Consider the following 46128-nt stretch of genomic DNA (forward strand, 5'->3'; position numbering starts at 1 on the left):
CCGTGCGCCTCGAGCTTGGGGATCTCGGACTTCACGCCCATGCCGGGCACGTCGCGGCCGACCACCTGGTTGGAGTAGACGTACTGCCCGGCCACCCACGGCTTGCGCACCGACTCGCGCGCCACTTCCTCCGGCCACAGGCCCACCACCAGGATGGCCACCGTCATCGCGGCGGCCAGCCCCGGCATCAGCAGGCGCGGCTGCGCCCAGGTCAGCGCGAAGTACAGCACCGTGCCGCCCACCGCCACCGCCAGCATGACGGGGAAGCGCTCCGGCAGGCGGTTTTCCAGCACGATCGCGGCGGTCTCGGGCAGCGTGCTCAGGTACCACTGCAGCATCGCCACGCCGGCCAGCGCCGAGACGATGCCCACCACCGATAGCGTGCGCGCCACACGGCGCTTGAGCTCGGCGTCCTCAAAGCGCGCGGCGACGATGCCGCCGACCACCGCCATGATGGTGAACATGAAGGCGGTGCGCATGCCCAGGTGCGCGAAGGTGTTGCCGCCGTAGAAGGCGTTAAGCACGCCGCCGGTCTCGGCCCACTCGGGGCGGCCGGGCCACATCATGAAGCTCAAGATGCCGACGATGATCAGCATCGTCGTGTAAGACGTCAGACCGAAGATCACCGCGATGCGGGTGTGCGTGCGCACATCGACCTTGCCGACCAGATACACCAGCATGTAAACGCCGGCCACTTCAATCACGAAGAACACCCATTCGGTGGCCCACATCCACACAAAGCTGTGGATCAGCGCCGAGATCCCGCGCGGGCTGGCCACGGTGGTCGAGTACCAAATGCCCGGGCCGGTGATGGAGCCCAGCACGTAGCTGAACACCAGCAGGAACATGCCGTAGCGGCGCACAAATTCCAGCAACCCGGGCTGGTTGGTGCGGTAGGCATGGTTGACGAGCCAGGCGAAGAAGATCGCGGCCGCCACCGAGGTGTGGGAAAACAGCACGTGGGCCGTGGCGATGATGCCGACGATCCATCCGCTGCCCACGCTGGTGTCGAGCCAGGTCGGGTACAAGCCGATGAGGTCCATGGGTTGTTGCTCCTGTTGCCGATTCGCGGTGGAAACGGGGAATGCCGCTCGATACCGCGGGTGGTATGGCCTGTTACAAAAAGCATGCCAACCCCAGCCCGGGGATGTATCACCTGCGCAGGCGTTGCGGCGCAGGGCCTTCAGGCGGTGGGGCGGGGGCCGGCCGCGGGGGTGAGGGCGGAATGACTGTCAAAGTTGGCAGACAGGATGGCGCGTCAGGGGCATCGAGATGTACCGATGCTTGGATTGCCGTCGACTTGCACAGTGGCGGACGGGTGCTTCGCTGGCTGCCCGCGACTCGTTGGCGTCGGCGGTCTCTCGGTATGCCTGCGTGTCACTCGCAGCCCGTGCGCTGGCACCGCTTGCGCCAAGGCGTCGAAGTCGAGCCGCGCCGGCCCGCCGTGCCCGAACGGGTGGCGCACGAAGCGCGGCAGGATCAGGGGCCCCAGGCAGCAACCGCCGTACGGCGGCAGCGGCTGCTCGCCGCACGGGTTGGTGGCCTCGATGCGCGCGATCGCGCGCAAGTTGTTGTCGCGCTGGATGGCGTCGAGGAACAACACGCCCGGCTCGGCGCAGTCGTAGGCCGCGCGCATGACCACCTCCCACAGCACGCGCCGGTACACCCACAGGCCATCGGCCCTACGCGCCGCCCCGGCGGCCTTGCGCTCGTCCGACGGCTCGACGCGGTGCACCAGCTCCCACTCGGCGCCGGCCTGCACGGCGGCCTCGATGAAGGCGTCCGGCACCGCGACCGAGACGTTGAAGGGGCTCCACCGCCCCGGCGTGCGTTTGGCGGTGACGAACTCGAGCACGTCGGGGTGGTCGATGCGCAGCACCGCCATTTGAGCGCCGGGGCGCACACCGTCTCCAGCCACCGCCGAGGCCATGCGCTCGAAGGCGTCGACGCAGGCGCACGGGCCGCCCGCCGGCGCGGTGGGGTTCGGCCGAGCGTCGCGCGGCCGGACGCGGGAAAAGTCGCAGCCGACGCCCCCGCCCAGGCGCAGCGTCTCGCCCGCCTCGCGCAGCGCGGCCTCCAGCCCCGGGTAACCGTCCGCATCCGTGCCGTGCAGGGCATCCCCCAGCGGCTGCACGAAGCAGTTCACCAGCGTCGCCGGCGTGCCGCGGCCCGCCGCGCTCATGATGCGGCCGGCGCCGATCGCCCCGGCGGCCAGGTGCTGGCGGAAGCGCCGCGCCCAAAGTGTCCGCCGATCCGCCGGCTGGGCCGCGGCCACGGCCCGTGCGACACGCCCGAACACGTCGTCCGGCCCCCGCTCGCCCGGCGCAAGGTCGCGCTGCCGCAGCACCTTCACGCTGATCGGCTGGGGCGGCAGCAGCGGCAGCACCTCGTCGGCGGGTGTGCAGTCCATGGGGACTCTGCGGCATCGGCCGAGCTGATTACACCACCGCTGCCGCGCCCCCGAAAGGATCGACTTGGGAACGTGGGAATTTCGCGGCGACCACCCCGCAGGCTCATACCTCGTTGGACAAGACTCACGCTTGACGGCCGCTTCGCCTGGCTCTAGGATGAAGTAGTTCTCAACACTACTTTTGGCGGCGCCATGAAGACACTGACGGCCAGCGAAGCCAACCGGCATTTCTCCCATCTGCTGCGCCAGGTCGCCGAGGGCGAGGTGGTCACCATCGTCTCGCGCGGCAAGACAGTGGCCACGATCCTGCCTGCCCGGCCAGATCACTTCGAGCGGCAGCGCGCGCGTCAGCGGCTGCTTGCGCGGCTGCACCAGCAACCCGCCAGCAGCGCACGCAACTGGACACGCGATGAGTTGTACGAAGGCTGACCGCCGTGCGTGTGGCGCTCGATACCAACGTGTTGGCGTATGCTGAGGGCGTCGGTGATGCGGCACGCTGCGTGCAGGCTCGGCAGTGGGTCGAGCGCTTGGAGGGCCATGACGTCATCCTGCCGGCGCAGGCGTTGGGGGAGCTTGTCCGCGTGCTCACCCGCAAGGCTGGCCGCGATGCGAGCGTGGTGCGCCAAGACGTTTTGAGCTGGGCCGACAGCTTTGAGGTGGCCGACTCGACCTGGCCGGCATTTGAGGCAGCGCTGGACTTAACCGTCGACCATCAGTTGCCCATCTGGGACGCCTTGATTCTGGCCGTCTCGGCGCAAGCGCGCTGTCGAGTGCTGCTATCGGAAGACTTCCAGCATGGCTTCACCTGGCGGGGGGTCACCGTGCTCGACCCCTTCGCCGAGCCGCATCCGCTGCTTGCCTCCCTGCTTGGCTAGCAGCGAGCCGGGCCTGACCGAATGCTGGATGCGGTGCTGGATGAGCTGGAAAGCGTCAAGGCGCGCATCCGCGCGCGCGGCGAGCCCATCTCCGGCGAACTCAAGTAACCAAGCCCGCCACGGCGTCAGCAGCGGGAGTTGAGCAGACCTTGCTTAGCATCGAGCTGTCCGCAGCCCCGCATTAGGCGGGTTGCCCGAACCCGCGTGACGCAAGGTTGCGTCATGGTAAGGTCGGATGCGGATGAAAGGGAATGCAGGTGGAAGGGCCCACTTGTCCGCGTGAGGCTGCACCGACGGTGGCTGCCAGCGACCTCGACTGGATGAAGGAAGCGCTGGCGCTGGCCCGCCAGGCTGCGCGCGCCGGCGAGGTGCCGGTGGGCGCGGTGGTCGTGCACCAGGGACGCGTGATCGGGCGGGGCCACAACCAGCCGGTGAGCCGCCACGATCCCACGGCCCACGCCGAGATCGTCGCGCTGCGGCAGGCGGCGCAGATGCTGGGCAATTACCGCCTGGACGACTGCACTTTGTATGTGACGTTGGAGCCGTGCGCAATGTGCGCGCAGGCGGCGCTGCATGCGCGGCTGGCGCGGGTGGTGTATGGCGCGCGCGAGCCGCGCAGCGGCGCTGCCGGGTCGGTGGTGAATCTGTTTGCGCTACCGGCGCTGAACGCGCACACCCAGGTGCTCGGCGGCGTGCTGGCCGAGCCGGCGGCGGCGCTGCTGCAGGATTTTTTTCGTCAACGCCGTGCGCAGCAGCGCGCGCAGGCAGTGCCGCTGCGCGACGACGCGCTGCGCACGCCGCAGGCGGCGTTCGACGCGGCGTGGGCGCTGGCGCAGCAGGCCGGTCTGCGCCGTGACGAGGTTTCACGCCACTGGCAGCACGAGGTGGCGGCGCTGCAGGGCCTGAGACTGCACGCGCTGGATGTAGGCGACGCCTCAGCGTTGACGGCGGATCTGTGCCTGCACGGCCCGTATGGCTGGTGGCCGCAGTGGCTGCCGTGGCTGCTGGCGCGCGGCGCATTGGGGGGGCGCTGCCTGGCGCCGGATCTGATCGGCTTTGGTCAAAGCGACAAGCCCAAGAAGGAGCTATGGCACACCCCGGAGCGCCACGCCGCGGTGCTGGCCGACTGGCTCGACACGCTGGGCGTGCGGGAGGTGCGCCTGTGGCTGGCGCCCGGGGCCGAGGCGTTGCTGCCGGCATTGCAGGCGGCGCTGGGCGCCCGGCTGGCGCGGGTCGAGGTGGTGGATGCAGCCCAGTTGCTGCCAAGCGGGCCGTGGCAGCAGGCGCCGTTTCCGGACGCCGGCCACTGCGCCGGGCCACGCGCCTGGGCCGGCTGGCGGCTCGCCTCCACCACCGGCGCGGCACGATAATGCGGCCATGGCCTCCATCTACGTCTATTCCCCGAGCGGTGCGGTGCGCGACCGCGCCGGCCTGCGCCGCGCGCTGCGCCGCTTGCAGGCGGCTGGCCACGACGTGGTGCTGGACGAGGCGGCGCTGGCGCGGCACCAGCGCTTCGCCGGCGACGACGAGACCCGGCTGGCGGCGATCGCGCGTGCCGCAGCCAGCGGGGCTGACATCGCACTGACCACCCGCGGCGGCTATGGACTCACGCGGCTGTTGCCGCGCCTGCCGTATGAGGCGATCGACGCGGCGGCGCGGCGCGGCATGGCGTGGGTGGGGCTGAGTGACTTCACCGCGCTGCAGCTGGCCGTGCTGGCGCAGCGCGGCACGCCGACCTGGGCTGGCCCGGCCCTGCTGGAGGATTGGGCCGGCGCGACGGTGGACGAGATCACCGCGGCGTGCTTCGACGATCTGGCCCGCGGGGTGGGGGAGGGGGCCGGCTGGCGGTTGCCGGCGGCGGACCTGCGCGCGTACCCCAATCTGGCGCAGGGTTGGCGGCTGCAGGGCGCCACGCTGTGGGGCGGCAACCTGTCGATCCTGGCCAACCTGGTTGGCACGCCGTTTCTGCCGGCGGTGGAGGGCGGCGTGCTGTTCCTGGAGGACGTCGGCGAGCACCCCTACCGCGTCGAGCGGATGCTGACGCAGCTGCTGCTGGCCGGCATCCTGCCGCGGCAGCGGGCGGTGCTGCTCGGGGCGTTCAACCGCTACACGCTCACGCCGCACGACCGCGGTTTTCGCCTGGAGACGGTGGTGCAGTGGTTGCGCGCGCAGCTGGGCGGCGTGCCGGTGCTGACCGGGCTGCCGTTCGGGCACGTCCCGACCAAGGTGGTGTTGCCGGTCGGCCGGCACGTCGAGCTGGTGGTGGAGGGGCGCGAGGCGCTGCTGTTCTGGGGTTGAGGGGCGTGGCGACCCCGCCCGGCATGCCTCATGCGGCAGGCGCGGCGGACTGGGCTGCGGCCTCGGCCACGCGGCGAGCCAAGTGCGCCAGCGCTTCCTCAACCTGATCGATCAGGATCAGCGCCAAATCCCCCGGCTGCAGCCGCGCCAGCGCCGCGTCGATGGCGGCGAACTCGCCGCGCATGGCGGTGTGCCAGCGTGTGCGCGGCGCGCCCTCCAGGCCGCGCCGCAGCAAGGCGATCGTTTCGCCGTCGGCGCGACCACGCTGGCAGGCGTCCTCATACAGCACGGCCTCGTCGAACACCTGGCCCAGCAACTGCGCTTGGGCGATGATGTCTTGGTCGCGCCGGTCGCCGGCGGCGCTGATGACGACGAGGCGCTTGGCCGCGGGCATCGCCTCCACCGTGCGGCACAGCGCGGCGATCGCGTCTGGGTTGTGGCCATAGTCAGCGATCACGGTGGCGCCGCGGTAGTCGAAGCGGTTGAAGCGCCCCGGCACCGCCTGCGCCGTGGCCTCAAAACTGGCCAGACCGCGGGCGATCGCTTCCCAGCTCACCCCCACCGCCCAGGCCGCCGCCACCGCGGCCATGGCGTTGTCCACTTGAAAAGCGATGCGTCCCGCATCGGTGAGGGGAATGTCGGCCAGCGGCAGCCGCACCTGCCGCGGCCCTTCCGCTGCCACGATCGCGCCCTGATCGACGAACACCACGCGCTTGCCCAGCGCCCGGTGCGTGGCCACCACCGGGTGGTGCGCGTCGGGGCCAAAATAGATGACCTGCCCGGGGCAGAACGGCGCCATCGCGACGCAGTGCGGATCGGCGGCGTTGAGCACGGCGTAGCCGTCGGGCGCGACGTTTTGCACGATGACGCGCTTGAGCACCGCCACGTCTTCCGGGGTGGTGATGTAGTTCAAGCCCAGATGGTCGCCGGTGCCGATGTTGGTGACCACCGCCACATTGCAGCGGTCAAAGGCCAGTCCCTCGCGCAAAATGCCGCCGCGGGCGGTTTCCAGCACCGCTGCTTCCACGTCCGGATGCGCCAGCAGTCGGCGCGCGCTCTTGGGGCCGGAGCAGTCGCCGCGGTCGATGGCGCGCCCCTCCACATACACCCCGTTGGTGTCGGTCAGGCCCACGCGCCAGCCGTGCGCGCGCAGCAGGTGCGCGGTCAGCCGCACGGTGGTGGTCTTGCCGTTGGTGCCGGTGACCGCCACCAGCGGGATGCGGCCATCCTCGCCGGGGGCGAACATGTGGTCGATGATGGCCTGCCCGACGTCGCGTCCTTTGCCGTAGGAGGGGCTCAGGTGCATGCGCAGGCCCGGGGCGGCGTTGACTTCCACGATGCCGCCCTGCTGGGCCTCCAGCGGCTGCATGACGCTTTGGCAGACCACATCGACGCCGCAGACGTCCAGGCCGACCGTCATCGCCGCCAGCACCGCGCGCTGCGCCACCAGCGGATGCACTTCATCGGTGACGTCGGTGGCGCTGCCGCCGGTGGAGAGATTGGCGTTGTTGCGCAGCACCACGCGCTGGCCCAGCGCCGGCACGCTGTCGGGCGTGAGGCCCTGCTGCGCCAGCCGCTCCAGCGCAATGCCGTCGAGCCGGATGCGCGTCAGCGGCGTGGCGTGACCGTCGCCGCGGCGCGGGTCGGCGTTGACGCGTTCGACCAGCTCGCGCACGGTGTGCACGCCGTCGCCAATGACCAGCGGCGGGTCGCGCCGGGCAGCGGCCACCAGCCGGTTGCCGACGACCAGCAGGCGAAAGTCCACGCCGGGCAGGTAGCGCTCCACCATCACCTCGTCGCTGTAGTGCCTGGCGGTCTCGTAAGCCGCCAACACCTGCTCGCGCCCCTGCACGTTGACGGTGACGCCCTTGCCTTGGTTGCCATCGCGCGGCTTGACGACCACCGCGCCGCCAAGCTCCTGCGCGGCGCGCCAGGCGTCTTCGGCGTCGCGCACCGGGCGGCCCAGCGGCACCGGAACGCCCACGGCGTGCAGCAGCTTTTTGGTCAGCTCTTTGTCCTGCGCGATCGACTCCGCGATGGCGCTGGTGCTGTCGCACTCGGCGGCCTGGATGCGCCGTTGCTTGGCGCCCCAACCCAGCTGCACCAGGCTGCCGCTGGTCAGCCGTCGATAGGGGATGCCGCGGCGCACCGCAGCCTCCACGATCGAGCGGGTGGAGGGGCCCAGGCGCAGATCCTCATCGAGCTCTCGCAGGCGCGCCACCACCGCGTTGGCGTCAAACGGCGCGCCGTCGCGCGCGGCCTGCAGCAGCTTGAGCGCTTCGTCGAACGCGGCGCGACCAACTTCCTCGACGCTGTATTCCACCACCACCTGATAGACGCCAGCGTCCGGCGCGGCAATCGTGCGCGAAAAGCTCACTGGGCAGCCGGCTTCGATTTGCAGCATCAGCGCGCCCATCTCCAGCGCGTGCGCCGGGGTAAAAGCGCCCAACAGCTCCGGCTCGGGCAGGGCGGCCAGCACGGGCAGCCGCTCGCGCAGGCGGGCTTGAAAGTCGGGCCGCACGCTGGCATCGAGCTCATCGGGCGAGCACTGCACCGTGGCTTCCAGGGCGGTGTGGCGGCTCCACAAATTGGGCCCGCGCAGGGCCCGCAGACGCATGACCTTCATCGAGGCGATCCTTCTGCAGGGTCACAAATCGGCCAGCTCCGCCGCGGCCATCTCCAGGCCCGCGCGGATCAAATCCAGCGGCAGCTGCAGCGCCACGCCAGCGCCGACTGCGGCCAGCAGCGTGGAGCGCCGCACGCGCCGCAGCAGCGCCTGCACGCCCGGCTGATCCAGCGCCAGCACCGGCGCCGTGCCGCTGCCGCGCGCCAGCACCACCTGGCCGTCCTCAACGGTGACGAAGCGCCCGCCCTGGGCGACATGCTCAGCGCGGCGGGGATGGTCGGCTTGCTCCGTGTAGAACAGCACCGCGCCGTCCGACAGCTCGGCCAGGCTGGCACAGACTTCGCAGTCGGCATTGAGCACCGCGCAGCCATCGGGCAGCACCACATCGACTTGCGTGCGCAGCACCTTGCGCATCTGCTCCTGCGTGGTGATGTAGTGATCCTCCAGCCCCTGCGGCGGCGGCACGTCGGTGACGACGCCGATCAGGCAGCGGTCGTAGGGCAAGCCTTCTTCCAGAAGGCTGCGCGGCGAGCTTTCGATCACCGCGGCCTGCACGCGGCGGTTCATCAGGATGCGTTGGCCCGCCTCCCAAGGAGAGGCTGCGCCAGCCTCCACCGGCTGCATCTGCAGGTAGAGCCGCCCGTCGCAGGCCACCCCGGTATGCTGGCCGCCGCGCTGCAGCAGCCAGCCGATCAGCCGCGTCAGCGCCGCGGTGTCGCGCGTGCCGGTGACGCCGACGATCGGGATACGGCCCGTCTGCCCGGGCGGGAACAGGTGCGCGACAATGGCCTCGCCAACCGGGCGCGGGGTGCCGCGCGCGGGCTTGAGGTGCGGCAGCAGGCCCGGGCCGGCGTTGACCTCGACGATGGCGCCCCCTTGTTCCGCCAGCGGGCGGCTGATGTCCTGCACCACGAGGTCGATGCCGGCGATGTCCAGCCCCACGACGCGCGCGGCCAGCGCCGCCAGCTCGGCGATGTCGGGGTGCACCAGGTCGGTGACGTCGTCGGTCAAAAGCCCCGTGCGCTGCACCAGCACGCGCCGTCCCGCTTCGGGCACGCTGTCGGGGCCGAGACCCTGGCGCTGCAGCTCCAGCATCACGTCGCGGTTTTCCGGCAGGCGGATGGTGTCGAGCGGGTATTCCTCCTCCTCGCCGCGGCGCGGGTCGCTGTTGATGTCGCGCTCGATCAACTCGCGCACCGTGTGCTGGCCGTCGCCGGTGATCCAGGCGCACTCGCCGCGGCTGGCCGCCACCATCCGCCCGCCCACCACCAGCACGCGGTGCTCGGTGCCGGGGATGTAGCGCTCCACCATCACCTCGGAGCCCTCGCGCTCGGCCAGCCGGTAAGCGGCTTCGAGCTCCTCGCGCGTGCGCACGTCCAGCGACACGCCGCGCGCATGGTTGGCGTCGGTGGGCTTGACCACCACCGGCAGGCCGATTTCCTGCGCCGCCTCCCAGGCATCCTCGACGCTTTCCACCACGCGCCCTTCCGGCACCGGCACGCCGCACTCCGCCAGCAGCCGCTTGGTCAGGTCCTTGTCGCGCGAGATGCCCTCGGCGATCGCGCTGGTGCGGTCGGTCTCGGCGGTCCAGATGCGCTGCTGGCGCGCGCCGTAGCCGAGCTGCACCAGGTTGCCGCCCTCGATCAGGCGGATGTGCGGGATGCGCCGCGCCGTGGCCGCATCGACGATCGCCGCGGTGCTGGGCCCCAGCGCCCAGCGGTCCACCAGCGCCTTGAGCCCCTTGACCGCCGCGGCGACGTCGAAGGGCCGGTCGTCGATCGCGGCGCACAGCAGGTCGCGCCCCTGCCACACCGCCTGCTCGGCCACCTCATACTGACGCGCGCGGATCACCATCTTATAGACCCCCCGCTGCGGCGTGGAGCGTGTTTGCCCAAAGCCGGTGGGCAGCCCGGCCAGATTCAGCAACTCAATGGCGATGTGTTCAAGAATGTGGCCGGCCCAGGTTCCCTCGCGCAGCCGCTGCAGGAAGCCGCCGCGCTCGCCGACGCCGCAGTGGTGCTCCACCAGGCCGGGCAGCCAGGCGGTCAGCCGCTCGTAGAGCCCCGGCAGGGTGTGCGACGGGCGATCTTCCAAATCGCCGATGTCCAGCAGGGCTTCCAAAGCAGGCCGATACGTCCAGATGTTGGGCCCGCGCAAGTGGCGCATGCGCAGGATGCGAAGGTGGGTGCAGGTCATGGAAAGGTTTGCCAGCGGTCGCCGCCGTAGAATGCGGGGCCTTGTGGATGTTCAGACAGCGCGTATTGTCGCCTCGGCGGGCCGCTGCAGCGGCGTTACAAGGGCCAGCGAATTGCAACATGTCGTATCCGGCACCGCAGCATGAGCTCAGTGCGCCCCCCGTGCCCGCCGCTTGGCGGGCTGCGGTGGGGGGCAGCCACGGGCCAGTGCAGGCGTGGTTGCTGGTGGATTTGGATGATCAGCTGCGCTTTGCCGAAGGTTTGCTTTGGGTCGCTCGGGGCGAACTGCACTGGGCGCCCCAGCCGCACGCAGCCGCGCAGCGTTGGACGATTGATGCTGCGCTGACTTTGCGGATGCACGACCACCACGGCGTGGTGACCTTGGAACTGCTGCGCTTGGACGCTCAGGCGCAACCCGCCGAGCGATTGGCCGTTTGGCGCTGCACGCTGGGGCGGCAGCTCGCGGCGCGGCGGCTGCTGGAGCGCTTCGAGGCGCTGCGCGAGGCGCGGCGCAGCGGCGCGCCGCCCGAGGCGGCCGCGCCGCAGGCGCAGGCGCTGCAGTGTCCGGTCTGCCACAGCCCGATGGAGCCGGACGACGAGGCCTGCCCGGTCTGCACGCAGGTGGTGGAAACACCCCCCACCACGCGCACGCTGCTGCGGCTGTGGCGCTTCGCGCACCCGTACCGCTGGCAGCTGCTGCTGGGCTTCGTGCTGATGCTGGCCTCCACCGCGGCCACGCTCGTGCCGCCGTATCTGACGATCCCGCTGATGGACGACGTGCTGATCCCGTTCCAGAACGGGCAGCCGGTGGACTGGGGGCTGGTCGGGCTGCTGTTGGCGGGGCTGTTCGGCGCCGCGGTGCTGGCCTGGGGGCTGGGCTGGGCCAAGACCTACATCCTGGCGCTGGTGTCGGAGCGCATCGGCGCGGACCTGCGCACCACGACCTACGAGCATCTGCTCGGCCTGTCGTTGGAGTATTTTGGCAACCGCCGCACCGGTGACCTGATGGCGCGCATCGGTTCGGAGACCGACCGCATCAACATCTTCCTGTCGCTGCACCTGCTGGACTTCGCCACCGACGTGCTGATGATCCTGATGACGGCGGTGATCCTGTTCTCGATCAGCCCGCCGCTGGCGCTGGCCACCCTGCTGCCGCTGCCGCTGATCGGCTGGCTGATCCACGTCGTGCGCGACCGGCTGCGCACCGGCTTCGAGAAGATCGACCGCGTCTGGGCCGAGGTGACCAGCGTCTTGGCCGACACCATTCCCGGCATCCGCGTCGTCAAGGCGTTCGCGCAGGAGGCGCGCGAGGCCGAGCGCTTCCGCGATGCCAACCGACACAACCTGGCGGTCAACGACCGGCTCAACCGCCTATGGTCGCTGTTTTCGCCGACGGTGTCGCTGCTGACCGAGGTCGGCCTGCTGGTGGTGTGGGGTTTTGGCATCTGGCTGGTGGCGCGCGGGCAGGTGACGGTGGGGGTGCTGTCGGCGTTCCTGGCCTACATCGGACGCTTCTACACGCGCCTGGATTCGATGAGCCGCATCGTCTCGGTGACGCAGAAAGCCGCCGCCGGCGCCAAGCGCATCTTCGACATCCTCGACCACAAGAGCAGCGTGCCGGAGCCGGCGCAGCCGGTGCCGCTGCCCTCGGTGCGCGGGCACCTGAAGCTGGAAGGGGTGGGGTTCCGCTACGGCAACCGCAGCGTCATCCAGGGGCTGGATCTGGAGATCCGCCCCGGGGAGATGATCGGGCTGGTCGGCCACAGCGGCTCGGGCAAGAGCACGCTGGTCAACCTGATCTGCCGCTTCTACGACGTGGCCGAGGGGCGCATCCTGATCGACGGCGTGGACGTGCGCGACGTGCGCGTGGCCGACTGGCGGCGCCACATCGGGCTGGTGCTGCAGGAGCCGTTTCTGTTCTACGGCACCATCGCCGACAACATCGCCTACGGCAAGCCCGACGCCACGCGCGAGCAGATCGTTGCCGCCGCGCGCGCCGCGCACGCGCACGAGTTCATCCTGCGCCTGCCGCAGGGTTACGACACGCTGGTCGGCGAGCGCGGGCAGGGGCTTTCGGGCGGGGAGCGGCAGCGCATCAGCATCGCGCGCGCGCTGCTGATCGACCCGGCGATCCTGATCCTGGACGAGGCCACCGCCAGCGTGGACACCGAGACCGAGAAGGAAATCCAGAAGGCGCTGGACAATCTGGTGCGCGGGCGCACGACGATCGCCATCGCGCACCGGCTCTCGACGCTGCGCCGCGCCGACCGGCTGGTGGTGATGGACAAGGGCCGCAAGGTGGAGGAGGGCACGCACGACGAGCTGCTGGCGCGCCGCGGCGCCTACTGGCGGCTCTACGAGGCACAGCAACGCCAGGCCGAGGCCGAGCGGCAACGCTGGAGGGACGATGTCGGCGAAGCCTGAGACCGAAGTCGCCGCCCAGCCCGGGGCGGGCGGCGCGCCTGTCGCGCCGGACGGCGCGCGGCTGCGCCGCGACGCGCTCGGGCAGCTGCAGTGGCGGCGCGACGACGGCACCTGGGTCGGCCCGGTGACGCCGGTGCGCGCCTTTCCGATCCAGGCGCCGCAGGCGGAGGTGGCGCTGCTCGGCCCCGACGGACGGGAGCTCGCCTACTGGCCCGACCCCGGCGTGCTGGCGCCGGCCGAGCGCGCGCTGCTGGAGCAGGCGCTCGCGGAGCGCGAATTTCTGCCGCGCATCCTGCGGCTGGTGGAGGTGAGTTCCTTTGCCACCCCGAGCACCTGGACGGTGGAGACCGACCGCGGGCGCACGCGCTTCGTGCTGAAGGGCGAGGAGGACATCCGCCGCATCGCCCCGGGCGTGCTGCTGGTGCAGGACGCGCACGGCGTGCAGTACCTGATCCGCGATCCGCAGCGGCTGGATCGTCACAGCCGGCGCTTGCTCGATCGCTTCATGTGAGGCGCTCTCGCGCCCTACGGCTGCCGTTACTTCAGGTTTCCACTGAGAAATTGCTGCAGCCGCTCGCTGCGCGGCTGGCGCAGCACCACCTGCGGGTCGCCCTGTTCCTCGATGCGCCCCTGGTGCAGGAAGATCACGTGGTTGGACACCTCGCGCGCAAAGCCCATCTCGTGCGTGACGACCACCATCGTGCGGTGCTCCTCCGCCAGCCCCTGCATCACGCGCAGCACCTCGGTGACGAGCTCCGGGTCGAGCGCGCTGGTCGGCTCATCGAACAGCATCACCTCCGGCTCCACCGCCAGCGCCCGCGCGATGGCCACGCGCTGCTGCTGGCCGCCGCTCAAGTGCGCCGGGTAGCGGTCCTCCACCCCGCGCAGCCCGACGCGCTCCAGGTAGCGGCGCGCGGTGGCCACGGCCTCATCACGCGGCACCTTCAGCACGTTCACCGGGACTTCGATGACGTTTTGCAGCACCGTCATGTGCGCCCACAGGTTGAAGTTCTGGAACACCATCGCCAGGCGCGTGCGCAGCCGCTGCAGCTGGCGCGGGTCCGCGGCCTGCAGCTCGCCGCCGGGGCCGGGGCGCAGCTGAAGCTCCTCGCCGGCCACCACGATGCGCCCGGCGTGCGGGCGCTCCAGCAGGTTGATGCAGCGCAGGAAGGTGCTCTTGCCGGAGCCGGAGCTGCCGATGATGCTAATGACGTCGCCGGCGCGCGCGGTCAGCGAGACGCCCTTGAGCACCTCGTGCTGGCCGTAGCGCTTGTGGATGTCCTCGACCTGGAGCTTGATCGGGGCGGGAGAAGGCGTGGTCATGGGCGGGCTCAATTCAGGTCTTAAGCCGACAGCAGGTCGCCGCTGCGGATCGGGCGCACGCCGGCCACCTTGGCGACCTCCAGGCCCGCGACGGCGTAGCGCTCGCGGCTGCGCGCATAGAGCGTGCCGCCATGCGCGCTGGCCAGCGTCGTCACGCGCCCGGTGATCGGATCGATGATCTCGGCCACGGCCTCGCCGGGCCGCAGCCGCGCGCCGACCGGCGTCAGGAAGACGATCACGCCCGGGTGCGGCGCGCGCAGGATCTCGGTGCCGGCCAGCGGCGTCGGCGTGCAGCGCAACGGCGGCGGCGCGCCGGGGTCGCCCGCGAGCACCCCTAGGTGCTGCAGGTAGCGCACGAGAGCTTCGGCGTCGCGCGCGGCCAGCGCATGATCGACGTCGGCCTCGCCGCGCAGCTCGACGGTGGCGCTGGCGCACGCCTGCGGCAGCGGCGCGTCGCGGCCCTCGGCCTGCAACCGCGCCGCCAGCTGCGACCACAGGCCCGAGAGCTGCTCGTCGAACGGCTGGCCGCCGGCGCCGTAGTCGGCCACCAGCACCGTCTCGGCACCGAGCCACGCCGCCAGTGGCGCCAGCTGCGGCCAGCAGGCGGTCTCGCTGTAGAGGTGCAGCACGGCCTCGCTGTCGCAGTGCAGATCCAGCACCACGTCGGCATCCGCCGCCAGCCGCATCAGCGTCAGCCGCAGTCCCTGCAGCTCGGTGGCCGCGGGCTGCTCGGCCAGCGCCTGTAGCACCGCCGCGCGCACCCGCTGCACGTTGGCGTCCGCATCCGGCCCGAGCGTGGGGCCGACGCGCGCCCACGCCAGCGCCGCCAGATCGGGGTAGTGACGGTTGAAGTTTTCCGAGGTGCCGAGCTCGAAGCGCCCCATCGACCGGTGGTCGAGGCGCTGCGCCAGCCCGATCGGGTTGGCCGCCGGCACCAGCACCACCTCGCCGCGTAGCGCGCCGGCGCTTTCCGCTTCCAGCAGCCGGCGGCGCAGGTGGTGCGCCACCAGCATGCCCGGCAGCTCGTCGGCGTGCAGGCTCGCCTGCACGTACACCTTCGGGCGCGCGCCAGCCGCGCCGAAGTGCAGACTCGTGACGTGGCGCTGCGTGCCGAGGCTGGAGCAGGGCAGGGGATGGTGCTCGAGGCGCATGGCGGCAGGGATCGATCAGACCCGGCGCGGGCCCAGGTAGGCCAGAAAGCGCCGCTCGGCCAGCCGGAACAGGCCCACCAGCGCAAACGTGATGATGAGGTAGATCGCCGCGGCAAACAGGTAAGCCTCGAACGGCAGGTAGAAGTCCGAATACACGCGGCTGGCCGCGGCGGTCAGGTCCAGCATCGCCGGCACGGTGCTGGCCAGGCTCGTGCTGTGCAGCATCATCACCACCTCGTTGCTGTAGGCAGGCAGGCTGCGCCGCAGCGCCCCCGGCATCACGATGCGCCACAGCACCTGCCGCGGGCTCATGCCCATGGCGCGCGCAGCCTCGATCTCGCCGGGCGGCGTCTCGCGCATCGCCCCGGCCAGGATCTCGGCGGTGTAGCCCGCGGTGTTGAGGGCAAAGGCCAACAGCGCGCAGAAGAACGCCTCCTTGAACCACGTCCACGGCCAGACCTCGTCCCAGCGCGCCTGGATCCACTCCAGCTGCGCCAGCCCGTAGTAGATCAGATAGACCTGAATCAGCAGCGGCGTGCCGCGGATCACGTAGGTGTAGGCGCCCACCAGCCGGCGCAGCCAGGCGTGGCGGCTGGTCAGCGCCAGCGCCATGCCGATTGCCAGCACGCCGCCCACCGCCAGCGAGCTCAACAGCAGCTTCAGCGTCGTGACCAGCCCCTCGGCGTAGAGCTGCAGCTGCGCGGGTTCGAAGATGACGGACCAGTTCATCGCGTGGCTCGGGCCGTGGCACGTCAGCCGCCGTGCTGCCAGCCGTCGGCGCGGCGCACGCCGGCGCTGAAGCGCCGCTCCAGACGCCGCAGCGCCCACAGCGACGCCGAGGTGTAGAGCAGGAACAGCGCGCCAACGAACAGGAAGAAAAAGAACGGCTCGCGTGTGGCGGCCGAGGCCTGCTTGGCCAGGAACGTCATGTCCTTCAGGCCGATCAGGCTGACCAGCGCCGTGCTCTTGATCAGCACCAGCCAGTTGTTGGTGAAGCCGGGCAGGGCGTGGCGCACCATCTGCGGCAGCGTGATGCGCACGAAGGTGGCCAGACGCCCCATGCCGAACGCCCAGGCGGCCTCCATCTGCCCGCGCGGCACCGCCAGGATCGCGCCGCGGAACGTCTCGGTCATGTAGGCGCCGTAGATCAAGCCGATCGTCGCCACGCCGGCGACGAAGGGGTCGATGTCCACCGGCTCGGCCGAACCCAGCGCCTCCAGCAGGGCGTTGAGCCCGATGGTGCCGCCGTAGAACACCAGCAGCATCAGCACCAGCTCCGGCACGCCGCGGATCACGGTGGTGTAGAGCGTGGCCAGCGCCACCAGCGGCGCGCGGCCCGACAGCTTGGCGGTGGCGCCCAGCAGCCCGAGCAGCACTGCCAACGCCAAGGCGCACAGCGACACCGCCACGGTCAGCAGCGCGCCGTGCAAAATGCCAGGCAGGTAATCCAACATCAGCTCAGCCAGCGCAGCGACAAGCGCATCAACGGGCGCGATTCGCCGTCACACGCTTGTGCGACCCCGTCCTCGAACAGCCGAGGGGCCCGCGCCGCGCTTTTAGTTTCCGTAAGGATCAAAATCGAAATATTTCTTGGCGATTTTGTCGTAAGTGCCGTCAGCGCGAATGGCCTTGATGGCGGCGTTGATGTCGGCTTTGAGCTTGTCTTGGCCCTTGCGCATCGCCACGCCGACGCCGTAGCCAAAATATTTAACGTCATACAGATCCGGCCCGACAAAACCGTAGCCCTTGCCCTCGGGCTTGCTCAAGAAGCCGCCGGTGACTTCGACTTTATCCGCCACAGTGCCATCCAGACGGCCCGCCTTGATGTCCAAATAGACCTGATCTTGCGCTTCGTAGGGAATAACCTGCACGCCCGCCGGCTTGAGTTCGCCCAGCGCGTATTTTTCTTGCGTGCTGCCTTTGAGCACCCCGATGCGCTTGCCCTTCAGCGAGGCCGGGCCGCTGTAGGGCGTGCCCTGCTTGACGACGATGCCGCTGGGCGTCTTGTAATACCGATCGCTGAAATCGACCACCTTCAGGCGTTCGTCGGTGATCGACATCGAGCTGATGATGACGTCGTATTTGCGCGCTTGCAGGCCGGGGATCATGCTGTCCCAAACCTGCTCGACAAAGACACACTTGCGGTTGAGCTTGGCGCAGATCGCTTCGGCGATGTCCACATCAAACCCGGTGGGCTTGCCATCGGGCGTTTTGTAGGTGAACGGCTCGTAGGTGGCGTCGATGGCCACGCGCAGCGTGCCTGCCGACTGAGCCTGAGCGACAGAGGCGGCCAACCAGGTGGCCGCCACCACGGCGTAAAGCAGGGTTCGACGTTGCATGATCGTTTCGTTTCTCAAAGTGACAAGTGCGCGCATTGTAGGCGGCGGCGGGCGGCCTGCGGATGAATCCTAGGGTTTGCCTTAGTTAACATAATATAAATTGTGGAACTTTTCCCAACATCCTCGCAAGTTCACCAAAGAGGCCAAGGCCGACGGTAGCGAAAAATCCAGCGGTGGCCGCGCCGGTCCGCGGCAACGCTTTTCCCACGGCCTTCCACAAGCGTGCGTAATACGGTTTTTCCTTGGCATACCAAAGGGTTGCGCGTATCAGCCACTCTTCGGCAGGCATGCCTGCGATGTCCGCGATGATGGCTACCATCTCTGCCGGGCATGGTCTGTGACCGCCGCGCCACTCGTTCAGTCGCGTCGCTGGCACTCCTAGCATCCGGGCTAGTTCGGCTTTTGTGCCGACTTCTCTTGCTGCGCGGTCGATTAGCTCCCTGATGGTCTCCTTCGTGTCATGCTCTTGCATGGATATACCCTCCTGGTATATGCTCCGGCTATCCCGTCTTGGGATGTTTCACCGGAGCTAGACCATGATCAAGATCGAGATTGACACCGCCGAAGTCCGCGAACTGCGCGGGGAATCGAAGGTGACGGGCAAACCGTATCACATCCGCATCCAGAGTGGTTATGCCTTCGTCACCGGGCCGGACGGCAAGCCTGCCCGCTACCCGGAGCGTTTCGAGTTCCTCCTCGATGCCGAACAGGCCCCCTACCCGCCGGGCGTCTATCAGTTGCACCCTTCGGCCATCCGTGTGCGTGAGGGCCGCCTCACGCTCGCGTCGGTCGTCCTAGCTCCGGTCAAGCAGTCGGCCATGGCCTGAGGGGTGCGCCATGTCGCGCCGTCCTGCCGACTTTGAGACCGTGCAGCAGGCCGCGCTTTACGGCCTGCTCGGCGTGCTTCTTCGTGCTGTTGCACGTGCTGAGGCCGAAGATCAACCCGGCGTCGTGACCGCTTTGGAGTTCCGCGTCGAGCCGGATGGGCGGCGGCTGTCGGTTGATGTGACGGTTTACGGCGCGGGTGATGTTCCTGTAGCCGGGTTCTCTCTTTGAGGTCGTTCCATGTTCGCGTCCGATCGTTTCGAACATGGGGCGGTGGCAGCCACGGCTGGCGCGCACGCGCGCAGCGCGGGCCAGCCAGCCGGGGCTGCCGCTGGGCTTGTCTCATCAGAAACAACGGTCCGCGTCGATAGCCTCCCCGAGTCGTGGATACCGGTCACGTCTGACAAGGTGCGCATCCGTGAGCGTCGCATCCGCCGGCTGCGTCGTAACGTCTGGGCTGCCGGTCGCTTGCTCAGGCTTTCTGCCCCTCGTGATCGTGTCCTCTTCGTCACCTTGACGTATGACACCCGGGGCACGCTTGGCCGCGGTGCTCACGATTGGCAGCCGTGTCATATCAAGGATGCCCTGAAGCGTTACCGCCGCTGGGCCAATGGCGTTGGCATCCGTGTTCGCTATGTCTGGGTTGCTGAGCTACAGCAGTCCGGGACCATGCACTACCACTTGGCTATCTGGGTGCCTCGCCACGTCACTATGCCGAAGTGGGACAAGGCTGGTCCTGGTCGAGGCCCTTTCTGGCCGCACGGCATGACGCGCACCGAGGTCGCCCGGGATGCTGTCGGCTACCTCATGAAATACATGTCCAAGATCGGGGGTCATCATGACTACCCCAAGGGTGCGCGTATCTATGGCATCGGCGGCCTCGATCAAAGCCTCGCGTCGATCCGCTCGTGGCTCAACCTTCCCGAGTGGTGCAAGGCCCTTTATGGCGTCGGCGAGCTCATCACCCGCTCGGGTCGTCGTGTGGTGCGCCAGACTGGGGAGGTATTGGCCTCCCCGTGGAGACGTGTGTCCTATCGTGGACAACTGTTCTTGTGTCGCGTGGGAGAGGTGGCGGCGCGATGGTTTGATGGGCCATATTCGAAGCTGAGTGTGAGTCATGCGTGACGACGTTGTCGCCTTTTTCCTGCTTGCCTCTGGTGTCGTGGCAGCCAGTGATCCGCCTGATAGTCCACCGCGTCTTCGTGATGATCGTCCGCCGCTTGTTTATCAAGCGGGTTCAACGTTTTATGACGTCTCGCCGCCGTCGTCTCTTGTCCGTGACGGCGAGGCTGTGATCTTTCGTTTGCTAGACGAAAAGCGCCGTCCTACTGGTGGATGGTGCTATGTCTATCCTCATGTCGGCGTTGTTGGTTCGGGTCGTGTCGAACGAATTGTTTGCGAGTGAGTCATGGATCAGTCTGTAGCGCTTGCGATCGTGGCCGGTATTGGCGTCCTCGTGTTTGCTGCCGGTTACTTCGTCGGGCTGAGGGTCTGACGATGGATTGGTCCTTTCTCTCTCAGTATGTTGCGTCTTACATGGTCGTTTTCGCGGCGGGGTTTGCTGCCGGTGCTGCTCATGCGTGGGTCCGGCGCATCCTGTCTGCGGTCTGAATCGGGGGCGGTCCCCGATCCGCTGCCGGGCGGGTTCCCGGTTGTCTGGAGTCTTGTCATGCAAACTCGCTTCTTCAAGCGTTCTGCTGTTCTTCTCGTTCCGCTCGCTCCCATGGCTGCTATGGCTCAAGACGCCACTGCGGCTTTCAATACTGCGATTGCTGATGTCGGTGCCAACGTCGCCACGTATGGGGGCGCTCTGGTCGGTGTCGCGGCTATTGGTGTCGCCTTCATGGTCGGCATCAAATACATCAAGAAAATCCGCGGCGCTGCTTGATCGCTTTATCGGCCATGCGGTTCGCTCGAAACCTCGTTTTCGCTGCGGCCTGCATGGCCGCTTTTTCGGTGTCGGCTCAGTCATCTGGCCAGTGGCGCATCGCCATGGATCAGGCGTCCCGCATCACGGGCATGCAGTGGCAGTCGAATCCTTATTCCATCCTTGCGCCTTCGGTCATTTATGACACGCTCACAAATGGCAATCGTGTCGAAGTCCGCCGCTACACCGGTTCTACACCTGCGCTACCCCAACAGCTTGCCGGTCGCAATCAGCTTCTGACTGTTACACCGTCCGGCGTTGTTGTCGAGCTACCTTCACGCGTTTCTATTCCGGGCCGCTCATCTCAGTTGCCGGTCACGATCGTAGAGCCTATTTCCCGTCCCACGATGAATAGGATGGCGGCTAAGGCGTTGCGTGCGCTTCCATTAGTCGGAACGGCTCTTCAGATTTATGATCTTGCGAAAGCTCTTGATGAGATGGACCTCGAAGTGGATTCCCAGGGCCAGCTCGTGACAAAACTTGATGCTCGGACTTTTTGCGGGACTTCCGCCACATCTTACAGTCAGTGGCGCTATTTCATTTATCAAACCGTTAATGAGCCGGGACTTTATACGTGCTCTGGCGATAGCATGCTGGTTGAAAAAAAATGTTTGTCTGAAAATGTTACTATTCCCGACGGTTATGTCAGCTACAATACTAAGATGACTTCAGAGCCGTGTTTCAGTTCCACTCAGGTTAATACTACGTTTGTAATCTACTATTTTTCACCTTCTTCTACTCCATCGGGTGCTTTTTTACCGTCTCAGCCACAGTCTCTTCCAGTGACTGACGACGAGCTACAAGCTAAAGTCGCTTCTCTTACTCTTCAAACGCTTGTCAACCTTTTGAACTCACTTCCTTCTATTGATCGTGCCTCGGATGTCATCGATATCTATGCTCGTGAGCTCAAAGATGATCCAGTAGATCATCGCGTCCGGCTTGGCTACGGTCCGACGTCCCCTACTTCCGTGCAAGTCGGTGAGCCCGCGACGACAACGACGACTAGATCGGATGGCTCGACTGTTACTACCACAACGACGACTACAGCTACGGCCGATGGCAATACGGTCATTTTTAACACGCGCACTGAGGTCGTGACTCGTGATGCCCAAGGCAACGTCACGGATAGAACCGTCACTGAAACTACGCCGACGTCACCCAGCAACCCCAATGCGCCCCATCAGGAAGATCTCGAATGCGGGCTACCGGATACGCCGCCGTGTAAGATCGATGAAACTGGCACTCCGGCCCCGCCTCATCCCGACGAAGGCCGTCAGCTTTTCGATGATCTCCTTCCTCAGTGCATCAAGTCAGGTAACTGGCGCAGTTGTTTTCCTCAGCTTCCCGAAATCAATTGGACGTTTCAGGTTCCTACGGGATGTTCCGTCATCCCTCTTCCCGGCTATGAAAAGCTCGGTCTCAATGGCATTGATATTTGCCGTTTCCAGCCGATCATTCACGATTTGATGTCCATGCTCTGGGCAGGGGCCGGTCTTTTCGGTGCCGTGTCGATTCTTGGTCGTCGAAAGGGGTAAGTTATGCCGTTGTTTGCTGCTTTAGTGCAAGGCCTTTTTGGCAAGCTTTTCGCTTTTCTCGCCGCTTACGTGGGCCGTCAATGGGCCATGCGCATTGCCGTTGCTATGTCTGTCGCTACAGGTTATGTTGCACTTGTTGCAGCGTTCAATGCTTTTGTATCCCCGTTGCTCTCGAAGCTCTTTGCTACGTCTTGGGGTCACGTGCTCGGGTTGGCGTTTCCGCCGATATCCGGCACCGTGATTGCTGGTTTGGTTGGCTTGTGGATTGCAAAGGTGTCGTTCGAATATTCTCTTCATCTCGCGGGCATCATGGGCAAGTGATGGAGGGGTGCCATGCCGGTTTACAGTGTCGAAGGTAAGCTTGGCACCGGTAAGTCCAAGTTCGCCGTGTGGCAGGCGAAGCGCGCTTTGCTTCAGGGCCGCCGTGTCGCGGCTAACTTCGATCTTCGCCTGGACAAGCTTGTCTCCGGTCGTCGTGCTCACTACGTCCGTATCCCCGACAAGCCGACGGCTGCTGACCTCGAGGCGGTCGGGCACGGCAATCCGGACTCGTATGACGAAGATCGCAACGGCGTGATGCTGCTTGACGAGCTTGGGACGTGGCTAAATGCTCGCTCGTTTCAAGACAAGGGTCGTGCGGCGGTTCTTGACTGGCTCATTCATGCGCGAAAGCTCGGCTGGGACGTGTATCTCATCGTCCAAGATTCGCTCATGATTGACAAACAAGTTCGCGAGTCGCTCATAGAGTATCGCGTCAAGATGTTCCGGGGCGACAAGATCAAAATCCCTTTCATCGGCGGCATCTTGAATGAGCTTTTCGGTGGTCGTGTCGGCTACCTTCCTCGCTTCCATCTCGCCGTGTCTCGTGTCGGTGACGGCCAGAATGCGGTCGTCGCCGAACGCTGGATGTTTCGCGGTGACGATTTGCACGAGGCCTACGATACTCGGCAGGTGTTCCGCCACGACTACCCGCATGGCTCTCATTCGGTCTGGTCGGAGGCTGTCGAACTCCCTGTTCCCGCTTTCGTGCGGGCGTGGCGTGCGGTTCGCGCGTTTTTCCGTTCCCGTCCCGTTTACCGGCCCATCACTATGTATTGGGACCCGCAGCCCCGCCCACCCTTTGCTAGACCATGACAGTGGCCCTCAGGCCACGTCGGCGGGTCCCCGGCGCGGTTCCGTCCGCGCCCGGAGCGCGTCGCAGGCCCGCACCGCATGCGGTAGCATTGTTGACGGCTTGCTGCACCGCGTCCCGATCCGGTGGACGCGCGGAGGGGAACCGGGGAGGGTCACTGTGGGCCTGTATGACCGCGACTACTACCATCAGCATCGTCAGCGTGTTGAGCGCGAAACCTCAAGGCCTCGCCGCTCTATCGGCGTCGGCTCCATCGTGCTGTTGACGCTCGTCATCTGCGCCGCCGTCTATGGCATCGTGCGGCTTGTCGCCGACGTTGCGCCGATGCTACGATAGAGACATTGAAAGTTCCGATCGCCGTGGTTTACACCATATAAATTGTGGAACTTTTCCCAACATCCTCGCAAGTTCACCAAAGAGGCCAAGGCCGACGGTAGCGAAAAATCCAGCGGTGGCCGCGCCGGTCCGCGGCAACGCTTTTCCCACGGCCTTCCACAAGCGTGCGTAATACGGTTTTTCCTTGGCATACCAAAGGGTTGCGCGTATCAGCCACTCTTCGGCAGGCATGCCTGCGATGTCCGCGATGATGGCTACCATCTCTGCCGGGCATGGTCTGTGACCGCCGCGCCACTCGTTCAGTCGCGTCGCTGGCACTCCTAGCATCCGGGCTAGTTCGGCTTTTGTGCCGACTTCTCTTGCTGCGCGGTCGATTAGCTCCCTGATGGTCTCCTTCGTGTCATGCTCTTGCATGGATATACCCTCCTGGTATATGCTCCGGCTATCCCGTCTTGGGATGTTTCACCGGAGCTAGACCATGATCAAGATCGAGATTGACACCGCCGAAGTCCGCGAACTGCGCGGGGAATCGAAGGTGACGGGCAAACCGTATCACATCCGCATCCAGAGTGGTTATGCCTTCGTCACCGGGCCGGACGGCAAGCCTGCCCGCTACCCGGAGCGTTTCGAGTTCCTCCTCGATGCCGAACAGGCCCCCTACCCGCCGGGCGTCTATCAGTTGCACCCTTCGGCCATCCGTGTGCGTGAGGGCCGCCTCACGCTCGCGTCGGTCGTCCTAGCTCCGGTCAAGCAGTCGGCCATGGCCTGAGGGGTGCGCCATGTCGCGCCGTCCTGCCGACTTTGAGACCGTGCAGCAGGCCGCGCTTTACGGCCTGCTCGGCGTGCTTCTTCGTGCTGTTGCACGTGCTGAGGCCGAAGATCAACCCGGCGTCGTGACCGCTTTGGAGTTCCGCGTCGAGCCGGATGGGCGGCGGCTGTCGGTTGATGTGACGGTTTACGGCGCGGGTGATGTTCCTGTAGCCGGGTTCTCTCTTTGAGGTCGTTCCATGTTCGCGTCCGATCGTTTCGAACATGGGGCGGTGGCAGCCACGGCTGGCGCGCACGCGCGCAGCGCGGGCCAGCCAGCCGGGGCTGCCGCTGGGCTTGTCTCATCAGAAACAACGGTCCGCGTCGATAGCCTCCCCGAGTCGTGGATACCGGTCACGTCTGACAAGGTGCGCATCCGTGAGCGTCGCATCCGCCGGCTGCGTCGTAACGTCTGGGCTGCCGGTCGCTTGCTCAGGCTTTCTGCCCCTCGTGATCGTGTCCTCTTCGTCACCTTGACGTATGACACCCGGGGCACGCTTGGCCGCGGTGCTCACGATTGGCAGCCGTGTCATATCAAGGATGCCCTGAAGCGTTACCGCCGCTGGGCCAATGGCGTTGGCATCCGTGTTCGCTATGTCTGGGTTGCTGAGCTACAGCAGTCCGGGACCATGCACTACCACTTGGCTATCTGGGTGCCTCGCCACGTCACTATGCCGAAGTGGGACAAGGCTGGTCCTGGTCGAGGCCCTTTCTGGCCGCACGGCATGACGCGCACCGAGGTCGCCCGGGATGCTGTCGGCTACCTCATGAAATACATGTCCAAGATCGGGGGTCATCATGACTACCCCAAGGGTGCGCGTATCTATGGCATCGGCGGCCTCGATCAAAGCCTCGCGTCGATCCGCTCGTGGCTCAACCTTCCCGAGTGGTGCAAGGCCCTTTATGGCGTCGGCGAGCTCATCACCCGCTCGGGTCGTCGTGTGGTGCGCCAGACTGGGGAGGTATTGGCCTCCCCGTGGAGACGTGTGTCCTATCGTGGACAACTGTTCTTGTGTCGCGTGGGAGAGGTGGCGGCGCGATGGTTTGATGGGCCATATTCGAAGCTGAGTGTGAGTCATGCGTGACGACGTTGTCGCCTTTTTCCTGCTTGCCTCTGGTGTCGTGGCAGCCAGTGATCCGCCTGATAGTCCACCGCGTCTTCGTGATGATCGTCCGCCGCTTGTTTATCAAGCGGGTTCAACGTTTTATGACGTCTCGCCGCCGTCGTCTCTTGTCCGTGACGGCGAGGCTGTGATCTTTCGTTTGCTAGACGAAAAGCGCCGTCCTACTGGTGGATGGTGCTATGTCTATCCTCATGTCGGCGTTGTTGGTTCGGGTCGTGTCGAACGAATTGTTTGCGAGTGAGTCATGGATCAGTCTGTAGCGCTTGCGATCGTGGCCGGTATTGGCGTCCTCGTGTTTGCTGCCGGTTACTTCGTCGGGCTGAGGGTCTGACGATGGATTGGTCCTTTCTCTCTCAGTATGTTGCGTCTTACATGGTCGTTTTCGCGGCGGGGTTTGCTGCCGGTGCTGCTCATGCGTGGGTCCGGCGCATCCTGTCTGCGGTCTGAATCGGGGGCGGTCCCCGATCCGCTGCCGGGCGGGTTCCCGGTTGTCTGGAGTCTTGTCATGCAAACTCGCTTCTTCAAGCGTTCTGCTGTTCTTCTCGTTCCGCTCGCTCCCATGGCTGCTATGGCTCAAGACGCCACTGCGGCTTTCAATACTGCGATTGCTGATGTCGGTGCCAACGTCGCCACGTATGGGGGCGCTCTGGTCGGTGTCGCGGCTATTGGTGTCGCCTTCATGGTCGGCATCAAATACATCAAGAAAATCCGCGGCGCTGCTTGATCGCTTTATCGGCCATGCGGTTCGCTCGAAACCTCGTTTTCGCTGCGGCCTGCATGGCCGCTTTTTCGGTGTCGGCTCAGTCATCTGGCCAGTGGCGCATCGCCATGGATCAGGCGTCCCGCATCACGGGCATGCAGTGGCAGTCGAATCCTTATTCCATCCTTGCGCCTTCGGTCATTTATGACACGCTCACAAATGGCAATCGTGTCGAAGTCCGCCGCTACACCGGTTCTACACCTGCGCTACCCCAACAGCTTGCCGGTCGCAATCAGCTTCTGACTGTTACACCGTCCGGCGTTGTTGTCGAGCTACCTTCACGCGTTTCTATTCCGGGCCGCTCATCTCAGTTGCCGGTCACGATCGTAGAGCCTATTTCCCGTCCCACGATGAATAGGATGGCGGCTAAGGCGTTGCGTGCGCTTCCATTAGTCGGAACGGCTCTTCAGATTTATGATCTTGCGAAAGCTCTTGATGAGATGGACCTCGAAGTGGATTCCCAGGGCCAGCTCGTGACAAAACTTGATGCTCGGACTTTTTGCGGGACTTCCGCCACATCTTACAGTCAGTGGCGCTATTTCATTTATCAAACCGTTAATGAGCCGGGACTTTATACGTGCTCTGGCGATAGCATGCTGGTTGAAAAAAAATGTTTGTCTGAAAATGTTACTATTCCCGACGGTTATGTCAGCTACAATACTAAGATGACTTCAGAGCCGTGTTTCAGTTCCACTCAGGTTAATACTACGTTTGTAATCTACTATTTTTCACCTTCTTCTACTCCATCGGGTGCTTTTTTACCGTCTCAGCCACAGTCTCTTCCAGTGACTGACGACGAGCTACAAGCTAAAGTCGCTTCTCTTACTCTTCAAACGCTTGTCAACCTTTTGAACTCACTTCCTTCTATTGATCGTGCCTCGGATGTCATCGATATCTATGCTCGTGAGCTCAAAGATGATCCAGTAGATCATCGCGTCCGGCTTGGCTACGGTCCGACGTCCCCTACTTCCGTGCAAGTCGGTGAGCCCGCGACGACAACGACGACTAGATCGGATGGCTCGACTGTTACTACCACAACGACGACTACAGCTACGGCCGATGGCAATACGGTCATTTTTAACACGCGCACTGAGGTCGTGACTCGTGATGCCCAAGGCAACGTCACGGATAGAACCGTCACTGAAACTACGCCGACGTCACCCAGCAACCCCAATGCGCCCCATCAGGAAGATCTCGAATGCGGGCTACCGGATACGCCGCCGTGTAAGATCGATGAAACTGGCACTCCGGCCCCGCCTCATCCCGACGAAGGCCGTCAGCTTTTCGATGATCTCCTTCCTCAGTGCATCAAGTCAGGTAACTGGCGCAGTTGTTTTCCTCAGCTTCCCGAAATCAATTGGACGTTTCAGGTTCCTACGGGATGTTCCGTCATCCCTCTTCCCGGCTATGAAAAGCTCGGTCTCAATGGCATTGATATTTGCCGTTTCCAGCCGATCATTCACGATTTGATGTCCATGCTCTGGGCAGGGGCCGGTCTTTTCGGTGCCGTGTCGATTCTTGGTCGTCGAAAGGGGTAAGTTATGCCGTTGTTTGCTGCTTTAGTGCAAGGCCTTTTTGGCAAGCTTTTCGCTTTTCTCGCCGCTTACGTGGGCCGTCAATGGGCCATGCGCATTGCCGTTGCTATGTCTGTCGCTACAGGTTATGTTGCACTTGTTGCAGCGTTCAATGCTTTTGTATCCCCGTTGCTCTCGAAGCTCTTTGCTACGTCTTGGGGTCACGTGCTCGGGTTGGCGTTTCCGCCGATATCCGGCACCGTGATTGCTGGTTTGGTTGGCTTGTGGATTGCAAAGGTGTCGTTCGAATATTCTCTTCATCTCGCGGGCATCATGGGCAAGTGATGGAGGGGTGCCATGCCGGTTTACAGTGTCGAAGGTAAGCTTGGCACCGGTAAGTCCAAGTTCGCCGTGTGGCAGGCGAAGCGCGCTTTGCTTCAGGGCCGCCGTGTCGCGGCTAACTTCGATCTTCGCCTGGACAAGCTTGTCTCCGGTCGTCGTGCTCACTACGTCCGTATCCCCGACAAGCCGACGGCTGCTGACCTCGAGGCGGTCGGGCACGGCAATCCGGACTCGTATGACGAAGATCGCAACGGCGTGATGCTGCTTGACGAGCTTGGGACGTGGCTAAATGCTCGCTCGTTTCAAGACAAGGGTCGTGCGGCGGTTCTTGACTGGCTCATTCATGCGCGAAAGCTCGGCTGGGACGTGTATCTCATCGTCCAAGATTCGCTCATGATTGACAAACAAGTTCGCGAGTCGCTCATAGAGTATCGCGTCAAGATGTTCCGGGGCGACAAGATCAAAATCCCTTTCATCGGCGGCATCTTGAATGAGCTTTTCGGTGGTCGTGTCGGCTACCTTCCTCGCTTCCATCTCGCCGTGTCTCGTGTCGGTGACGGCCAGAATGCGGTCGTCGCCGAACGCTGGATGTTTCGCGGTGACGATTTGCACGAGGCCTACGATACTCGGCAGGTGTTCCGCCACGACTACCCGCATGGCTCTCATTCGGTCTGGTCGGAGGCTGTCGAACTCCCTGTTCCCGCTTTCGTGCGGGCGTGGCGTGCGGTTCGCGCGTTTTTCCGTTCCCGTCCCGTTTACCGGCCCATCACTATGTATTGGGACCCGCAGCCCCGCCCACCCTTTGCTAGACCATGACAGTGGCCCTCAGGCCACGTCGGCGGGTCCCCGGCGCGGTTCCGTCCGCGCCCGGAGCGCGTCGCAGGCCCGCACCGCATGCGGTAGCATTGTTGACGGCTTGCTGCACCGCGTCCCGATCCGGTGGACGCGCGGAGGGGAACCGGGGAGGGTCACTGTGGGCCTGTATGACCGCGACTACTACCATCAGCATCGTCAGCGTGTTGAGCGCGAAACCTCAAGGCCTCGCCGCTCTATCGGCGTCGGCTCCATCGTGCTGTTGACGCTCGTCATCTGCGCCGCCGTCTATGGCATCGTGCGGCTTGTCGCCGACGTTGCGCCGATGCTACGATAGAGACATTGAAAGTTCCGATCGCCGTGGTTTACACCATATAAATTGTGGAACTTTTACTCACCAGCTTCCCTTGGGCTGGCGCGCGCGCAGCGCGGCGGCAATGCGTTGCACGACGTGCTCACGACCGCTGTGACGGGCAAAGTCCAGCGCATCCAAGCCTTGCTGGTTGCGCAGCGTGGGGTCGGCTCCCTCGGCCAGCAGCAATTCCACCACCTCTGAGCGTCCATAGAGCGCCGCCATCATCAGCGGCGTGCTGCGGTTGGGCGACTCGGCGTCGATGTAGGCGTGGTGTTCCAGCAACAGCCGCGTGATCGGCAGCGCCGCGTCGGTCTTGCCGGTGGCGGCGTAATGCAGCGGCGTCCAGCCGGGCCGGTTGACCTGCGCGCCCCGGCCGATCAGCGCCTGCACGATGTCCAGATGGCCGCGCAGCGCGGCGATCATCAGCGCGTTTTCGCCGGCTGGGTTGGTGGCCTCCACGTCCAGATCCCACTGTTCGACGAGGTGGCGCGCCACTTTCAGCGCGTCGCGCTGCAGCGCCAGCACCAGCGGCGGGTTGAGGTCTGGATCCGGCGTGTTGACGTCCAGCCCGCGCAGCTGCAGCTCGATGACGGTGCTGACGTCGTCGCGGATGATGGCGGTGATGTAGCGGTCGTAGGCCCGCTGGGCCCGCGCCGGCGCCGGCGACATCAGCGCCATGAGGGCCATCAAGCCAGACAAGACAAGCACTTGTCTTCTTTCGTGAAGATCGTGCTTGAACATCCTCAGGCTCCCGCGGGCACGGCGTGCGTGGGCTGCTCGGCGGGCGTCAAGCCGCGGCAGCCGCCTCGTCTTTCACGCGGTCGAACAGCCGGGTGAAGTTCTCGCTGGTGATGCGGCCAACCTCCTCGGGTGTGGTGCCGTGCAGCTGCGCCAGCTGTGCCGCCACCAGCGGCACGTAGGCCGGGGTGTTGACCTTGCCGCGGTGCGGCACCGGCGCCAGGTAGGGGCTGTCGGTCTCGATCAGCGTGCAATCCAGCGGCACCAGCCGCGCCACCTCGCGCAGGCTGGCGGCGTTCTTGAACGTGACGATGCCGGAAAACGAGATCAGGAACCCCAGGTCGAGCGCCGCGCGGGCGACCTCGGCGCTCTCGGTGAAGCAGTGGAACACCCCGCGCGCTGGCGGCAGGCTGTCGCCGCCGGCGGAGCCGAGCCCCCCCTCCTCGCGCAGGATGGCCAGCGTGTCGTCCGCCGCGGCGCGGGTGTGGATGACCAGCGGCAGGTTGGCGCGGCGTGCGGCGCGGATGTGGACGCGAAAGCGCTCGCGCTGCCACTCCATGTCGGCCACCGTGCGACCCTCCAGGCGATAGTAGTCCAGCCCGGTCTCGCCGATGCCGACCACGCGCGGACGCGCGGCCAGCTCCAGCAACCGCTCCACCGTGGGGGCCTCGTCGTGCTCGTGGTCGGGGTGCACGCCGACGGTGGCCCACAGGCGCGGGCTGCCGTCGGCCCCCTGCAGCGCGAGCCGGTGCACGGCGTCGAAGCGCTCCAGCGTCGTGCCGATGCACAGCGCACGCGTCACGCCGGCGGCGCGCATCGCGTCCAGCACCGCCGGCAGGTCGGCCTGCAGCTCGGGAAAGTCCAGATGGCAGTGGGAGTCGGTAAACATGGATCGTGCAAGGGAAAAGGTCAACCGCGGACAGGCCGCCGATGGCGGACTTCAAACGGTTTGCGTCGGTTGATCGGATGGCAGCAGGGGATCCAAAAGCGCTTCGATCCGCGCTTTCAATGCCCTGCCCCGCTCATCGCGGGGAAAGCGCACGCCGATGCCCTGCGTGCGCAGGCCGCTGGCGCCTGCCGGCGTGATCCAGGCAACCTGGCCGACGATGGGGTAGCGCTGAGGATCATCGGGCAGCGTCAGCAGCAAATAAACCTCTTGCCCTAGGGTGTAGGGTCGGGCCGATGCCACAAAGATGCCACCATCGGCAAACAGCGCAATATAGGACGCTTGCAATGCCGCCTTTTCGCGAATGGTCAGCTGGATGACGGCCGGTCGGGGCGGGGTATCCTCCGCGGCATCGGCCAACGCCTGGGCATTCATGGCGGCAAGTTTAGCGTGCCGCAGCTTTGGGCGGCGCGTCAAACGCTTTGCGCAGCCGCTGCGCCCAAGCTTGACTCCACAGCGCCGCCTGATAGGGATGCTCCACCGTGCGGCGTGCCTGCTGCAGCGCACGCCACAGCGCCGCAGCGCGCGCAGCATCGGTGCGCGGCAGCGTCGCAGCATCGAAGTGCTGTGGCGGCGCCCCGCAAGCCAACGCCAACGCGTCATGGCACAGCAGCATCAACAGCGTGAGCTGCCGCGCTGGCGGCCAGTCGGCGATGGCGGTCCAGTCCCCCGCTGCCAGTCGGGCTGGCAGCGACCGCCAAGCCGCTGCGTCGAGTCCCAGCCGCAACCATGCCAGTGCTTCTTCCGCACGGCCACGTCCGAGCCGCCAGCCGATTTGCAATTTGTCCTCCCCTGCCGCCAGCCCCTCCTCAGCGGCCTGCCGCCGCAGCCAGGCCAAGCCTTCCGAGGCAGTCGGCCAAGCCATCGCATGGCGCACGCAGCGGCTGCGGACGGTGGGCAGCACTTCGTGCACGGCTTCGCTGGCCAGCACGAAGCGCACCGCCGGCGGGGGCTCTTCCAGGGTTTTGAGCAGCGCGTTGGCCGATTCAGCGTTGAGGCGCTCGGCGGGCTGAATCAGCACCACTTTGCCTTGCCCGCGGGCGCTGGTGGTCTGCGCAAACGCCAGCGCCGCCCGTGTGGCCTCCACCCGAATTTGACGGCTCGGCTTGATCTCTTTGCGTTCGATGCGCTCCTGCGTCGCCGCATCCAGCGGCCAGCCCAGCTCCAGGGCCAGCGCATCGGGCAGCAAGGCGAACAAATCGGGGTGCGTGCGCGCTTGCACCGCCCGGCAGGAAGCGCAGTGGCCGCACGCCACGGCCTCTTGCGGCTGTTCGCACAGCCAGCTGCACGCCAGCGCCCACGCCAGCTGGCCCTGACCCAGCCCCGGCGGCCCTTCCAGCAACACGGCATGGGCGCGCTGGCGGCGCAGCCGTTGCAGCTGGCGTTGCAGCCAGGGCGGCAGCGCCGCCATCATGCGAGCACTCCTTTTTGACGGCAAACCTCCAGCACGGCTTGCCAGACCTCAGCTGCGGGCCGGCTGGCATCGATGCGCACGATTCTGTGCGGCGCGCTTGCCGCCCGCTGCGCGTAACCAGCCCGTACCCGGGCAAAAAATGCCAGCGGCTCAGCCTCAAACCGATCCGGCGCACGGGTCGCGGCCAAGCGCGCCGCCGCAATTTCGGGCGGCACGTCAAACCATAGGGTCAGGTCGGGCTGGCGCAGCAGGCCCGCATCGGTTTGTTGCACCCACTGCTCCAGCGCCGTCAACACCGCTGGATCCAGTCCGCGGCCTGCGCCCTGGTAGGCGAACGTGGCATCGGTGAAGCGGTCGCACAGCACCACGCTTCCGGCTTGCAGCGCCGGTTCAATGACGAGCCTCAGATGGTCGCGCCGCGCTGCAAACATGAGCAGCGTCTCCGTCAGCGCATCCATCGGTTCGTGCAGCAGGCAGTCGCGCAATTTTTCCGCCAGCGCCGTTCCGCCAGGCTCGCGTGTCACGCGCACCGCCCTGCCCCGCTGACGCCACAGGTTCGCCAACCCCTCCAAATGGGTGGATTTGCCGGCACCGTCAATGCCTTCCAGCGTGATGAACAAGCCTTGAGCCGCTGCGGTCATGGAAGCCGATCATAGAGGCTGGCGGGCGTGGGGCACGTTGGCCCGGCGGCGCGCCAAAGCCGCGCCGTCAGCGTCACAGGCGGCTGCACCTGCGGCGCGCGCGGCAGCGCCACCGAGGGCTCAGACGCCGCGGGCCGCAAACCCAGCGCCAGCCAGTCGGCAGCAGGCTCAGGCAGCGGCCCGGCATGCACCTCCACCACCTGGCAGACCTGCTGCGTCCCCCACAGCAGTCTCGACGCACCGCGATGCAGCACTGCTCGCCCCCTTCGCCCATGGGCGGCCAGCGCGCCAGCCAAGTGGATGGGCTCGGCCACCACCAACGCATCGGAGGGCCCGAGCCGATCCACCCACTGCGCAGCGGCGCGCGCCGGCAGCTGGCTCCACGAAGGCTCGCCAAGCCACGCCAGAATTGGAGCGCGTCCGAGCAACAGCGCCAAGGCCACCGCCACCAACGCGGCGCTGAGCCTGCCAAGCGCCTGGGCCCATCCGCCCTGACGCTGCAGCGCCCAGGCGGCGGTCAGCATCTGCAGCGGCACGGCCAGAGGCAGCAGCCAGCGCTCCTTGACTTCGGCGAGAACCCCCAACGCCACCAAACCCAGCAGCAACGCGCCCACGGTCAGCGCGTAGGCGCGCCACATCCATGCCGTATCCATGACAGCGGCTTGAGGGCCGGCATGGCCAGCGGGGAGCGCGACAAGCTCGCGCGGCTCAGGCGGTTTTCGGGCCACAAGCCCGGCCAGACCCAGCACCAGCGCCGGCACACTTAGCACCGCAAGCCAAGCAACCATCAACGCGGCAAGCCCCGCCGCGACCGATGCCGCGGGATCGGGCATCATGCGGGCGGCGATCGTCTGCCCCACTTCGGGCCATGCCTGCGCCACCGTAGCCAGGTGCGCTGCCAGCAACGCGAGCGCGGCCAAGGCCGCAGGCCCCGCGCGGGGGGCGTGCAGTTTGACCAAAGCCCACCACGCAACCCAGCCGCCGCTGTGTCGCCACCAAGCCGTCCCGATCACAGCCAACCAGCCTGCCAGCGCCAAGGCCGCGTTGTATTTCGACAGCAGCGCCGCGCAGGCCAGGGCCGCCAGCAGCCACCAACGGCGATGCGTCAAGCGCTGGCGGGGCTGCAGCGCCAGCGGGGCGCTGCAGGCCACCAGGGCGGCCACCCAGGCGGCGGCCAGCAGGCTGTGGGTCAGCGTGCGCGGCGCATCCCACAGCAACAGTGGCAGCGTCAGCACCCACCATCCCGCTGCGCTGGCCGCAGTGGCCGACAACCCAGCTTGCCGCGCCCACCAGGCGGCGGCCATGCCAATGCCCCACAACGCGCCAGCCTTTAACACGATCAACGCTGACAGGGCGGGCAGGCCCAAAGCATGACGCAGCACCCAAACCAACCACTCCACCAGCGGCGGCTGCGGCCCATAAAGGGGCAACAGCCATTGCTGGTGAATGACCTGCTCGGCTTCGTCGAACTCCAGCGCAGGGTGAAGCGCCAGCCGCAGCAGCGCCCAGCAGCCATACAGCGCCGCCAGCGGCCAGCCCAGGCGCGCCCCAATCGTCTTCATCGGCCCAGCTGGTACCGCCGCACCGCGTGGTTGTGCTCCTCCAGCGTGCGGCTGAACACGCTGGTGCCATCGCCACGGGCGACAAAATAAAGCGCTGGTGTTGGGGCCGGCTGCACCGCTGCCAGCAGCGACGCCCATCCCGGCATGGCAATCGGGGTGGGCGGCAGACCCGCGCGGGTGTAGGTGTTGTAGGGCGTGTCGGCCAGCAGGTCGCGGCGGCGCAGGTCGCCGTCGAACGCCTCGCCCAGGCCATAGATGACGCTGGGGTCGGTCTGCAACCGCATGCCCAGGCGCAGCCGGTTGACAAACACCCCGGCGATCAGCGCGCGGTCGGGTTCGTGGCCGGTCTCCTTCTCGATCAGGCTGGCCAGAATCAGCGCCTCTTCCGGACTGCGCAACGGCAAGTCGCCGGCGCGCTGCGCCCACGCCTGCGCCAAGCGCTCGTCCATGGCGCGCGCAGCGCGGCGCAGCACCTCGCTGGCGCGGCCGCGCTTGGGGTAGAGATAGGTGTCGGGAAAGAAGCGCCCCTCCGCGTGCCCCGCGGCCAAGCCAAGATGGCGCGCCAGAGCCACTGGGTCTTCGCCAGGGGGCAGATCGTCCACCAAGTGCTCAGCGCGGCGCAACGCGCGCAGCACGTCGCGCACGGTCCAGCCCTCGATCAGCGTGACGCGCCGCAGCGCCTGCTCGCCGCGCACCAGCTTGTCCAGCAGTTGGCCCGGCGTGGTGCCAGGCGCGATTTCATAAGCGCCAGCCTTGAGTTGGTGCGCCTGTCCGGACAGCCGCAGCCAGCCAAACAGCATCCATGCCGGCACATCCACGCCGGCCTCGGCCAGCGTCTGCGCAATCTGGCGCGCCGACATGCCCGGCGCAATCTGCACATCGACCACCTCGGCGTCCACAGGCAGGCGCAGCGGTAACGGTCGCAACAGCCAAGCCGCCGTCGTGCCCGCCAACGCCAGCGCCGCCACGGCCAGCGCAGCCACCCAACGGGCCGTGCGGCGTGTTGCACCAGGATGTCGAGGGGAACGGCTCATGAAGACAGCAACCCCGAGGCGACTGCGAGACAATACGGCGGAGCTGGGATCATAGCCGCGCCGCATCGAGCTTGGAGCGTCCACCGCGAGGCGCGCCTATAAGGCCGGACGGCTGCGGCCCGCTGAAGTGCCTTTTCACCATGGCGAAATAAAGATGGAAGCTATTGCGATTCCCGATGGCGTCGCTGAGCTGGACGACTGGGGCGTGCTGCGTGCCGCCGGCCCCGACGCCGCGGCCTTCCTGCACGGCCAGCTGACCCACGACGTGCTGCATCTGACCCCGCAGGCAGCGCGGCTGGTCGCCTGGTGCACGCCGAAGGGCCGCATGCTGATGAGCGCGGTGCTGTGGCGCCCGGCGGATGACGAATGCCTGCTGGCGCTGCCGCGCAGCCGCGTGGCGCCGGTGCTCAAACGCCTGTCGATGTTCGTGCTGCGCGCCAAGGTCACGCTGCAGGACGCAAGCGACGCCTGGCGCGTCTGGGGCGCGGCGGGCGCGGCGGTGCCGCCCGGGCTGATGCAGCCGTGGGCCGCGCAGTGCGACGGCGACGGCCGCCTGTGGGCGCGCCTGCCCGACGGCGCCGGCTGCGCGCGCGCGCTGGCGCTGCAGCCAGCCGCGGCCGCGGCCCCCGACGGCGCGGCCCTGCCGCCCGGCTGGTGGCCGTGGCTGCAGGTGATGAGCGCGGCGCCGTTCGTCACCGAGCCGGTGGTGGAGGCGTTCGTGCCGCAGATGCTCAATTATGAGTCGGTGGGCGGCGTGCACTTCCAGAAGGGCTGCTATCCGGGGCAGGAGGTGGTGGCGCGCGCGCAGTTCCGCGGCGCCGTCAAGCGCCGCGGCGCGCTGCTGCGCGCCGAAGGGCCGGTGGCGGTGGGGCAGGAGGTGTTCCATCCCGCCGACCCGGATCAGCCCGCCGGGCTCGTGGCCGACGCCGCGCCGCATCCGAAGCACGGCACCTGGCACGCGGTGGCCAGCGTGCAGACCTCGGCGCTGGACGGCCAGCCGCTGCGCATCGGCGGCCCGGATGGCGTCGTCGCGCACGTGGAGCCGTTGCCGTATCCGCTGCGCGACGACCTCTGATGCGGGGCCGCCCGACGTGTGCCTGATCGGCTGGGCCTGGCGGCCCGGTGCGGCGGTGCCGCTGTGGATCGCGGCCAACCGCGACGAGGCTTGGGATCGCCCCGCTGCGCCGCTCGCCCCATGGCACCTGCCGGACGGCACCGAAGTGCTCAGCGGCCGCGATCGCCTGGCCGGCGGCGCGTGGCTGGCGTTCGGCTCCGGCGGGCGGCTGGCGATGCTGACCAACGTGCGCGCCGATCCGCAGCCCTCCGTGCCCGGAGCGCGCAGCCGCGGTCACCTGGTGGCCGACTGGCTCTCTGCCGCCGCACGCGACCTGGGCTGGCGCGAGTGGCTGCGGCGGCATCCGGCTGCCGCCTACGGCGGCTGCAACCTGGTGCTGGTCGACCTCGCCACGGCGCAGTGGCGCTGGCTCAGCAACGTCGACCCGCGCGGCCACGACCCGCGCTGGCGCGAGCGTGAGCTGCAGTGCGTGGACGGCTGGTGGGGCGTGGACGTGCCGGATGGCGTGCACGCGCTGTCCAACGCGGCGCTCGACACCCCCTGGCCCAAGACGCAGGCGTTGGCGGCGGTGCTGGACGATGAGGCGCTGCTGGCCAGCGGGCGGCAGCTCGCCGAGCAGGCGCTGCTGACAGCGCTGCAACAACCCGTCACCGTCCAGGACGACGCCGATGCCGAGCGCGCCCTGCAGCGCCGCCCGTGGGTATGCTGGCCGGCACGCCGCTATGGCACGCGCAGCAGCCTGATCGCCTGGCTGGACAGCGCTGGCACACTGCACGCCGCCGAGTGGACCTACGCACCGGGACTCGGGCCGGACGGGATCCCTCACGCGTCGGTCAGGCGCCGCTCCATCCACTGGTGCGGGATGCCGACCTCCTCATGAGGCTCGCCGACCGGGCGCCAGCCGTGGCGGGCGTAGAAACCGACCGCTGTGCGCTGGGCGCTCAGGCGCAGCGTGTGGTCGCCGCGCTCGCGCGCGGCCTGCACCAGCGCCTCGAGCACCCGCGCGCCTATCCCAGAGCCACGCAGCGCGCGGTGCACCGCCATGCGCCCGATCTTGCCGACGCCGGGCTCGTCCGTGCGCAGCAGCCGCCCGGCGCCCACCGCCTGCCCGAGCGCGTTGACGGCCACCGCGTGCAGCGCCTCGGCGTCGGCCTCGTCCCATTCCTCCTGTTCCGGGATGCCCTGCTCCTCGACGAACACCGCGCGGCGCAGCGGCGCGGCCAGCGCCTGCAAGCGCGACCACGACCCAGTCTCCACCCGCAGCACATCGCCGCCGGCCTCGAAGCGCTCGAACAGCTCGCGCAGCGCCGCCGGAATGGGTTGAGCTGCATGCGCGGCAAGGTTAACCCAAACATAGACCAACTCTGCGGTGGCCAGTGCGCGCTCGCCGCGAAACAGCGCGGCGCGCATCGTCCACGAGGTGCGCCCGAGACGCTCGCAGCGCAGCGCCACCTCAAGCTCATCGTCCAGCTGCGCGGGCGCGGCGTATTCCAGCGTGGCTTTGCGCATCACCGGTTCGCCGCCCAGTTGCGGCATCGCCAGTGAATACGGCAAACCCAGCTGGCGCCAATAGTGGCTGACCCCAACGTCGATATAAGTCAGATAGTGGGCATTGAAAACAATCCCCTGCCGATCGACTTCAGACCAACGCACACGCAAGCGGTGCCGACAGCGGTATTCCTGACGCTTCATGGCGGCTTCGGAGACAATTGAATATCTGCGCATGATCCACCCCAAGAATCCCGAATGTTGCCTCACCAGCTGGAACTACTGTCACCTGCGCGCGACGCCGATATCGGCATCGAGGCGGTCAACCATGGCGCCGACGCGGTTTACATCGGCGGCCCGGGCTTCGGCGCCCGCGCCCAGGCCGCCAACCCGCTGCCGGACATCGAGCGCCTGGTGCGCCATGCCCACCGCTACCACGCGCGCGTCTTCGTCACGCTCAACACCATCCTGCGCGACGACGAGCTGGAGGCCGCGCGCCGGCTGGCGTGGCAGTGCCACGAGATCGGGGTGGACGCGCTGATCATCCAGGACATGGGCCTCTTGGAGCTGGACCTGCCGCCGATCGAGCTGCACGCCAGCACCCAGTGCGACATCCGCACGCCCGAGAAGGCGCGCTTCCTGCAGGACGTGGGCTTCTCGCAGATCGTGCTGGCACGCGAGCTGACGCTGGAGCAGATCGCCGCCATCGACGCGGCGCTGGGCCCGCGCGCGGCGCCGCAGCGCGCGGTGCTGGAATTCTTCATTCACGGCGCGCTGTGCGTGGCCTACAGCGGCCAGTGCTACGTCAGCCATGCCTACACCGGCCGCAGCGCCAACCGCGGCGACTGCTCGCAGGCGTGCCGCCTGCCGTGGGAGGTGCGCGACGCGCAGGGACGCATCCTGGCGCGCGACAAGCACGTGCTGTCGATGAAGGACAACAACCAGAGCGCCAACCTGCGCGCGCTCATCGACGCCGGCGTGCGCAGCTTCAAGATCGAGGGGCGCTACAAGGACATGGGCTACGTGAAGAACGTCACGGCCCACTACCGGCGGCTGCTCGACGCCATCCTGGAAGAGCGCCCGGAGCTGGCGCCCTCTTCCAGCGGCCGCTGCACCTACACCTTCACGCCCGATCCGCAGCAGAACTTCAACCGCGAGTTCACCGACTACTTCGTGCGCGGGCGTCAGCTCGACATCGGCGCCTTCGACAGCCCGAAGAACCCCGGTCGGCCGATCGGCTGGGTGGTGCGCGTCGCCGCCGACCACGTCGAGATCGAGACCGACGACCCGGCCACCGAACTCGCCAACGGCGACGGCCTGTGTTATTTCGACGCGCGCCAGCAGCTGGTCGGCCTGCAGGCCAACCGTGTCGAGCGGCTGGGGCCGGGGACGGACGGCGGCGTGCGCTGGCGCGTCGAGCCCAAGGACACGATCGCCACGCTGCGCGACCTCAAGCGCGGCACGCGCGTCAACCGCAACCGCAGCATGGCGTGGGAGCGGCTGCTGCAGAAAAAGAGCGCCGAGCGCCGCATTGGCCTGCACCTGCGACTGCACGCCGACGGTGACGACCTGGTGCTGGCGCTCACCGACGCCGACGGCCACCGGGCGGAGGCGCGCCTGCCGGGCCCGTTCGAGCTGGCGCGCGACGCCGAGCGCCATGCTCGCCAGCTGACCGAAAGCCTGACGCGCCTGGGCGAAACGATCTTTGCCGCCGCCTCGGTGGAGCTGGCGCTGCCGGCGCCGTGGTTCGTGCCCGCTTCGCGCCTCAACGAGCTGCGCCGCGCCGCGGTGCAGGCGCTGCTGCAGGTGCGCGAGGCGGCGCGCCCGCGCGGCCAGCGCCGCCCGCCAGTGCAGCCGCCGGTGTCCTACCCGGATGACGTGCTGACCTACCTTGGCAACGTTTACAACCACAAGGCGCGGGATTTCTACGCTCGCCACGGCGTGCGCGTCATCGAGGCCGCCTACGAGAGCCATGAGGCGCTCGGCGAGGTCAGCCTGATGATCACCAAGCACTGCGTGCGCTACAGCCTGCACCTGTGCCCCAAGCAAGCCAAAGGCGTGGTGGGCGTGCAAGGCACGATCCGCGCCGAGCCGCTGATCATCGAACACGGCGACCAGCGGCTGACGCTGCGCTTCGACTGCAAGCGGTGCGAGATGCACGTTGTTGGGCGGCTGCAGTCCCACGTGCGCCGCGAGGCGCAGCGCCAGCTGCGCGAGCAGCCGCTGCGCTTTTATCGCGCCCGCCCAGCCATCACCGGCACGCGCGCTATCCCACCCAGCGCCGCGCGTTGCGAAACATCCGCATCCACGGGCTGAAAGCCTCCAGCCCCCCGCAGGCGCGCAGATCCGTCCAGCTCAGCTGCGCGTTGCGGAACACCCGCTCCGGATGCGGCATCATCGCGGTGAAGCGCCCGTCCGGCGTCGTCACCGCGGTGATGCCGCCCGGGCTGCCGTTGGGGTTGAACGGGTACGCCTCGGTCGGCTGGCCGTGATGATCAACGTAGCGCAGGGCGACGAGGACCCGCCCGCGGTCGCCGCGCTGGGTGAAGTTGGCGTAGCCCTCCCCGTGCGCCACCGCGATCGGCAGCCGGCTGCCGGCCATGCCGTGGAAGAAGAGGCTGGGCGAGTCGGTCACCTCCACCAGCGACAGCCGCGCCTCGAAGCGCGCGCTGACGTTGGCGGTGAAGCGCGGCCAGTGCTCGGCGCCGGGGATGATCGAGGCCAGCTCGGCAAACATCTGGCAGCCGTTGCAGACGCCCAGGCCGAACGTATCGGGCCGCGCGAAGAAGTCGGCGAACTGCTGCGACAGCTCGGGGTGGAAGGTGATCGAGCGCGCCCAGCCGATGCCGGCGCCCAGCGTGTCGCCGTAGCTGAAGCCGCCGCAGGCCACCAGCCCCTGAAAGCCGGCGAGCTGGGTGCGACCGGCCAGCAAGTCGGTCATGTGCACGTCCACCGCCTCAAAACCCGCGGCGTCGAACGCATAGGCCATCTCGACGTGCGAGTTGACGCCCTGCTCGCGCAGGATCGCCACGCGCGGCCGTGCCAAATTTACGAACGGCGCGGCCACGTCCTCGGCGGGATCGAAGGTCAGCGCCACGTGCAGGCCGGGGTCGTCGGTGCGCACCACCGCGGCATGCTCGGCGTCGGCGCAGTCGGGGTGGTCGCGCTCGCGGCAGATGCGCCAGCTCACCTCGTCCCACGCCGCCAGCAGCTCCGCCAGCGGCGCGCCAAAGATGCACTGCGCGTCGCGCCAGATGGTCAGCTCCCCCTTGCCGAGGTCGATCGGGCTCGTGGCCGGGCGCGTCTTGCCGACGACGTGGCTGCAGGCACCCAGCCCGTGCTGCCGCAGCAGCGCCAGCGCGGCGTCGCGCTCGGCGGCGCGCACCTGCAGCACCACGCCCAGCTCCTCGCTGAACAGCGCGCGCAGCGTGCGCTCGTGGCGCCGCGGCCCGACCTGCTGCGCCCAGTTCTTGGCGTCGCCGACGTCGGCGCGGCTGTCGGCGATGCCATCGCCTTCGGTGACCAGCAGATCGACGTTGAGCGCCACGCCCACCCGGCCCGCGAACGCCATCTCGGCCACGCAGGCCAGCAGCCCGCCGTCGCTGCGGTCGTGGTAGGCCAGCAGCAGCCCGCGCGCGCGCAGCGCGTTGACCGCCTGCACCAGCCGCACCAGATCCTGCGCATCGTCCAGATCCGGCACCGCGCCACCGGCCTGTTCGTACGCCTGCGCCAGGATCGAGCCGCCCATGCGGTCGCGCCCGCGTCCCAGGTCCACTAGGATCAGCACGGTCTCCTCGTCGCGCGCGAGCTGGGGCGTCAGCGTACCGCGCACGTCGTCCAGCGTCGCGAACGCCGACACGATCAGGCTGACCGGCGCCACCACCTTGCGCGGCTGGCCGTCGGCGCCGGTCCACTGCGTGCGCATCGACAGGCTGTCCTTGCCCACCGGAATGCTGATGCCAAGCTGCGGGCACAGCTCCAGCCCCACCGCCTTGACGGTGTCGTAGAGCGCGGCATCCTCGCCCGGCTCACCGCAGGCGGCCATCCAGTTGGCCGACAGCTTCACGCGCGGGAGTTCGATCGGCGCGGCCAGCAGGTTCAGGATCGCCTCGGCCACCGCCATGCGGCCGGAGGCCGGCGCGTCCAGCGCCGCCAGCGGCGTGCGCTCGCCCATCGCCATGACCTCGCCGGCCAGGCCGCGGTAGTCCGCCAACGTCACCGCGCAGTCGGCCACCGGCACCTGCCAGGGGCCCACCATCGGGTCGCGGTGCGTCAGCCCGCCGACGGTGCGGTCGCCGATCGTGATCAGGAAGCGCTTGCTGGCCACGGTCGGGTGGCGCAGCACGCGCAGCACCGCCTCGCGCAGGTCGATGCCGGTGCCGTCGAACGGCGCGGCCACGCGGTGCACGCGCCGCACCTCGCGCCGCATGCGTGGCGGCTTGCCGAGCAAAACCTCCAGCGGCATGTCCACCGGGTTCGCCTCGTCGGCATCGTGGGCCTGCGGGTCGTGCACCACCAGCCGCGTCTCCTCGGTGGCCACGCCGACCACCGCCAGCGGGCAGCGCTCGCGCGCGCACAGCGCCTGCAGGCGCGGCAGCGCCTCGGGCGCCACCGCCAGCACATAGCGCTCCTGGCTCTCGTTGCACCAGATTTCCTTCGGCGCCAGGCCGGTTTCCTCCAGCGGGATGGCGCGCAGGTCGAAGCGCGCGCCGCGGCCGGCGTCGTGCACCAGCTCGGGAAAGGCGTTGGACAGCCCCCCGGCGCCGACGTCGTGGATCGCCAGGATCGGGTTATCGGCGCCGAGCGCCCAGCACTGGTTGATCACCTCCTGCGCGCGGCGCTGGATCTCGGGGTTGCCGCGCTGCACGGAGTCGAAGTCCAGCTCGGCGCTGTTGGCGCCGGTGGCCATCGAGCTGGCCGCCCCGCCGCCCATGCCGATGCGCATGCCGGGCCCGCCGAGCTGCACCAGCAGCGTGCCAGCCGGAAACACCGCCTTGTGCGTCTGCGCGGCGTCGATCGTGCCCAGCCCCCCCGCGATCATGATCGGCTTGTGGTAGCCGCGCTGCACCGCATCGACGTCGGTGACGACGCGCTGCTCGTATTCGCGGAAGTAGCCCAGCAGGTTCGGGCGGCCAAACTCATTGTTGAACGCCGCTGCGCCCAGTGGCCCCTCGATCATGATCTGCAGCGGGCTGGCGATGTGCGTCGGCTTGCCGTCGGGCTGGTCCGCCAGCCCTCCCCAAAGGCGCGAGACGGAAAAACCGGTCAGCCCAGCCTTGGGCCGCGCGCCGCGGCCGGTGGCCCCCTCGTCGCGGATCTCGCCGCCGGCGCCGGTGGCCGCACCCGGAAACGGCGAGATCGCCGTCGGGTGGTTGTGCGTCTCCACCTTCATCAGCACGTGCTGCAGGGCGGTCTCACGCCGGTAGGCGGGGCTGAACGTGCCGTCGCCGCGGGCAACGAAGCGCTCCACCTCCCGCCCTTGCATGATCGCCGCGTTGTCGGCGTAGGCGACGATGGTGCGCTGCGGCGCGCGCTGGTGCGTGTGGCGGATCATGCCGAACAGGCTCATCGGCTGCTCGACGCCGTCAATGACGAACTGGGCGTTGAAGATCTTGTGCCGGCAGTGCTCGCTGTTGGCCTGCGCGAACATCATCAGCTCGACGTCGCTCGGGTTGCGGCCAAGCCGCCCGAACGCCTCCAAGAGGTAGTCGATCTCGTCGTCGGCCAGCGCCAGGCCCCAGGCGCGGTTGGCCTCCTCCAGCGCGGCGCGCCCGCGCCCCAGCACGTCAACGCGCTCCAGCGCCGCGGCCTGCAGCGGCGTGAACAGCGCTGCCGCTGCCTCGACGTCCGGCCAGACGCTTTCGGTCATGCGGTCGTGCAGCAGCGCCGCGCACGCCAGCCAGGCGGCCTCGTCCAAGGCGGCGCCGCGCCCGGCCAGCCGCTGCAGCGCACCGGCCTCCAGCGTCAGCCAGTATTCGGTGACGCGCTCGACCCGACGCGCCGCCAGCCCGCAGTTGCGCGCGATGTCGGTGGCCTTGGATGCCCACGGCGAGACCGTGCCGAGCCGCGGCGAAACCACGATGCGCACGCCGTCGGTCGGCCCTCGATACGGTTCGCCGTAGGTCAGCAGGGCCTGCCAGCGCTGGCGCTGATCCTCGTCCAGCGGCGCCTCGGTGGCCACCAAGTGCACGTGCCGCGCCGCCACCGTGCGGATGCGCGCGTCGATCGACTGCAAGCGCGGCAGCAGTTGCCGGATGCGAAACGCACTCAGGGCGTCACCGCCCTCCAACAAACTCAGGTGCAAGGCGGGTGTGGCGGTCTTCACGGGCTTGGAGCGCATCGTTCGAACGAACGGCGCATTCTACCGATCCCTGGAAAGAAAAAACGGCAAGCCGTCAAGCTTGCCGTGCAAACAGAGGCGCAGGCCCCATGCCCCTGCGCGCTCGTCACGTGCTCGTCACTGATTGACCGGCGATTTCGGATCCAGCAGCAGCGCCATGATGTGCTTGATTTGCTCCTCGTTGAGGATACCCTTGTGGCCAGCGCTGGGCATCTTGGTGCAGGCGTTGTAGGCGCGCGAGTTCCAGATCTTGGCCCACGTGTACTCGATGATCGGCTTGGCCGCCGGGTCGTCCGGGTTGGTCACGCCGCGCATTTTGCCGTAATTCCAAAGGCTCGGCCCCAGCGTGCCATAGGAAATTTCTTTTTTATCGATCTGGTGGCAATTGTAACAGTTGCCGCCGTTGACCACCTTTTCATCGTCAGTCCAGGTTAAGCCGCGACCGCTTTGCGCAATTTTTTCGCCTTCGCGCCAGTCGCCCAAAAACTTGCCATCGCTGGGCCATTTGACGGACTTGAGCGCAGCTTCTTCGATGGCCTTTTCAACTTTGGGATCCAACGGCTTGCCAGTGACTTCCGATTCCCAGCAGGCCTTGCGCGCCTGATCTTGCTCCAGGCGATCCAGTTTGGCAATGCCGCGCTCGACAAACGACGCCTTGATGATGTCTGCAGTCATTTTGTCGTAATCCACGGCGCTGCTGCGCGCCGTGCCGCCCGAGCCGGTGCTGCAGCCAGCCATCCAAAAGGCGGCCGCCAATACGCCGCATGCCACTATGGTTTTTTTCATCACAACGTCTCCTGATGTTCAGCGCTTGATCGTGGGGGCTGCGTTCTTGGCGCCTTTGGCGTTCACGCCCATGAACATGCTTAGCGCGATCGTGACATCGCTGCCGAACTTGGGCTCGGGAAAGCGCTGCTGGCGGAAGCAGTCGTTCAAGCGCCACTGCATGCTCCACATCTGGCCGTTGGAGACGCGATACGCAGGCCAGGCGGCAAAGCCAACGCCATCCCCGGGGTTTTTGGTCAAGTTGGGCAGCTCTTGCAAGCGAATGCGCTTGCCGTCTTCGCCGTGGCAGCTCGCGCAAGAAAAGTCGTGCGGGCCGCCACGCATGTAAAACAAGCGCTTGCCGACTTCATACATGTCGCGCTCGGCTTGCGTATTGAACGGCAAGTTAAACGGCATACCGCGCGATTCTGAGGCCACCCAGGTGGCGATGGCCACCACGTCCGCCGTCAAGCCCTTGGTGAAATTGCGGGTGCTGACCTCGCTGACATCCAGCCCTTGCAGTTTTTCCATGCACCACACGATGCGGCTCTCCAGATCCATGACCCGGCCCGCATCGGGAAAATAGCGTGGCAATTCGACAAATGCGCCTTTGACCACGCCAGGGCCTTTGCCCAGATCGCATTGTTCCAGCGAGGCGTTTTTGGGGCCGCGCTTTTGCTTCCACAACGACTCGCCCTTGACTTCATACAGTTCGGCGGGGTTGCCGTCTTGCAGCATCGCACGGTATTCCTCGATGCCCTTGGAGGCGTCGATCTCCTGGCTCCACGCCGCAGCGTGCCCAAGCAGCAAAGCGGCAGCGCCCAGCAACGTTTTTTTCATCATGGAAGGCTTTCCTCTGGTCAATGGGGAATCAGGCCAATTACGCAATGGTGGCCTCGTCGGTGCGGGACTCGCCCTTGTTGTCGGTCCACTTGACCACCACCTTGTCGCCCTTGTTGGCGCCCTTGAACTTAAAGCTCAAAAACGGGTTCTGCGACACCGCCCCGCTCCAGG

At 67.1% G+C, this 46128-nt stretch carries 50 protein-coding genes (1 of these 50 only partly in view); 27 read left to right on the top strand and 23 right to left on the bottom strand.

What is annotated here, in order from left to right; genetic code table 11:
- Both Talka_RS01860 and Talka_RS01865 read right to left on the bottom strand, forming a co-directional pair.
- On the bottom strand, positions 1 to 1043 hold the 5' portion of the coding sequence (locus Talka_RS01860; protein ID WP_143889385.1) for a cytochrome c. It extends 346 nt beyond the left edge of the window; 1043 of the gene's 1389 nt are visible here — the first part of the coding sequence; its start codon is at positions 1041 to 1043; the stop codon falls past the left edge of the window.
- 215 nt (positions 1044 to 1258) lie between these two features.
- The gene (locus Talka_RS01865; RefSeq protein ID WP_143889386.1) at positions 1259 to 2410 is read right to left on the bottom strand and encodes a hypothetical protein; all 1152 of its coding nucleotides are present in this window, start codon (positions 2408 to 2410) and stop codon (positions 1259 to 1261) included.
- Positions 2411 to 2602: 192 nt separating this feature from the next.
- Between Talka_RS01865 and Talka_RS01870 the strand changes: the two genes are divergently transcribed.
- From Talka_RS01870 to Talka_RS01885, 4 genes are all read left to right on the top strand, one after another.
- A complete protein-coding gene (locus Talka_RS01870; protein WP_143889387.1) occupies positions 2603 to 2839 on the top strand; it encodes a type II toxin-antitoxin system Phd/YefM family antitoxin in 237 nt (78 codons plus the stop codon).
- A 5-nt stretch (positions 2840 to 2844) separates the two neighbouring features.
- A complete protein-coding gene (locus tag Talka_RS01875) occupies positions 2845 to 3285 on the top strand; it encodes a PIN domain-containing protein (protein ID WP_143889388.1) in 441 nt (146 codons plus the stop codon).
- Between the two features lie 296 nt (positions 3286 to 3581).
- Entirely contained in the window at positions 3582 to 4655 is a 1074-nt protein-coding gene (gene tadA, locus Talka_RS01880; protein ID WP_246100524.1) for a tRNA adenosine(34) deaminase TadA, read from the top strand.
- Positions 4656 to 4662: 7 nt separating this feature from the next.
- On the top strand, positions 4663 to 5583 hold the full coding sequence (locus tag Talka_RS01885; protein ID WP_143889390.1) for an LD-carboxypeptidase: 921 nt from the start codon (positions 4663 to 4665) through the stop codon (positions 5581 to 5583).
- Between the two features lie 28 nt (positions 5584 to 5611).
- Here Talka_RS01885 and cphA read toward each other — a convergent pair whose 3' ends face one another.
- Together cphA and Talka_RS01895 are read right to left on the bottom strand one after the other, a co-directional pair.
- Complete coding sequence (gene cphA / locus Talka_RS01890; RefSeq protein ID WP_143889391.1) at positions 5612 to 8209, bottom strand: cyanophycin synthetase; 2598 nt, start codon at positions 8207 to 8209, stop codon at positions 5612 to 5614.
- A gap of 21 nt (positions 8210 to 8230) precedes the next feature.
- Positions 8231 to 10405, bottom strand: coding sequence for a cyanophycin synthetase (locus Talka_RS01895; RefSeq protein WP_143889392.1), 2175 nt, complete (start codon positions 10403 to 10405; stop codon positions 8231 to 8233).
- A gap of 119 nt (positions 10406 to 10524) precedes the next feature.
- Here Talka_RS01895 and Talka_RS01900 point away from each other — a divergent pair, with 119 nt between their 5' ends.
- The gene (locus tag Talka_RS01900) at positions 10525 to 12828 is read left to right on the top strand and encodes a cyanophycin metabolism-associated ABC transporter (RefSeq protein WP_143889393.1); all 2304 of its coding nucleotides are present in this window, start codon (positions 10525 to 10527) and stop codon (positions 12826 to 12828) included.
- Complete coding sequence (locus Talka_RS01905; protein ID WP_143889394.1) at positions 12812 to 13339, top strand: cyanophycin metabolism-associated DUF1854 family protein; 528 nt, start codon at positions 12812 to 12814, stop codon at positions 13337 to 13339. The genes Talka_RS01900 and Talka_RS01905 overlap by 17 nt, the downstream gene beginning before the upstream one ends.
- Positions 13340 to 13365: 26 nt before the next feature.
- On the opposite strand, the gene Talka_RS01910 is transcribed toward Talka_RS01905, so the two are convergent.
- The 6 genes from Talka_RS01910 to Talka_RS01935 form a co-directional block, all read right to left on the bottom strand.
- Positions 13366 to 14151 (bottom strand): ABC transporter ATP-binding protein, encoded by a 786-nt coding sequence (locus tag Talka_RS01910; RefSeq protein ID WP_143889395.1) that lies wholly within the window; start codon positions 14149 to 14151, stop codon positions 13366 to 13368.
- Positions 14152 to 14171: 20 nt separating this feature from the next.
- Positions 14172 to 15302 (bottom strand): succinylglutamate desuccinylase/aspartoacylase family protein, encoded by a 1131-nt coding sequence (locus Talka_RS01915; protein ID WP_143889396.1) that lies wholly within the window; start codon positions 15300 to 15302, stop codon positions 14172 to 14174.
- A 15-nt stretch (positions 15303 to 15317) separates the two neighbouring features.
- Positions 15318 to 16031 carry an ABC transporter permease gene (locus tag Talka_RS01920; protein WP_143889397.1) on the bottom strand — a complete coding sequence of 238 codons (714 nt, stop codon included), beginning with the start codon at positions 16029 to 16031 and terminating at the stop codon, positions 15318 to 15320.
- A gap of 23 nt (positions 16032 to 16054) precedes the next feature.
- Positions 16055 to 16756, bottom strand: a complete 702-nt coding sequence (locus tag Talka_RS01925) for an ABC transporter permease (protein WP_143889398.1) — start codon at positions 16754 to 16756, stop codon at positions 16055 to 16057.
- A gap of 102 nt (positions 16757 to 16858) precedes the next feature.
- Entirely contained in the window at positions 16859 to 17641 is a 783-nt protein-coding gene (locus Talka_RS01930) for an ABC transporter substrate-binding protein (protein ID WP_143889399.1), read from the bottom strand.
- Between the two features lie 85 nt (positions 17642 to 17726).
- Positions 17727 to 18113: a helix-turn-helix transcriptional regulator gene (locus Talka_RS01935; protein WP_143889400.1), complete on the bottom strand. Its 387-nt coding sequence runs from the start codon at positions 18111 to 18113 to the stop codon at positions 17727 to 17729.
- A 64-nt stretch (positions 18114 to 18177) separates the two neighbouring features.
- Between Talka_RS01935 and Talka_RS01940 the strand changes: the two genes are divergently transcribed.
- The 9 genes from Talka_RS01940 to Talka_RS11875 all read left to right on the top strand — a co-directional run bounded on the left by Talka_RS01940 (position 18178) and on the right by Talka_RS11875 (position 23396).
- Positions 18178 to 18468 (top strand): single-stranded DNA-binding protein, encoded by a 291-nt coding sequence (locus Talka_RS01940; RefSeq protein ID WP_143889401.1) that lies wholly within the window; start codon positions 18178 to 18180, stop codon positions 18466 to 18468.
- A gap of 10 nt (positions 18469 to 18478) precedes the next feature.
- Positions 18479 to 18697 (top strand): hypothetical protein, encoded by a 219-nt coding sequence (locus Talka_RS01945; RefSeq protein ID WP_143889402.1) that lies wholly within the window; start codon positions 18479 to 18481, stop codon positions 18695 to 18697.
- A gap of 9 nt (positions 18698 to 18706) precedes the next feature.
- Positions 18707 to 19591 (top strand): rolling circle replication-associated protein, encoded by an 885-nt coding sequence (locus Talka_RS01950; protein WP_143889403.1) that lies wholly within the window; start codon positions 18707 to 18709, stop codon positions 19589 to 19591.
- On the top strand, positions 19584 to 19871 hold the full coding sequence (locus Talka_RS01955; RefSeq protein WP_143889404.1) for a hypothetical protein: 288 nt from the start codon (positions 19584 to 19586) through the stop codon (positions 19869 to 19871). Before Talka_RS01950 ends, Talka_RS01955 begins: the two co-directional genes overlap by 8 nt.
- A gap of 264 nt (positions 19872 to 20135) precedes the next feature.
- Positions 20136 to 20354, top strand: a complete 219-nt coding sequence (locus Talka_RS01960; protein ID WP_143889405.1) for a hypothetical protein — start codon at positions 20136 to 20138, stop codon at positions 20352 to 20354.
- A 53-nt stretch (positions 20355 to 20407) separates the two neighbouring features.
- Positions 20408 to 21928 carry a hypothetical protein gene (locus Talka_RS01965; protein WP_143889406.1) on the top strand — a complete coding sequence of 507 codons (1521 nt, stop codon included), beginning with the start codon at positions 20408 to 20410 and terminating at the stop codon, positions 21926 to 21928.
- A 3-nt stretch (positions 21929 to 21931) separates the two neighbouring features.
- A complete protein-coding gene (locus Talka_RS01970) occupies positions 21932 to 22249 on the top strand; it encodes a hypothetical protein (RefSeq protein WP_143889407.1) in 318 nt (105 codons plus the stop codon).
- A 12-nt stretch (positions 22250 to 22261) separates the two neighbouring features.
- A complete protein-coding gene (locus Talka_RS01975) occupies positions 22262 to 23062 on the top strand; it encodes a zonular occludens toxin domain-containing protein (protein ID WP_143889408.1) in 801 nt (266 codons plus the stop codon).
- A gap of 157 nt (positions 23063 to 23219) precedes the next feature.
- Positions 23220 to 23396, top strand: coding sequence for a hypothetical protein (locus Talka_RS11875; RefSeq protein ID WP_185970027.1), 177 nt, complete (start codon positions 23220 to 23222; stop codon positions 23394 to 23396).
- On the opposite strand, the gene Talka_RS11975 is transcribed toward Talka_RS11875, so the two are convergent.
- On the bottom strand, positions 23388 to 23810 hold the full coding sequence (locus Talka_RS11975) for a helix-turn-helix domain-containing protein (protein WP_143889409.1): 423 nt from the start codon (positions 23808 to 23810) through the stop codon (positions 23388 to 23390). The genes Talka_RS11875 and Talka_RS11975 overlap by 9 nt on opposite strands.
- Before the next feature lie 64 nt (positions 23811 to 23874).
- Here Talka_RS11975 and Talka_RS01985 point away from each other — a divergent pair, with 64 nt between their 5' ends.
- From Talka_RS01985 to Talka_RS11880, 9 genes are all read left to right on the top strand, one after another.
- A complete protein-coding gene (locus Talka_RS01985; protein WP_143889401.1) occupies positions 23875 to 24165 on the top strand; it encodes a single-stranded DNA-binding protein in 291 nt (96 codons plus the stop codon).
- A gap of 10 nt (positions 24166 to 24175) precedes the next feature.
- The gene (locus Talka_RS01990; protein WP_143889402.1) at positions 24176 to 24394 is read left to right on the top strand and encodes a hypothetical protein; all 219 of its coding nucleotides are present in this window, start codon (positions 24176 to 24178) and stop codon (positions 24392 to 24394) included.
- 9 nt (positions 24395 to 24403) lie between these two features.
- Positions 24404 to 25288 (top strand): rolling circle replication-associated protein, encoded by an 885-nt coding sequence (locus Talka_RS01995; RefSeq protein WP_143889403.1) that lies wholly within the window; start codon positions 24404 to 24406, stop codon positions 25286 to 25288.
- Complete coding sequence (locus Talka_RS02000; RefSeq protein ID WP_143889404.1) at positions 25281 to 25568, top strand: hypothetical protein; 288 nt, start codon at positions 25281 to 25283, stop codon at positions 25566 to 25568. The genes Talka_RS01995 and Talka_RS02000 overlap by 8 nt, the downstream gene beginning before the upstream one ends.
- A 264-nt stretch (positions 25569 to 25832) precedes the next feature.
- The gene (locus Talka_RS02005; RefSeq protein ID WP_143889405.1) at positions 25833 to 26051 is read left to right on the top strand and encodes a hypothetical protein; all 219 of its coding nucleotides are present in this window, start codon (positions 25833 to 25835) and stop codon (positions 26049 to 26051) included.
- Positions 26052 to 26104: 53 nt separating this feature from the next.
- On the top strand, positions 26105 to 27625 hold the full coding sequence (locus tag Talka_RS02010) for a hypothetical protein (protein ID WP_143889406.1): 1521 nt from the start codon (positions 26105 to 26107) through the stop codon (positions 27623 to 27625).
- 3 nt (positions 27626 to 27628) lie between these two features.
- On the top strand, positions 27629 to 27946 hold the full coding sequence (locus tag Talka_RS02015) for a hypothetical protein (RefSeq protein WP_143889407.1): 318 nt from the start codon (positions 27629 to 27631) through the stop codon (positions 27944 to 27946).
- Between the two features lie 12 nt (positions 27947 to 27958).
- Positions 27959 to 28759, top strand: coding sequence for a zonular occludens toxin domain-containing protein (locus Talka_RS02020; RefSeq protein ID WP_143889408.1), 801 nt, complete (start codon positions 27959 to 27961; stop codon positions 28757 to 28759).
- 157 nt (positions 28760 to 28916) lie between these two features.
- The gene (locus tag Talka_RS11880) at positions 28917 to 29093 is read left to right on the top strand and encodes a hypothetical protein (protein WP_185970027.1); all 177 of its coding nucleotides are present in this window, start codon (positions 28917 to 28919) and stop codon (positions 29091 to 29093) included.
- A 57-nt stretch (positions 29094 to 29150) separates the two neighbouring features.
- Here the strand turns inward: Talka_RS11880 and Talka_RS02025 are convergent, their stop codons facing one another.
- From Talka_RS02025 to mltG, 7 genes are all read right to left on the bottom strand, one after another.
- Complete coding sequence (locus Talka_RS02025) at positions 29151 to 29789, bottom strand: ankyrin repeat domain-containing protein (protein ID WP_185970028.1); 639 nt, start codon at positions 29787 to 29789, stop codon at positions 29151 to 29153.
- 109 nt (positions 29790 to 29898) lie between these two features.
- The gene (locus tag Talka_RS02030) at positions 29899 to 30738 is read right to left on the bottom strand and encodes a TatD family hydrolase (protein ID WP_143889411.1); all 840 of its coding nucleotides are present in this window, start codon (positions 30736 to 30738) and stop codon (positions 29899 to 29901) included.
- Positions 30739 to 30789: 51 nt separating this feature from the next.
- The gene (locus tag Talka_RS02035) at positions 30790 to 31170 is read right to left on the bottom strand and encodes a PilZ domain-containing protein (protein ID WP_143889412.1); all 381 of its coding nucleotides are present in this window, start codon (positions 31168 to 31170) and stop codon (positions 30790 to 30792) included.
- A 10-nt stretch (positions 31171 to 31180) separates the two neighbouring features.
- The gene (locus Talka_RS02040) at positions 31181 to 32209 is read right to left on the bottom strand and encodes a DNA polymerase III subunit delta' (protein ID WP_143889413.1); all 1029 of its coding nucleotides are present in this window, start codon (positions 32207 to 32209) and stop codon (positions 31181 to 31183) included.
- Positions 32206 to 32850, bottom strand: coding sequence for a dTMP kinase (tmk, locus tag Talka_RS02045; RefSeq protein WP_143889414.1), 645 nt, complete (start codon positions 32848 to 32850; stop codon positions 32206 to 32208). The genes Talka_RS02040 and tmk overlap by 4 nt, the downstream gene beginning before the upstream one ends.
- Entirely contained in the window at positions 32847 to 34412 is a 1566-nt protein-coding gene (locus Talka_RS02050) for a hypothetical protein (protein WP_143889415.1), read from the bottom strand. The genes tmk and Talka_RS02050 overlap by 4 nt, the downstream gene beginning before the upstream one ends.
- A complete protein-coding gene (mltG, locus tag Talka_RS02055) occupies positions 34409 to 35446 on the bottom strand; it encodes an endolytic transglycosylase MltG (RefSeq protein ID WP_143889416.1) in 1038 nt (345 codons plus the stop codon). The genes Talka_RS02050 and mltG overlap by 4 nt, the downstream gene beginning before the upstream one ends.
- A gap of 154 nt (positions 35447 to 35600) precedes the next feature.
- Between mltG and ygfZ the strand changes: the two genes are divergently transcribed.
- Both ygfZ and Talka_RS02065 read left to right on the top strand, forming a co-directional pair.
- Positions 35601 to 36521, top strand: a complete 921-nt coding sequence (ygfZ, locus tag Talka_RS02060; protein WP_143889417.1) for a CAF17-like 4Fe-4S cluster assembly/insertion protein YgfZ — start codon at positions 35601 to 35603, stop codon at positions 36519 to 36521.
- Positions 36466 to 37401: an NRDE family protein gene (locus Talka_RS02065; protein WP_143889418.1), complete on the top strand. Its 936-nt coding sequence runs from the start codon at positions 36466 to 36468 to the stop codon at positions 37399 to 37401. Before ygfZ ends, Talka_RS02065 begins: the two co-directional genes overlap by 56 nt.
- Here Talka_RS02065 and Talka_RS02070 read toward each other — a convergent pair.
- Positions 37344 to 38213: a YbgC/FadM family acyl-CoA thioesterase gene (locus Talka_RS02070; RefSeq protein WP_143889419.1), complete on the bottom strand. Its 870-nt coding sequence runs from the start codon at positions 38211 to 38213 to the stop codon at positions 37344 to 37346. The two genes, Talka_RS02065 and Talka_RS02070, sit on opposite strands and share 58 nt — an antisense overlap.
- 54 nt (positions 38214 to 38267) lie before the next feature.
- Between Talka_RS02070 and Talka_RS02075 the strand changes: the two genes are divergently transcribed.
- Positions 38268 to 40325 carry a peptidase U32 family protein gene (locus Talka_RS02075; protein ID WP_143889420.1) on the top strand — a complete coding sequence of 686 codons (2058 nt, stop codon included), beginning with the start codon at positions 38268 to 38270 and terminating at the stop codon, positions 40323 to 40325.
- On the opposite strand, the gene purL is transcribed toward Talka_RS02075, so the two are convergent.
- From purL to Talka_RS02095, 4 genes are all read right to left on the bottom strand, one after another.
- Positions 40276 to 44334: a phosphoribosylformylglycinamidine synthase gene (gene purL, locus Talka_RS02080; RefSeq protein WP_342781011.1), complete on the bottom strand. Its 4059-nt coding sequence runs from the start codon at positions 44332 to 44334 to the stop codon at positions 40276 to 40278. The genes Talka_RS02075 and purL overlap by 50 nt on opposite strands.
- 132 nt (positions 44335 to 44466) lie before the next feature.
- Positions 44467 to 45138: a sulfur oxidation c-type cytochrome SoxX gene (gene soxX / locus Talka_RS02085; protein WP_425472623.1), complete on the bottom strand. Its 672-nt coding sequence runs from the start codon at positions 45136 to 45138 to the stop codon at positions 44467 to 44469.
- Positions 45139 to 45153: 15 nt separating this feature from the next.
- Complete coding sequence (soxA, locus tag Talka_RS02090; RefSeq protein WP_143889465.1) at positions 45154 to 45954, bottom strand: sulfur oxidation c-type cytochrome SoxA; 801 nt, start codon at positions 45952 to 45954, stop codon at positions 45154 to 45156.
- A gap of 40 nt (positions 45955 to 45994) precedes the next feature.
- On the bottom strand, positions 45995 to 46128 hold a 134-nt coding region (locus Talka_RS02095; protein WP_185970029.1), incomplete at its 5' end, for a thiosulfate oxidation carrier complex protein SoxZ.

The sequence above is a fragment of the Tepidimonas alkaliphilus genome (assembly GCF_007556595.1).
GTDB lineage: Bacteria > Pseudomonadota > Gammaproteobacteria > Burkholderiales > Burkholderiaceae_C > Tepidimonas > Tepidimonas alkaliphila.

What these genes read in the sequence shown, in the direction of transcription:
- Talka_RS01865 (WP_143889386.1), bottom strand. Translation starts at nt 2,410, where the DNA reads ATGGACTGCACACCCGCCGACGAGGTGCTGCCGCTGCTGCCGCCCCAG.
- Talka_RS01870 (WP_143889387.1), top strand. Translation starts at nt 2,603, where the DNA reads ATGAAGACACTGACGGCCAGCGAAGCCAACCGGCATTTCTCCCATCTG.
- Talka_RS01885 (WP_143889390.1), top strand. Translation starts at nt 4,663, where the DNA reads ATGGCCTCCATCTACGTCTATTCCCCGAGCGGTGCGGTGCGCGACCGC.
- cphA (WP_143889391.1), bottom strand. Translation starts at nt 8,209, where the DNA reads ATGAAGGTCATGCGTCTGCGGGCCCTGCGCGGGCCCAATTTGTGGAGC.
- Talka_RS01895 (WP_143889392.1), bottom strand. Translation starts at nt 10,405, where the DNA reads ATGACCTGCACCCACCTTCGCATCCTGCGCATGCGCCACTTGCGCGGG.
- Talka_RS01900 (WP_143889393.1), top strand. Translation starts at nt 10,525, where the DNA reads ATGTCGTATCCGGCACCGCAGCATGAGCTCAGTGCGCCCCCCGTGCCC.
- Talka_RS01905 (WP_143889394.1), top strand. Translation starts at nt 12,812, where the DNA reads ATGTCGGCGAAGCCTGAGACCGAAGTCGCCGCCCAGCCCGGGGCGGGC.
- Talka_RS01910 (WP_143889395.1), bottom strand. Translation starts at nt 14,151, where the DNA reads ATGACCACGCCTTCTCCCGCCCCGATCAAGCTCCAGGTCGAGGACATC.
- Talka_RS01915 (WP_143889396.1), bottom strand. Translation starts at nt 15,302, where the DNA reads ATGCGCCTCGAGCACCATCCCCTGCCCTGCTCCAGCCTCGGCACGCAG.
- Talka_RS01920 (WP_143889397.1), bottom strand. Translation starts at nt 16,031, where the DNA reads ATGAACTGGTCCGTCATCTTCGAACCCGCGCAGCTGCAGCTCTACGCC.
- Talka_RS01925 (WP_143889398.1), bottom strand. Translation starts at nt 16,756, where the DNA reads ATGTTGGATTACCTGCCTGGCATTTTGCACGGCGCGCTGCTGACCGTG.
- Talka_RS01930 (WP_143889399.1), bottom strand. Translation starts at nt 17,641, where the DNA reads ATGCAACGTCGAACCCTGCTTTACGCCGTGGTGGCGGCCACCTGGTTG.
- Talka_RS01935 (WP_143889400.1), bottom strand. Translation starts at nt 18,113, where the DNA reads ATGCAAGAGCATGACACGAAGGAGACCATCAGGGAGCTAATCGACCGC.
- Talka_RS01940 (WP_143889401.1), top strand. Translation starts at nt 18,178, where the DNA reads ATGATCAAGATCGAGATTGACACCGCCGAAGTCCGCGAACTGCGCGGG.
- Talka_RS01945 (WP_143889402.1), top strand. Translation starts at nt 18,479, where the DNA reads ATGTCGCGCCGTCCTGCCGACTTTGAGACCGTGCAGCAGGCCGCGCTT.
- Talka_RS01950 (WP_143889403.1), top strand. Translation starts at nt 18,707, where the DNA reads ATGTTCGCGTCCGATCGTTTCGAACATGGGGCGGTGGCAGCCACGGCT.
- Talka_RS01955 (WP_143889404.1), top strand. Translation starts at nt 19,584, where the DNA reads ATGCGTGACGACGTTGTCGCCTTTTTCCTGCTTGCCTCTGGTGTCGTG.
- Talka_RS01960 (WP_143889405.1), top strand. Translation starts at nt 20,136, where the DNA reads ATGCAAACTCGCTTCTTCAAGCGTTCTGCTGTTCTTCTCGTTCCGCTC.
- Talka_RS01965 (WP_143889406.1), top strand. Translation starts at nt 20,408, where the DNA reads ATGGCCGCTTTTTCGGTGTCGGCTCAGTCATCTGGCCAGTGGCGCATC.
- Talka_RS01970 (WP_143889407.1), top strand. Translation starts at nt 21,932, where the DNA reads ATGCCGTTGTTTGCTGCTTTAGTGCAAGGCCTTTTTGGCAAGCTTTTC.
- Talka_RS01975 (WP_143889408.1), top strand. Translation starts at nt 22,262, where the DNA reads ATGCCGGTTTACAGTGTCGAAGGTAAGCTTGGCACCGGTAAGTCCAAG.
- Talka_RS11975 (WP_143889409.1), bottom strand. Translation starts at nt 23,810, where the DNA reads ATGCAAGAGCATGACACGAAGGAGACCATCAGGGAGCTAATCGACCGC.
- Talka_RS01985 (WP_143889401.1), top strand. Translation starts at nt 23,875, where the DNA reads ATGATCAAGATCGAGATTGACACCGCCGAAGTCCGCGAACTGCGCGGG.
- Talka_RS01990 (WP_143889402.1), top strand. Translation starts at nt 24,176, where the DNA reads ATGTCGCGCCGTCCTGCCGACTTTGAGACCGTGCAGCAGGCCGCGCTT.
- Talka_RS01995 (WP_143889403.1), top strand. Translation starts at nt 24,404, where the DNA reads ATGTTCGCGTCCGATCGTTTCGAACATGGGGCGGTGGCAGCCACGGCT.
- Talka_RS02000 (WP_143889404.1), top strand. Translation starts at nt 25,281, where the DNA reads ATGCGTGACGACGTTGTCGCCTTTTTCCTGCTTGCCTCTGGTGTCGTG.
- Talka_RS02005 (WP_143889405.1), top strand. Translation starts at nt 25,833, where the DNA reads ATGCAAACTCGCTTCTTCAAGCGTTCTGCTGTTCTTCTCGTTCCGCTC.
- Talka_RS02010 (WP_143889406.1), top strand. Translation starts at nt 26,105, where the DNA reads ATGGCCGCTTTTTCGGTGTCGGCTCAGTCATCTGGCCAGTGGCGCATC.
- Talka_RS02015 (WP_143889407.1), top strand. Translation starts at nt 27,629, where the DNA reads ATGCCGTTGTTTGCTGCTTTAGTGCAAGGCCTTTTTGGCAAGCTTTTC.
- Talka_RS02020 (WP_143889408.1), top strand. Translation starts at nt 27,959, where the DNA reads ATGCCGGTTTACAGTGTCGAAGGTAAGCTTGGCACCGGTAAGTCCAAG.
- Talka_RS02025 (WP_185970028.1), bottom strand. Translation starts at nt 29,789, where the DNA reads ATGGCGCTGATGTCGCCGGCGCCGGCGCGGGCCCAGCGGGCCTACGAC.
- Talka_RS02030 (WP_143889411.1), bottom strand. Translation starts at nt 30,738, where the DNA reads ATGTTTACCGACTCCCACTGCCATCTGGACTTTCCCGAGCTGCAGGCC.
- Talka_RS02035 (WP_143889412.1), bottom strand. Translation starts at nt 31,170, where the DNA reads ATGAATGCCCAGGCGTTGGCCGATGCCGCGGAGGATACCCCGCCCCGA.
- Talka_RS02040 (WP_143889413.1), bottom strand. Translation starts at nt 32,209, where the DNA reads ATGATGGCGGCGCTGCCGCCCTGGCTGCAACGCCAGCTGCAACGGCTG.
- tmk (WP_143889414.1), bottom strand. Translation starts at nt 32,850, where the DNA reads ATGACCGCAGCGGCTCAAGGCTTGTTCATCACGCTGGAAGGCATTGAC.
- Talka_RS02050 (WP_143889415.1), bottom strand. Translation starts at nt 34,412, where the DNA reads ATGAAGACGATTGGGGCGCGCCTGGGCTGGCCGCTGGCGGCGCTGTAT.
- mltG (WP_143889416.1), bottom strand. Translation starts at nt 35,446, where the DNA reads ATGAGCCGTTCCCCTCGACATCCTGGTGCAACACGCCGCACGGCCCGT.
- ygfZ (WP_143889417.1), top strand. Translation starts at nt 35,601, where the DNA reads ATGGAAGCTATTGCGATTCCCGATGGCGTCGCTGAGCTGGACGACTGG.
- Talka_RS02065 (WP_143889418.1), top strand. Translation starts at nt 36,466, where the DNA reads ATGGCGTCGTCGCGCACGTGGAGCCGTTGCCGTATCCGCTGCGCGACG.
- Talka_RS02070 (WP_143889419.1), bottom strand. Translation starts at nt 38,213, where the DNA reads ATGAAGCGTCAGGAATACCGCTGTCGGCACCGCTTGCGTGTGCGTTGG.
- Talka_RS02075 (WP_143889420.1), top strand. Translation starts at nt 38,268, where the DNA reads ATGTTGCCTCACCAGCTGGAACTACTGTCACCTGCGCGCGACGCCGAT.
- soxA (WP_143889465.1), bottom strand. Translation starts at nt 45,954, where the DNA reads ATGAAAAAAACGTTGCTGGGCGCTGCCGCTTTGCTGCTTGGGCACGCT.